50 protein-coding genes (1 of these 50 running past the window's edge) are annotated in these 56,418 nt (G+C 75.5%); 30 read left to right on the forward strand and 20 right to left on the reverse strand.

The features are described from left to right. The first annotated feature begins 162 nt into the window (after positions 1–162). Positions 163–330: a DUF3117 domain-containing protein gene (locus ACIQVD_RS06175; RefSeq protein WP_014137929.1), complete on the forward strand. Its 168-nt coding sequence runs from the start codon at positions 163–165 to the stop codon at positions 328–330. 145 nt (positions 331–475) lie between these two features. Here ACIQVD_RS06175 and ACIQVD_RS06180 read toward each other — a convergent pair whose 3' ends face one another. Further along, complete coding sequence (locus ACIQVD_RS06180; protein ID WP_400682042.1) at positions 476–1,150, reverse strand: O-methyltransferase; 675 nt, start codon at positions 1,148–1,150, stop codon at positions 476–478. 247 nt (positions 1,151–1,397) lie between these two features. On the opposite strand from ACIQVD_RS06180, the gene sigE reads away from it, so the two are divergent. The 4 genes from sigE (at position 1,398) to ACIQVD_RS06200 (ending at position 4,403) form a co-directional block, all read left to right on the forward strand. Continuing rightward, entirely contained in the window at positions 1,398–2,105 is a 708-nt protein-coding gene (sigE, locus tag ACIQVD_RS06185) for an RNA polymerase sigma factor SigE (protein ID WP_111554281.1), read from the forward strand. Further along, a complete protein-coding gene (locus tag ACIQVD_RS06190) occupies positions 2,102–2,977 on the forward strand; it encodes an anti-sigma factor family protein (protein WP_400682041.1) in 876 nt (291 codons plus the stop codon). Before sigE ends, ACIQVD_RS06190 begins: the two co-directional genes overlap by 4 nt. A 134-nt stretch (positions 2,978–3,111) precedes the next feature. Then, the gene (locus tag ACIQVD_RS06195) at positions 3,112–3,531 is read left to right on the forward strand and encodes a sec-independent translocase (protein WP_400682040.1); all 420 of its coding nucleotides are present in this window, start codon (positions 3,112–3,114) and stop codon (positions 3,529–3,531) included. A 224-nt stretch (positions 3,532–3,755) separates the two neighbouring features. Further along, positions 3,756–4,403, forward strand: coding sequence for a hypothetical protein (locus ACIQVD_RS06200; protein ID WP_111554140.1), 648 nt, complete (start codon positions 3,756–3,758; stop codon positions 4,401–4,403). Here ACIQVD_RS06200 and ACIQVD_RS06205 read toward each other — a convergent pair. Then, complete coding sequence (locus ACIQVD_RS06205; protein WP_402286343.1) at positions 4,328–4,645, reverse strand: hypothetical protein; 318 nt, start codon at positions 4,643–4,645, stop codon at positions 4,328–4,330. The genes ACIQVD_RS06200 and ACIQVD_RS06205 overlap by 76 nt on opposite strands. 44 nt (positions 4,646–4,689) lie before the next feature. Here ACIQVD_RS06205 and ACIQVD_RS06210 point away from each other — a divergent pair, with 44 nt between their 5' ends. After that, positions 4,690–5,571 carry an integrase gene (locus tag ACIQVD_RS06210; protein WP_402286345.1) on the forward strand — a complete coding sequence of 294 codons (882 nt, stop codon included), beginning with the start codon at positions 4,690–4,692 and terminating at the stop codon, positions 5,569–5,571. Next, the gene (locus tag ACIQVD_RS06215; RefSeq protein WP_402286347.1) at positions 5,526–5,753 is read left to right on the forward strand and encodes a hypothetical protein; all 228 of its coding nucleotides are present in this window, start codon (positions 5,526–5,528) and stop codon (positions 5,751–5,753) included. Before ACIQVD_RS06210 ends, ACIQVD_RS06215 begins: the two co-directional genes overlap by 46 nt. Before the next feature lie 112 nt (positions 5,754–5,865). Here ACIQVD_RS06215 and ACIQVD_RS06220 read toward each other — a convergent pair whose 3' ends face one another. From ACIQVD_RS06220 to ACIQVD_RS06235, 4 genes are all read right to left on the reverse strand, one after another. After that, positions 5,866–7,026 carry an Mrp/NBP35 family ATP-binding protein gene (locus ACIQVD_RS06220; RefSeq protein ID WP_400682030.1) on the reverse strand — a complete coding sequence of 387 codons (1,161 nt, stop codon included), beginning with the start codon at positions 7,024–7,026 and terminating at the stop codon, positions 5,866–5,868. A 56-nt stretch (positions 7,027–7,082) separates the two neighbouring features. Then, positions 7,083–7,652, reverse strand: coding sequence for a DUF1003 domain-containing protein (locus ACIQVD_RS06225; protein ID WP_402286708.1), 570 nt, complete (start codon positions 7,650–7,652; stop codon positions 7,083–7,085). 76 nt (positions 7,653–7,728) lie between these two features. Next, positions 7,729–9,036 carry a magnesium transporter MgtE N-terminal domain-containing protein gene (locus ACIQVD_RS06230; RefSeq protein WP_402286350.1) on the reverse strand — a complete coding sequence of 436 codons (1,308 nt, stop codon included), beginning with the start codon at positions 9,034–9,036 and terminating at the stop codon, positions 7,729–7,731. 140 nt (positions 9,037–9,176) lie between these two features. Continuing rightward, positions 9,177–9,710, reverse strand: a complete 534-nt coding sequence (locus ACIQVD_RS06235) for a hypothetical protein (protein ID WP_402286352.1) — start codon at positions 9,708–9,710, stop codon at positions 9,177–9,179. Positions 9,711–9,829: 119 nt separating this feature from the next. Between ACIQVD_RS06235 and ACIQVD_RS06240 the strand changes: the two genes are divergently transcribed. Beyond that, positions 9,830–10,750 carry a DMT family transporter gene (locus tag ACIQVD_RS06240; protein WP_400682024.1) on the forward strand — a complete coding sequence of 307 codons (921 nt, stop codon included), beginning with the start codon at positions 9,830–9,832 and terminating at the stop codon, positions 10,748–10,750. A 25-nt stretch (positions 10,751–10,775) separates the two neighbouring features. Here ACIQVD_RS06240 and ACIQVD_RS06245 read toward each other — a convergent pair whose 3' ends face one another. After that, entirely contained in the window at positions 10,776–11,891 is a 1,116-nt protein-coding gene (locus tag ACIQVD_RS06245) for a magnesium and cobalt transport protein CorA (protein ID WP_100836470.1), read from the reverse strand. Between the two features lie 434 nt (positions 11,892–12,325). Here ACIQVD_RS06245 and ACIQVD_RS06250 point away from each other — a divergent pair, with 434 nt between their 5' ends. Beyond that, positions 12,326–12,970, forward strand: a complete 645-nt coding sequence (locus ACIQVD_RS06250; RefSeq protein ID WP_282202478.1) for a suppressor of fused domain protein — start codon at positions 12,326–12,328, stop codon at positions 12,968–12,970. A 47-nt stretch (positions 12,971–13,017) separates the two neighbouring features. On the opposite strand, the gene ACIQVD_RS06255 is transcribed toward ACIQVD_RS06250, so the two are convergent. The 5 genes from ACIQVD_RS06255 to ACIQVD_RS06275 all read right to left on the reverse strand — a co-directional run bounded on the left by ACIQVD_RS06255 (position 13,018) and on the right by ACIQVD_RS06275 (position 19,154). Beyond that, a complete protein-coding gene (locus ACIQVD_RS06255) occupies positions 13,018–13,866 on the reverse strand; it encodes a PHP domain-containing protein (protein ID WP_402286355.1) in 849 nt (282 codons plus the stop codon). 23 nt (positions 13,867–13,889) lie between these two features. Beyond that, entirely contained in the window at positions 13,890–14,528 is a 639-nt protein-coding gene (locus ACIQVD_RS06260) for a DUF6758 family protein (protein ID WP_100836468.1), read from the reverse strand. Between the two features lie 249 nt (positions 14,529–14,777). After that, positions 14,778–14,921 carry a hypothetical protein gene (locus tag ACIQVD_RS06265; protein ID WP_199528104.1) on the reverse strand — a complete coding sequence of 48 codons (144 nt, stop codon included), beginning with the start codon at positions 14,919–14,921 and terminating at the stop codon, positions 14,778–14,780. Positions 14,922–15,361: 440 nt separating this feature from the next. Next, positions 15,362–16,204, reverse strand: a complete 843-nt coding sequence (locus ACIQVD_RS06270; protein ID WP_402286359.1) for an alpha/beta fold hydrolase — start codon at positions 16,202–16,204, stop codon at positions 15,362–15,364. Positions 16,205–16,376: 172 nt separating this feature from the next. Further along, positions 16,377–19,154 (reverse strand): DEAD/DEAH box helicase, encoded by a 2,778-nt coding sequence (locus ACIQVD_RS06275; RefSeq protein WP_402286362.1) that lies wholly within the window; start codon positions 19,152–19,154, stop codon positions 16,377–16,379. Positions 19,155–19,729: 575 nt separating this feature from the next. Here ACIQVD_RS06275 and ACIQVD_RS06280 point away from each other — a divergent pair. Next, positions 19,730–20,455: a ferritin-like fold-containing protein gene (locus ACIQVD_RS06280; protein WP_400682017.1), complete on the forward strand. Its 726-nt coding sequence runs from the start codon at positions 19,730–19,732 to the stop codon at positions 20,453–20,455. A 21-nt stretch (positions 20,456–20,476) separates the two neighbouring features. Here ACIQVD_RS06280 and ACIQVD_RS06285 read toward each other — a convergent pair whose 3' ends face one another. The 3 genes from ACIQVD_RS06285 to ACIQVD_RS06295 form a co-directional block, all read right to left on the reverse strand. Next, the gene (locus ACIQVD_RS06285; RefSeq protein ID WP_400682016.1) at positions 20,477–20,746 is read right to left on the reverse strand and encodes a hypothetical protein; all 270 of its coding nucleotides are present in this window, start codon (positions 20,744–20,746) and stop codon (positions 20,477–20,479) included. Between the two features lie 119 nt (positions 20,747–20,865). Continuing rightward, positions 20,866–21,093 (reverse strand): DUF3107 domain-containing protein, encoded by a 228-nt coding sequence (locus ACIQVD_RS06290; RefSeq protein WP_033251447.1) that lies wholly within the window; start codon positions 21,091–21,093, stop codon positions 20,866–20,868. 141 nt (positions 21,094–21,234) lie between these two features. Next, entirely contained in the window at positions 21,235–21,915 is a 681-nt protein-coding gene (locus ACIQVD_RS06295; RefSeq protein WP_402286366.1) for a TetR/AcrR family transcriptional regulator, read from the reverse strand. 239 nt (positions 21,916–22,154) lie between these two features. Between ACIQVD_RS06295 and ACIQVD_RS06300 the strand changes: the two genes are divergently transcribed. The 5 genes from ACIQVD_RS06300 to moeZ all read left to right on the forward strand — a co-directional run bounded on the left by ACIQVD_RS06300 (position 22,155) and on the right by moeZ (position 28,701). After that, positions 22,155–23,072 carry an alpha/beta fold hydrolase gene (locus ACIQVD_RS06300; protein ID WP_402286369.1) on the forward strand — a complete coding sequence of 306 codons (918 nt, stop codon included), beginning with the start codon at positions 22,155–22,157 and terminating at the stop codon, positions 23,070–23,072. Positions 23,073–23,390: 318 nt separating this feature from the next. Continuing rightward, positions 23,391–25,010 carry a DUF3492 domain-containing protein gene (locus ACIQVD_RS06305; protein ID WP_402286371.1) on the forward strand — a complete coding sequence of 540 codons (1,620 nt, stop codon included), beginning with the start codon at positions 23,391–23,393 and terminating at the stop codon, positions 25,008–25,010. Continuing rightward, positions 25,007–26,065, forward strand: a complete 1,059-nt coding sequence (locus tag ACIQVD_RS06310; protein ID WP_402286373.1) for a hypothetical protein — start codon at positions 25,007–25,009, stop codon at positions 26,063–26,065. The genes ACIQVD_RS06305 and ACIQVD_RS06310 overlap by 4 nt, the downstream gene beginning before the upstream one ends. A gap of 352 nt (positions 26,066–26,417) precedes the next feature. After that, complete coding sequence (locus tag ACIQVD_RS06315; protein ID WP_100836458.1) at positions 26,418–27,362, forward strand: NAD(P)-dependent oxidoreductase; 945 nt, start codon at positions 26,418–26,420, stop codon at positions 27,360–27,362. Positions 27,363–27,522: 160 nt separating this feature from the next. After that, positions 27,523–28,701: an adenylyltransferase/sulfurtransferase MoeZ gene (gene moeZ, locus ACIQVD_RS06320; protein ID WP_400682007.1), complete on the forward strand. Its 1,179-nt coding sequence runs from the start codon at positions 27,523–27,525 to the stop codon at positions 28,699–28,701. Between the two features lie 129 nt (positions 28,702–28,830). Here the strand turns inward: moeZ and ACIQVD_RS06325 are convergent, their stop codons facing one another. After that, positions 28,831–31,608: a lysylphosphatidylglycerol synthase domain-containing protein gene (locus ACIQVD_RS06325; RefSeq protein ID WP_402286376.1), complete on the reverse strand. Its 2,778-nt coding sequence runs from the start codon at positions 31,606–31,608 to the stop codon at positions 28,831–28,833. Between the two features lie 142 nt (positions 31,609–31,750). On the opposite strand from ACIQVD_RS06325, the gene ACIQVD_RS06330 reads away from it, so the two are divergent. From ACIQVD_RS06330 to ACIQVD_RS06345, 4 genes are all read left to right on the forward strand, one after another. Continuing rightward, positions 31,751–32,080, forward strand: coding sequence for an MGMT family protein (locus ACIQVD_RS06330; protein ID WP_402286377.1), 330 nt, complete (start codon positions 31,751–31,753; stop codon positions 32,078–32,080). 123 nt (positions 32,081–32,203) lie between these two features. Continuing rightward, the gene (locus tag ACIQVD_RS06335; protein ID WP_402286379.1) at positions 32,204–35,491 is read left to right on the forward strand and encodes an ATP-dependent helicase; all 3,288 of its coding nucleotides are present in this window, start codon (positions 32,204–32,206) and stop codon (positions 35,489–35,491) included. Next, entirely contained in the window at positions 35,478–38,666 is a 3,189-nt protein-coding gene (locus ACIQVD_RS06340; protein WP_402286381.1) for an ATP-dependent DNA helicase, read from the forward strand. Before ACIQVD_RS06335 ends, ACIQVD_RS06340 begins: the two co-directional genes overlap by 14 nt. A 198-nt stretch (positions 38,667–38,864) precedes the next feature. After that, a complete protein-coding gene (locus ACIQVD_RS06345; protein ID WP_100836452.1) occupies positions 38,865–40,067 on the forward strand; it encodes a PP2C family protein-serine/threonine phosphatase in 1,203 nt (400 codons plus the stop codon). A 14-nt stretch (positions 40,068–40,081) separates the two neighbouring features. Here the strand turns inward: ACIQVD_RS06345 and ACIQVD_RS06350 are convergent, their stop codons facing one another. Further along, positions 40,082–40,990, reverse strand: a complete 909-nt coding sequence (locus ACIQVD_RS06350; protein ID WP_402286384.1) for an endonuclease/exonuclease/phosphatase family protein — start codon at positions 40,988–40,990, stop codon at positions 40,082–40,084. 77 nt (positions 40,991–41,067) lie between these two features. Here ACIQVD_RS06350 and ACIQVD_RS06355 point away from each other — a divergent pair, with 77 nt between their 5' ends. The 6 genes from ACIQVD_RS06355 (at position 41,068) to ACIQVD_RS06380 (ending at position 48,844) form a co-directional block, all read left to right on the forward strand. After that, positions 41,068–41,679, forward strand: a complete 612-nt coding sequence (locus tag ACIQVD_RS06355; protein ID WP_100836451.1) for a PadR family transcriptional regulator — start codon at positions 41,068–41,070, stop codon at positions 41,677–41,679. A 16-nt stretch (positions 41,680–41,695) separates the two neighbouring features. Beyond that, on the forward strand, positions 41,696–42,460 hold the full coding sequence (locus tag ACIQVD_RS06360) for an ABC transporter ATP-binding protein (RefSeq protein ID WP_402286386.1): 765 nt from the start codon (positions 41,696–41,698) through the stop codon (positions 42,458–42,460). Further along, positions 42,457–45,285 carry an FtsX-like permease family protein gene (locus ACIQVD_RS06365; RefSeq protein ID WP_400681991.1) on the forward strand — a complete coding sequence of 943 codons (2,829 nt, stop codon included), beginning with the start codon at positions 42,457–42,459 and terminating at the stop codon, positions 45,283–45,285. The genes ACIQVD_RS06360 and ACIQVD_RS06365 overlap by 4 nt, the downstream gene beginning before the upstream one ends. A 163-nt stretch (positions 45,286–45,448) precedes the next feature. Further along, the gene (locus tag ACIQVD_RS06370; protein WP_402286388.1) at positions 45,449–46,846 is read left to right on the forward strand and encodes a dipeptidase; all 1,398 of its coding nucleotides are present in this window, start codon (positions 45,449–45,451) and stop codon (positions 46,844–46,846) included. Between the two features lie 52 nt (positions 46,847–46,898). Further along, a complete protein-coding gene (gene nudC / locus ACIQVD_RS06375) occupies positions 46,899–47,840 on the forward strand; it encodes an NAD(+) diphosphatase (RefSeq protein ID WP_400681986.1) in 942 nt (313 codons plus the stop codon). A 215-nt stretch (positions 47,841–48,055) separates the two neighbouring features. Beyond that, positions 48,056–48,844, forward strand: a complete 789-nt coding sequence (locus tag ACIQVD_RS06380) for a GntR family transcriptional regulator (RefSeq protein ID WP_402286390.1) — start codon at positions 48,056–48,058, stop codon at positions 48,842–48,844. A gap of 210 nt (positions 48,845–49,054) precedes the next feature. Here the strand turns inward: ACIQVD_RS06380 and ACIQVD_RS06385 are convergent, their stop codons facing one another. Further along, positions 49,055–49,306, reverse strand: a complete 252-nt coding sequence (locus ACIQVD_RS06385; protein ID WP_111554167.1) for a mycoredoxin — start codon at positions 49,304–49,306, stop codon at positions 49,055–49,057. A gap of 180 nt (positions 49,307–49,486) precedes the next feature. Here ACIQVD_RS06385 and ACIQVD_RS06390 point away from each other — a divergent pair, with 180 nt between their 5' ends. From ACIQVD_RS06390 to ACIQVD_RS06410, 5 genes are all read left to right on the forward strand, one after another. After that, a complete protein-coding gene (locus tag ACIQVD_RS06390) occupies positions 49,487–51,763 on the forward strand; it encodes an ATP-dependent DNA helicase UvrD2 (protein WP_402286393.1) in 2,277 nt (758 codons plus the stop codon). Between the two features lie 159 nt (positions 51,764–51,922). Then, a complete protein-coding gene (locus ACIQVD_RS06395; RefSeq protein WP_400681980.1) occupies positions 51,923–52,339 on the forward strand; it encodes a hypothetical protein in 417 nt (138 codons plus the stop codon). Positions 52,340–52,509: 170 nt separating this feature from the next. Beyond that, entirely contained in the window at positions 52,510–52,878 is a 369-nt protein-coding gene (locus tag ACIQVD_RS06400; protein WP_100836442.1) for a WhiB family transcriptional regulator, read from the forward strand. A gap of 164 nt (positions 52,879–53,042) precedes the next feature. Beyond that, the gene (locus tag ACIQVD_RS06405; protein WP_030459980.1) at positions 53,043–53,288 is read left to right on the forward strand and encodes a hypothetical protein; all 246 of its coding nucleotides are present in this window, start codon (positions 53,043–53,045) and stop codon (positions 53,286–53,288) included. A 226-nt stretch (positions 53,289–53,514) separates the two neighbouring features. Further along, positions 53,515–54,585, forward strand: a complete 1,071-nt coding sequence (locus ACIQVD_RS06410; protein WP_100836441.1) for a phosphotransferase — start codon at positions 53,515–53,517, stop codon at positions 54,583–54,585. Positions 54,586–54,684: 99 nt separating this feature from the next. Here ACIQVD_RS06410 and ACIQVD_RS06415 read toward each other — a convergent pair whose 3' ends face one another. After that, entirely contained in the window at positions 54,685–56,073 is a 1,389-nt protein-coding gene (locus ACIQVD_RS06415; protein WP_402286397.1) for an ABC1 kinase family protein, read from the reverse strand. 295 nt (positions 56,074–56,368) lie between these two features. Beyond that, on the reverse strand, positions 56,369–56,418 hold the 3' end of the coding sequence (locus tag ACIQVD_RS06420; RefSeq protein ID WP_400681974.1) for a ThiF family adenylyltransferase. 1,060 nt of this gene lie beyond the right edge of the window; 50 of the gene's 1,110 nt are visible here — the last part of the coding sequence; its start codon lies off the right edge, out of view; its stop codon occupies positions 56,369–56,371.

Consider the following 56,418-nt stretch of genomic DNA (forward strand, 5'->3'; position numbering starts at 1 on the left):
TAATCGGGGCTTTTCGGCTGGTTGGAGGAGTTTGACGCAGAGAGTGATGTTGGTCATCCAGCCGTCGCATGCGGGATAATGGCTTCCGATCAATGCGTTCGATACCGGCGGTGGACGGACTGTCCGGTGCGTACCTGAACGGTTGCAGGAAGGGGAACGAGCATGGCGGCCATGAAGCCGCGGACGGGTGACGGCCCGCTGGAGGTCACCAAAGAGGGGCGGGGCATCATCATGCGAGTTCCGCTCGAAGGAGGCGGGCGCCTGGTGGTGGAGCTGACGCCCGACGAGGCGGACGCTCTGGGCGAGGCCCTCAAGAAGGCCTGCGGCTGATCTGCAGGTGGTGACCCCGCATCTCCCCGGGCGATCGGCGAGGTGCTCGACGGGCCCGGCCCCCCGCTGCGGGGGGCCGGGCCCGTTCCGCACCGCCCCGGGCCCTGCCGCCCCGGACCGGTGCGGAAGGGCCGTCCCGGGCCGGTCAGCGCTTGACGGCGCAGAGCAGCCCGTCGGAGACCGGGAGCAGGGCGGGCAGCAGGATCTCGCTCTCCCGGATGTCGGCGACCAGGTCGCGCACGGCGCGGGTCTGCGGGTCGTCGAGTTCGGGCTCGGCCAGCCGGCCCTCCTGGAAGACGCCCTCGAAGCAGACCACGCCGCGCGGCCGCAGCAGCCGCACCGCCTCGGTCAGGTGCAGCCGGGAGTCGGCCGGGTCGCCGTCGCAGAAGACCAGGTCGTACTGGCCGTCGGCGAGCCGGGGCAGCACGTCCCGGGCCCGGCCGGGGATGCAGCGGACCCGGTTGCCGGCGAACCCGGCGGCCCGGTACGCCTCGCGGGCGTACTGCTGGCGCACCGGTTCGGAGTCGACGGTGGTGAGCACCCCGTCCGTGCGCATGCCGCGCAGCAGGTAGACGCCGGAGACGCCGGTGCCGGTGCCGACCTCGACCACCGCCTTGGCGTCGAGGGCGGCGGCGAGCAGCCGGAGCGCGGCGCCGCCGCTGGGGCCGATCGCGCGTATGCCGGTGCGGGCCGACTGGGCCCGGGCGTAGGTCAGCACCGCGTCCTCGCCGACGTAGGTGTCGGCGAGGGCCGCTCGCTGGGGCCCGAACTCGGTGATGGCTGCCTCTTCCGGAGCGCCGGTGCCGACCCAAGTCGACAAATTCCAGCGACAGACTACTGGCCGCCCGGGAACCGCGTTCGACGGCTGGCCGTTGGACTGCTACGGGCGGCCCGACCGCCCGGGGCGGTCGCTGTTCGACGGCTCTTATCCGGGCTTGACGGGTGAGGTGGATATGGTGGTGGCTCTGCTGGGCAGAAGAGCCGACCGAGGAGGTGTGGCCGAGGGCGACGTCCCTGTGCAGCGGCACTCCCGCGGCCTCACGTCGATCCGCACGCCGAAGCCCGTGATGAACCAGTCTGTGCACTCCCCCCTGGACAAGTCGACCGCAGCCGACGACACGGTGGCCGGGGCCGCCGGCACGCTCGCGTCCTTCGCGGAGGGGCCCGACGCGCAGAGCTGGACGCCGCCCAGCTGGGAGGAGATCGTCGAGGCGCACAGCGCCCGGGTCTACCGCCTGGCGTACCGGCTGACGGGCAACCAGCACGACGCCGAGGACCTCACCCAGGAGGTCTTCGTCCGGGTCTTCCGCTCGCTCTCCACCTACACCCCCGGCACCTTCGAGGGCTGGCTGCACCGGATCACCACCAACCTGTTCCTGGACATGGTGCGCCGCCGCCAGCGGATCCGCTTCGACGCCCTCGGCGAGGACGCGGCGGAGCGCCTGGCCAGCCGCGAGCCCAGCCCCGCCCAGCACTTCAGCGACACCCACTTCGACGCGGACGTCCAGCAGGCGCTGGACACCCTCGCCCCGGAGTTCCGCGCCGCCGTGGTGCTCTGCGACATCGAGGGCCTCTCCTACGAGGAGATCGCCGCCACCCTCGGGGTGAAGCTCGGCACCGTCCGCAGCCGGATCCACCGCGGCCGCTCGCACCTGCGGGCTGCCCTCAAGCACCGGGCGCCGAACGCCGCCGCGGGCCGTTCGCGCCGGGGCGGCTCCGCCGAGCCCGTGCCGGTCGGCGCCGAGCAGGCCGTCAGCGACCGGAGGGGGTCATGAGCGATCGCGCCCCCGAGCGCGCGGACGCCACCGGCCGCTCGCGCTGGGCGCCGCTGCGCCGCGCCGAGCAGCCGGCCCCGCCCGGTCCCGAGCCGCGCCCGTCGGCGGTCCGCCCGGTCGAACCGGCCGCCGAGGAGCACCACCTGGGCGAGCGGCTGTCCGGTTACCTGGACGGCGAGCTGGGCCACGACGCCCGCGAGCGGGTCCAGGCCCACCTGGCGACCTGCCCGGACTGCCTGGCCGAGGCCGAGCAGGCCCGGTCGGTCAAGCGCGCGCTGAGCGAAGCCGGCACGCCCGGCCCGTCGGCCGCCCTGATGGCCCGGCTGATGGCCGTCGCCGCGCTGCCCGAGGAGCAGGACGGTCCGGACGGGCCGCCCGGCGGCACCGGCGGCTCCGGTTCCGGCGGCGTGTTCGGCGGCAGCCGGCTCACCGGCGGCTCCTTCGGCCGCGGCGCGGGCTTCGGCGGCGGCGCGCTCGGCGCGGACGCCCCGATACCCGGCATCGACCCGCGGGCCGGCCTGTTCGGCACCCGCCCGTCCGCCCTGCCGGGCCGCGAGCCGGACGCTGACCTGCGCCCGCTGGCCGCCGGACTCGGCGAACTCCCGGTCTCCCGCCCGGCCGCCCGCGGCCGTCGGCTGGTGTTCGCCGCCGCCGGGGCGTTCTCGGTCGCCGCCGTCACCCTCGGCGGGGTCGGCAGCGTCACCGCCGGCCAGAGCCCCGGCCGCCAGCCCACCAGCGTCACCCCGGTCGGCGGGGCGGTCGTCCCGGTCAACGCCCAGCAGCCGGTGGACGTGCAGGAGTACCCGCTGCGCGCCCGCTACCAGCTCAGTACGCCCGCGCCCACCGGTGACCCGAGGCAACTCCTGCGCTAGCCTGCCTTCACCGGCACGCCGTCGACGCCGGTCACCCGGGTGGTCTTTACCACGGTTTCATCCGCCGGGGGCCGGGGGAACGGCCGCCCGCGTTTACCCTTGTGATTCAGCGATGTCGGGTGCTGGGAGTTCAGGTGTTCGGAGACATAGGCGGACTGGAGGTCGTGACGGTCATCGTCATGGCCATCGTGATCTTCGGCCCGGACAAGCTCCCCAAGCTGATCCAGGACACGATGGGCTTCATCCGCAAGGTCCGCTCCTTCGCGGACAGCGCGAAGGAGGACATCCGCAGCGAACTCGGGCCGGAGTTCCAGAACTTCGACTTCGAGGACCTCAACCCGAAGACCTTCGTCCGCAAGCAGCTGCTCGGCGACGGCGACGACCCGCTGGGCCTCAAGGACCTCAAGGACAGCGTCGACCTCAAGTCCGCGCTGAACGGCGACCCCACCCCGACGCCCACCGCCTCGGTCGACTTCGCCAAGAGCGCCACCGCCGGCGCCGGTCCGGCCCTGGCGGTCGGGGAGCGCCCCCCGTTCGACCCCGACGCGACCTGACGCCGCCCGCGCCCGGCCGCCCCCTCCGGCCCTTCCGACGCCCCGTCCCACTCCGGTAGGACGGGGCATCGCCGTCCGCGCCGCTATCGTGTCCACTGCCCCTCCCGGACGGCGGACCTGTGGGTTCCGTCACGCCTGGCCGTGTCCGGCCCGGTTCTTCCGGCCGGAAGGGCCCGGGTGCGCGACCATGGAGCGCCCGGGGAGCACAGCTGAGGAGGCCCGCAGTGGACGTCACGCACCGTACGGGGAGCATCGCCGCCGCCCGCCGCGCCATCGACCCGCTGGCCGGCTACCGCGCCGCCGACTTCCCCTGGTACGGCCTGGACGAGGGCTGGACCGGCCGCCGCTGGCTCGGCCAGGTCGGCACCGGCCAGCGCGGCGCCGAGCCGGGCACCCCCGACTACGGCACCCTCGGCCACGGCGACGAGCCCGCCCGCGGCCCCGAACCGCGCGACACCCGCCGCTTCGCGGTGGTCGTCACCGTCGCCCGCCGCGAGGTCCGCCGCAGCGCCGACAACACTGGCACCCTGGAGGCCACCTCCGCCTCCTCCGCCGCCTGGCTGGCCGGCTCCGGCCTGCTCACCGCCACCTGGCCCGGCAACCTCGACCGCACCCTGCGGCAGAACTGGCTCGACCAGCAGTCCGCCCTCGCCTGGGACCTGGCCGACGACCTCGACGGCCCCGCCTGGTCCTCGCTCACCCTCCCGGTCAACGGCCTCCCGCAGCCCTTCCGCTACCGCGAGTCCGAACACGGCTGGGTCCTGGCGGGCGAGGCCCCCGGCGTGCTGATCGGCGCCTACGGCCGCTCGGTGTCCGCGTACGGCGTCGGCTTCACCGCCGTCGCCGACCTGGGGACGTACGACGGCAAGTAGGCCCCGGCCGGCCCCGCGGAGCAGCGGGAGGAGCCGTCGTCCTGCCGGCTGATCCGGCCGCCCCGGCACTCCGGCACCGGGGCCCGGTGGCTCCCGGGGAGCGGCAGCGTGACGACGAGCACCGCGATCGAGCCGCGGCGGCTGCCGGACCGGGTGGCGAGCACCCCGGCCGCCGGCACCAGCAGCAGGCCCAGGGCCGACAGCGCCGTCGGGCGCCCCGTCTCGCCGCCGTCCGTCCACACCCTGTGGACAGTCCCGCCCGCCCGACCGGTTCCGGAGCCCCACCGTGCAGATATCCTTCGCCACCGCCCCCGGTCACCCCGGCCGACCGAACGAGGACCTCGTCCTGGCCGGCCCCGACACCGTCCTGGTCCTCGACGGCGCGGGCCTCCCCGACGGCACCGCGACCGGCTGCGCGCACGGCGTGCCCTGGTTCGTCCGCACCCTCGGCACCGAACTGCTCCACCGCGCCCTGGACGGCACCCGGCCCCTGGCGGACTGCCTGGCCGACGCGCTCGCCGCCACCGCCCGGCACCACGGCCCCGCCTGCGACCTCGCCCACCCCATGACACCCACCGCCGCCGTCGCCCTGCTGCGCCGCACCGAGGACCGCGCGCAGTGGCTGGTGCTCGCCGACTCCACCGTCCTGCTCGACCTCCCCGACGGCCTGCGCGCCGTCTCCGACCACCGCGTCGGCGAGGTGACCGACCGTCAACTCCGCGACCTCGCGCACCGCCTGGACGGCCTCCTCGCCGCCGACCGCCGCACCCTCCTCGCCGACGCCCAGCGCCAGGCGATGAACACCCCCGACGGCTACTGGGTGGCCGGCCCCGACCCCGCCGCCGCCCACCACGCCCTCACCGGCACCGCCCCCTGGCCCGACCTCCGCTCCGCCGCCCTCCTCACCGACGGCGCCGCCCGCCCCGTCGACGACTTCGCCACCACCGACTGGCCCACCCTCCTCACCCTCCTCCAGGACACCGGCCCCCAGTCCCTCATCGACCACACCCGCACCCTCGAACACACCGACCCCCACCACACCCGCTGGCCCCGCACCAAGACCCACGACGACGCCACCGCCGCCCTCCTCCGCCCGCACCAGACCAAGGAGACAGCCAGCCAATGGACCAGTACGAAAGCCACGTCGGCGCGGCCAGGCAACTGCTGACCGAATCCCACCGCCGCCGCAACGGCCACTTCACCCCCGAACAGGCCGCCGCCTTCGCCCAGGTAGAAGCCCTCCTCGCCATCGCCGCCGCCATCCGCACCCACCCCACCACCCCCACCGCCCACGCCGCCGCCCAAGCCGCCGCCATCACCGCGACCCCGCCCACCCACCCCCCGCAGTGACCACCCCGACGTGCCCCCGCCGACACACCGCCCGACAACGACGACCGCCGACCACTCCCCGGCGGTCAGGGCAGTGGTCGGCGGTGGCGCGACGGGCCGGAGAACCCGACCGTCAGAACTTGTTCCTCGGGGTCAGCCCCAGCGAGAGGCCCGAGAGGCCGCGCTGGCGGCCGGAGAGTTTGCCGGCGATGGTGCGGAGGGCGGAGCCGGCGGGGGAGTCGGGGTCGGTGAGGACGACCGGGCGGCCGTCGTCGCCGCCCTCGCGGAGGCGGACGTCGATGGGGATGGAGCCGAGGACGGGGACGGTGGCGCCGACGGTGCGGGTGAGGGCGTCGGCCACGGTCTGGCCGCCGCCGGTGCCGAAGACGTCGATCATCTCGTCGCAGTGCGGGCAGGGCATGCCGGACATGTTCTCGATGACGCCGACGATCTTCTGGTGGGTCTGGAGGGCGATGGTGCCGGCCCGTTCGGCGACCTCGGCGGCGGCCATCTGGGGGGTGGTGACGATCAGGATCTCGGCGTTCGGGACGAGCTGGGCGACCGAGATGGCGATGTCGCCGGTGCCGGGGGGCAGGTCGAGCAGGAGGACGTCGAGGTCGCCCCAGTAGACGTCGGCGAGGAACTGCTGGAGGGCGCGGTGCAGCATCGGGCCGCGCCACACCACGGGGGCGTTGCCCGGGGTGAACATGCCGATCGAGATGACCTTCACGCCGTTCGCCGACGGCGGCATGATCATGTCCTGGACCTGGGTCGGCCGGCCCTCGACGCCCAGCATCCGGGGCACGCTGTGGCCGTAGATGTCGGCGTCCACCACGGCGACCTTCAGCCCGTCCGCGGCCAGCGCCGCCGCCAGGTTGACCGTCACCGAGGACTTGCCGACGCCGCCCTTGCCGGAGGCCACCGCGTAGACCCGGGTCAGGGTGCCGGGCTTGGCGAACGGGATCTCCCGCTCCGGGGCGCCGCCGCGCAGCAGCTGGGAGAGCTCGCGGCGCTGCTCCTCGCTCATCACGTCGAGCTCGACGGTGACCGAGGAGACCCCCGGCACCGCGGAGACCGCGTCGGTGACCCGCTGAGTGATCGTCTCGCGCATCGGACAGCCGGAGACGGTGAGGTACACCGCGACCTTCACCGCGCCGCCGTCGCCGGTCTCGACGGACTTCACCATGCCGATCTCGGTGATCGGGCGGTTGATCTCCGGGTCGTGGACGCTCGCCAGGGCTTCCCGGACGGACTGCTCCGTCACCCCGGTCGCCACCTCTGTCTCGTTGGCCATGTGTTGATGGTACGGCGCGGCGCCCGGCCCCCGACTCGTCGGTAGCGTGCCGCCGGTCACAGCGTGTCGGCGGACTCCCGGCGCTCGTCGATCTCCTTGAGCAGCGCCTGCAGTTCGGAGCGGATGCCGCCCAGTTCGGAGCTGATGAAGGCGCGCGTGGCGACCTCGCCCAGGCCCTGGCGCAGCGCCGCGACCTCGCGGGTCAGGTACTCGGTGTCGGCGATGTTCCGGTCGCTGCGGGCCCGGTCCTGCTCCATGTTGACCCGGTCGCGGTCGTCCTGCCGGTTCTGCGCGAGCAGGATCAGCGGGGCCGCGTACGAGGCCTGGAGGGAGAGCATCAGGGTGAGGAAGATGAACGGGTAGTCGTCGAAGCGGACGGACACCGGGAGCAGGGTGTTCCACACCACCCAGGCGATGATCACCACCGTCATCCAGACGATGAACCGCCCGGTGCCCAGGAAGCGCGCGATCCGCTCGGAGAGCTTGCCGAACGCCTCCGGGTCCCAGGCCGGCAGGCGGATCAGCCCGGGCCGGCCGGTGCGCGGCTGGTCGAGCCGGGAGCGCGGCCCGCCGCCGCCCGTCGAGGGCCGCTCCTCGCGGCGGCCGCGCTGCTCGCGGGCCCGCAGTTCGCGCAGCTGGCGCAGTTCGCGCAGCTCGCCCTGGATCCGCTGGCCCGAGGTGCTGTCGCCCTGGCGCTTGCGGTCAGCGTCCACCGTGCACCTCGCTCGTCTCCGCGCCGGTGCCGCGCGCCGTGTCGATGCCGTGCGCCGTGCCCTCGCGCCAGTCCTCCGGCAGCAGGTGGTCCAGCACGTCGTCCACCGTGACGGCGCCCAGCAGCCGGTCCTCCTCGTCGACCACCGGCGCCGCCACCAGGTTGTACGTGGCCAGGTAGGAGGTGATCAGCGGCAGCGGGGTGTTCGGCGGCAGCGGGTCCAGGTCGTCGTCCACCATCGAGCCGACCAGCGTGTACGGGGGCTCGCGCAGCAGCCGCTGGAAGTGCACGGTGCCCAGGTACGTCCCGGTCGGCGTCTCGTTCGGCTGGCGGCACACGTACACCTGGGCGGCCAGCGCCGGCTTGGTGTCCGAGATCCGCACCCGGGCCAGCGCCTCGGCCACCGAGGCGTCCGGTTCCAGCACGATCGGCTCGGTGGTCATCAGCCCGCCCGCGGTGTCCTCCTCGTACGAGAGCAGCCGGCGCATCTCCTCCGCCTCGGCGGGCTCCATCAGCCGCAGCAGGCGCTCGGCGTCCGCCTCGGGCAGTTCGGAGAGCAGGTCGGCGGCGTCGTCCGGGTCCATGGTCTCCAGGATGTCGGCGGCGCGCTCCTCCTTGAGCTTGCCGATGATCTCCACCTGGTCGTCCTCCGGCAGCTCCTCCAGGACGTCGGCCAGCCGGTCGTCGTCGAGGGCGGCGGCCACCTCGGCCCGGCGCTTCGCCGACAGGTGGTGCATGACGTTCGCCAGGTCCGCCGGGCGGAGCTGCTCGAAGGTGGCCAGCAGGTTGGCCGCGCCCTGGCCCTCCTCGGTCAGCGAGAAGCCGGTCACGGCCGACCAGTCGAGCAGCAGCTGCTCGCCCTTCGCCTTCCGCAGCCGTCCGGCCGGCCGGCCCGCCTGGACGAACACCTTGTCGATCTCCCACTCGCGCAGCCGGGTCTGCACCATCGCCACGTCCAGGACGGTCACCTCGTCGGTGGTCTTGGTCCTGGTCACGGTGCGGTCGAGCAGCTCGGCCAGCACCAGCGTCTCGGACGGCCGCTGCTCGAACCGGCGCATGTTCAGCAGTCCGGTGGAGAGCACCTGTCCCGACTCCAGGCTGGTCACCCTGGTCATCGGCAGGAAGATCCGCCGCCGCCCGATCACCTCCACCACCAGCCCCAGCACCCGGGGCGGCCGCCCGCCCAGCCGCAACGAGACCACCACGTCCCGGACCCGCCCCACCTGGTCTCCGTTCGGGTCGAACACCGCGACACCGGAGAGGTGGGAGATGAACACCCGGCTGCCAGGCCCCGCCATACGAGACTCCCTCCGGGGAAGCGGACACAACCCCCCAAATCTAGCCGGGCGGGGGAGGGGAGGCCGTCAGACGCGAGCGGGAGGGAGCGAAACCGGACGGGCGGCGGGCGGAGGGGCCGGGCGGCGGGGTCGGGCGGGCGTCAGCGCCCGCGCCGCTTGAGGAGCAGCTTGGGCAGCCCCGCCGGGACCGGCCGCCGGGTGGTCGCGGCGGTGGGCAGCGGCGCGGCGGCGAGGTCGTCGTCGGGGAGCGGGGCGAGCGGCGCGTCGACGGGGGCGAGGCGCAGGACGTGGCACTCGCGGGCCCAGCGCTCGCCGATGGTGTCGGTGTCGGGGGCGTTCAGGCGCTTGCCCTTGAGCTCCTCGACGGCGCCGTCCCAGGCGGGGGTGCCGGGGTCGAGGCGGGTGACGGTGGCGGTCAGGGCGACCAGGCGGCCCCACTTGTCCTTGCTGCGCAGCGTGATCACGGCGGAGGTGACGGCGGCGAGCCCGTGCAGGGGCTGTTCGGAACCGTCGCCGACCACGACGACCGCGCCGTCGTGCCAGGCGTGCCAGAGCGGGCGGGCGTGCGACTGTCCGGCGGGCCGGACCCAGAGCAGTCCGGACTTCTTGGCGGCTTCCTCCACCAGGGCCCGGTCGAGGAAGTCCGTCGGGCTCGCGGTCGTCGTACGCTCCATGCCGCACAGCGTACGGCCTGGGCCCGCGGCGGCCGGTCCCATCCCCCGGACGACAGTGCCGTCACCGCCGGACAGCCCTTACCGTAGAGGCCGTCCACCCCGTCGCCCGAAGGAGCGCCGTGACCGCCGTCAGCACCACCGCCCCCGCCGCACCCCCGGCGCCGGGAGAGCGGCGGCACCTGCCGCGCACCGACCTGCTGCTGCTGGCGGTGTCGATCGCGGGCATCTCGCTCTCCGCGCCGCTGATCAGCGCGACGGCCGCGCCCGCGCTGGCCATCGCGTTCTGGCGCAACGGCATGTCGGTGGCGGTGCTGGGCCCGTACGCGCTGTGGCGGCACCGGGCCGAGCTGCGCGGGATCCCGCGGCGGGCGCTGCTGCTGGCGACGGCGGCGGGCGTGCTGCTGGCGCTGCACTTCGCGCTGTGGATGCCCAGCCTGCGGATGACCTCGGTCGCGTCGTCCACGGCGCTGGTGACCACCACCCCGCTGTGGACGATCCTGCTGATGCGGCTGTCCGGGGTGCGGGCGCCGCGGCTGGTCTGGCTGGGCGCGGGCGTCGCGTTCGCGGGCGTGCTGGTGCTGACCGGCGTCGACCTGACGGTCTCGGCCCGGGCCCTGCTGGGCGACGGCCTGGCGCTGGCGGCGGGCGCGGCGGCGGCCGGGTACATGCTGCTGGGCGCGGAGGTGCGGCGGACCGTCTCGACCACCGCGTACACCCTGGTCTGCTACGCGACCTGCGCGCTCGCGCTGCTGGCGGCCTGCCTGCTGACCGGCACCCGGCTGGGCGGCTGGCCGGCCGGCGCGTGGTGGCAGATCTTCCTGCTGATGGTGACGGCGCAGCTGCTCGGCCACTCGCTGAGCAACCGGGTGGTGCGCACCCTGGGCCCGTCGATCACCTCGACGGCGATCCTGCTGGAGACCCCGGGCGCGGCGCTGATCGCCGCGGTCTGGCTAGGCCAGTGGCCGCCGGTCGCCGCCTACCCGGCGGTGGGGCTGATCCTGCTGGGCCTGGTGCTGGTGGCCCGGGCGGAGCGCCGCTGACGCCCCGCCCGGCCGCCCGCCGCCGTCACAGCCAGCCGTTGCGGCGGAAGCCCCGGTACATGCCGACGCAGATCACCACGATCGCGCCGAGCACGGTCGGGTAGCCGTAGGTCGACTTGAGCTCCGGCATGTGCTCGAAGTTCATCCCGTACACACCGGTGATCATGGTGGGGACGGCGAAGATCGCGGCCCAGGCGGTGATCTTGCGCATGTCCTCGTTCTGGGCGACCGAGACCTGCGCCAGGTTGGCCTGGAGCAGCGAGTTGAGCAGCTCGTCGAAGCCGTGCACCTGCTCGCTGACCCGGGCCAGGTGGTCGGCGACGTCCCGGAAGTACTTCTGCATCTCCGGGTCGACCAGCCGCGCGGTGGGCTCGGCGAGCTGGAGCATCGGCCGCAGCAGCGGGGTGACGGCGCGCTTGAACTCCAGCACCTCGCGCTTGAGCTGGTACACCCGGCCGACGTCGGCGCCGCGACCGCCCTTGTTGGCGAACACGTCGAACTCGATCTCGTCGACGTCGTTCTGCAGCCGGTCGGCGACCAGCAGGTAGTTGTCCACCACGTGGTCGGCGATGGCGTGCAGCACCGCGGCCGGGCCCTTGGCGAGCAGGCCGGTGCCCTCGTCGTCGGCCTCCAGGCGGTGCCGCAGGGTGCGCAGCGAGGAGTGCGCGCCGTGCCGGACGGTGATCACGAAGTCCTGGCCGGCGAAGACCATCAGCTCGCCGGTCTCGACCACCTCGCTGGTCGGGGTGAGCTGCTCGTGCTCGACGTAGCGGACGGTCTTGAACACCGCGAACAGCATGCCGTCGTACCGCTCGACCTTCGGGCGCTGGTGCGCGTGCACCGCGTCCTCCACGGCCAGCGGGTGCAGGCCGAAGCGCTGCGCGATGCCCTCGAACTCGGCCTCGGTCGGCTCGTGCAGACCGATCCAGCTGAACGAGCCGGGGCCCATCTGCTGCGCGGCCTTCACCTGCCGGGCGGCCTCGCGCGGGCTGCACGTCTCGGTGGCCCGCTTGCCCTGGTGGTAGACGGCGCAGTCCACCACGGCGGACGGGGTGTCGCCGGGCTTCGACTCGAACGAGTCGCCGACCCGGCGGCGGGCTGGACGGACGACGGCGGCGCGCAGGTTGTGCATCATCGACATGGCACGGGCTCCCTAGGGCCGGACCGGCGCGCCCCGGGACGTACCGGGGGAACGCGACGGCGGAAAACACCGGTGGACACGCCGGGGCTGAAGAAGTGTCAGAAAGCCGTTCGCTGGGCGGGTTTCGTCGGATCAGGCCCGGGGAAGGTGCTCTCTCGGCCGCGCGCGACGCTGCGGGGACCTGGTCAGCCGCGGGGGCGGCGGGCCGGGGTGGGCCGGAGAGAGCTGCCGGTACTGCATGGTCGACTGCTGTCCACCGTGACCACCTCCTCCACGCCGGGGCCCGCGCGGGGGCCTTCGCGGCCCCGGTTCGCGTTCACGAGGCCGACCGCTCACACTAACAGCTCTTCCCGGAGCCGCGCCCGGCATTCGCCGTCCCCCGGGTAAAGGTCGCGCCAAGGTTCCCGACGGCGCGCCCGCGCTAAGGTCGCCGCATGGCGCACGACTTCCCGCACTTCGGCGACTTCTCGCAACCGGACGGCCACGCCGGCCCGACCCGGCAGACCGTCCTCACCCTGGTCGAGGCCCGGCTGACCGGCACCTTCGGCGAGCCCACCGGCCGGGCCGCCGTCACCTTCGTCGGCGCGGACCGGATCGAGGTGCTGCGGTTCGGCCCCGACCCGGACGGCCTGGTCCGGTACGCGACGCTCGGCATGGCCGCCGCCCCGATGGCCGACCCGACCGCCCCCGTCGCCGACCCGGTGCGCGGCCCGCGCGCCGAACTGGTGCTCACCGTGCGCGGCGGCCGCGACGAGGCGCACCGGGCGCTCGCGGTCTTCGCCGCCAGCCCGCAGGTCGAGGGCCTGGTGGTGGCCCCCGGCGGCTCGCTCGACCTGGGCTCCCCGCTGTGGACCGGCGCCCCGTTCACCTCGGTGCTGGCCGCCGAACCCGGCGGCCTGGTCGAGGACCTCGAACTCCCCGCCCCGGCCGACCCGGTCCGCTTCCTCCCGCTGCTGCCGATGACCCCCAACGAGGCCGCCTTCAAACGCGTCCAGGGCGCCGAAGCACTCCAGGACCGCTGGCTCAAGCACGGCACCGACCTGCGCGACCCGAACCGCCGCGGCGTCCCGCTGGACTGACGGCCGGCGGCGGACGACGGGCGGCGGCGGACGACGGGCGGCGGGGGTCAGCCGGTGACCGGGGCCGCCCCCGTCGCCTGGGCGAGCAGTTCCTCGTACGCGGCCGGGTCGGTGGTGTGCTCGCCCAGGCGGACGGTCTTGCGGGTGCCGTGGTAGTCGCTGGAGCCGGTGGTGAAGAGGCCCAACTCGGCCGCCAGGGCGCGCAGCCGGGCCCGGGTCGGCTCGTCGTGGTCGACGTGGTCGACCTCCAGGCCGCCCAGGCCGGCCGCCGCCAGCCCGGCGATCACCGCGTCCGACACCGTCCGCCCGCGCTTGACCGCCCCCGGGTGCGCGAACACCGGCACCCCGCCCGCCGCCCGCACCAGCCGGACCGCCGCCACCGGGTCGGTCTCGTGCTTGCGGACGTCCGCCCGCCCGCCGTTGGCCAGCCACTCGGGCGTGAACGCGTCCGAGACGCTCGCCACCACGCCCGCCTCCACCAGCGCCGAGGCGATGTGCGGACGGCCCACCGAGCCCTCGCCCGCGATCCGCTCCACCTGCTCCCAGCTGATCGGCGCGCCCAGCTCCCGGCAGCGCTCCACGATCGCCCGCCCGCGCCGGAACCGGTCGGTGCGCACCAGCTCCCGCTCGGCCGCGAAGGCCGGCTCCGCCGGGTCGAACAGGTACGCCAGCAGGTGCATGCTGATCCCGTCCACCTGGCAGGACAGCTCCGCGCCCGGCACCAGCACCAGCCCCGTCCCGGCCACCGCGGCCGCCGCCGCCCCGTACCCGGCCACCGTGTCGTGGTCGGTCAGCGCCACCACGTCCAGCCCGGCGGCCACCGCGTTGGCCACCAGCTCGGCGGGGGAGTCGGTGCCGTCCGAGGCATTGCTGTGGGCGTGCAGATCGATACGCATGCCGCCCAGGATAGGGAGCGGCCCTAGCCCAGCAGGCGCGGGGTGAGCGCCCCGCAGGGCAGCAGGCCCAGTTCGGCGCCCGCGTCGCGCAGGTCGGTCAGCACCAGCTCGTCGTGCATCAGCAGCGCCGACTGCTCGGGCCAGGCGATCGCCCACAGCCACAGGCCGCGCGCCTCGCCGACGTACACCGCGCGGTCGTCCGGCGCGCCCGGGACGTGGAACATCGGGGTCGGGCGGCCCGCCGCCATCAGCTTGGCGTCGGCCGGCTTGTACAGCGCCACCGAATCGCCCGGGTCCGGCCCGTCCAGCCCGGCGTACCGGGCGCCCAGACCGATGCCCGGCTCCTCGGCCACCAGCACCAGCTCGCCGAACCCGCCGAGCGGCGCCGGGCCGGAGCAGGCGACGGCGGTGGCCCGGGCGCCCGACAGGTCGTCCCCGGCGTGCGCGATCCCGGTGAACAGCCAGCCCACCGGCAGCGGCCAGGGCAGCCAGACGGGCACCTGCGAGCGGTTCACCGCGACGTTCAGCGCCTCGATGCTCGGGGGCAGCACCGGCTGCATCGGGTGCACGGCACCGTGCAGATCGCACTGCCAGGTGTCGGAGAAGAGGCCGGGGGCGCGGACCCGACCGGCGCACCTCGGGCAGCTTGGCTCGCCCCTCATAACCGACAACGGTCCTCCCTCCGGACAGCTGCGTCAAGGACGATCACCCGTAAGGAGTGCGTCACGAGCCGCCCCCGGCAACGGCCCGGGTCCGGCTCAGGTGATGTCCCGGGCGGGGCGCCGCCAAACCCCCGCAGGTCGCGGGCCCCGAACAGACTGACGCCCCGTCATCCCAGGGATCTCCTGCGGTGACGGGGCGTCAGCCGGGTATCGGAACGTCGGACGACTCGGAGGTCGGTCCGCGTCCGCTCACACGGCCTTGCACGGCCGGATGTACAGGCGTTCGCCGGTCTGTGCGGCGGCCTTCAGGTACTCGGAGACGGTCTCCGCGTCGGCGATCAGCCGATCGCTCTCCGTTCCCGCGTGATCCAGACGGAGGATCTCGAAACGCATGGGCCTCTCCCTTCCCGTCCTCGGGCTCCGAGGCGGACTCGGCCGACGGTCGGCCACCAGGCGGTGGCTCGTCGGCGTTGGCTGGGTCGGACGTCCGGCAGGTGCGGTCACCCGTCGCTCCCCCCACTCTCAAGCAGGACTCGATCAGCGGCACTTTCCCTTGCGGCACTGGAGGGAGGCTGCGATGCCTCGATGACTCATCGTGCCGCGACGCTGCTTCCCGGCGGTTGCCCGCCGGTAAATCCGTGGTTTCGGCAGCCGGAGGAGGGTGCGGCGGCCGGAGGGTGTTGATCCCGGACAAAATCAAATATTACCCGAGCTAACGATTCTTGTCGCGCGAAAACCGGGGCCGACTTCTGAGCGGCTGTCAGGAGGCCCGCCCGTGGCCCGGAACCGGCCGGAAGAACCGGCCGGTCAGCGCCCCGCCGCCGCGGCCCCGCTCAGGCGGACCAGAACGCGGCCAGCGCCGCCGCCGTCTCGGCCGGCCGCTCCGCGTTCGGGGAGTGCCCCGCCCCGGCCACCGTCCGCCGCACCGCGCCCAGCCGCCGGGCCATCCGCGACTGCTCCTCGACCGGCCAGGCGTAGTCCCGCTCGCCGGACAGCACCAGCTTCGGCAGCGCCACCGCCGCCAGCTCGTCCACCCGGTCCGGCGCCGCGACCAGGTGCGCCGCCGCCGCCCGCAGCGCCTGCGGGCGGTTCGCCAGCCAGCGGCGGTGCAGGAAGTCCGCGATCTCCGGGTCCAGCGGCGGCACCCGCTCGCCCTCCAGCTGCCGCATCACCTGCCAGATCGACTCCAGGTCCATCGAGTCCAGCGCCGTCAGCAGCAGCCCGGTCCGGACCGCCTCCGCCGCGTCGATCGCCCCCGGCCCGGTCGACACCAGCGCCAACGACGCCCACGGCAGCTCCTCCGGCGCCGCCAGCACCGCCTCCCGGACCACCTGGCCCCCGAACGAGTGCCCCAGCAGGTGCACCGGTCCCTCCACCCCCAGCCCGGCCGTCACCGCCCGCACGTCCGCCCCCAGGGCCCGGACCGCGTACGCCGCCGGGTCGTCCGGGCCGCCGGACTCGTACTGGCCGCGCTGGTCCACCGCGACCGTCCGGAACCCCGCCTCCGCGAGCGGCTCCAGCAGCGCGATGAAGTCCTCCTTGCTGCCGGTGAACCCCGGCACCAGCACCGCCGTCCCCCGCACCGCCCCCGCCGGCTCGCCCCACAGCGCGGCCAACCCCGCCACCCGGACCGCCCGCACGCACGACGGCAACTTCAAGAACGGCGGCGTACTCATCCGCTGCGGCCCCTCATCTCCGGCTCACCCGACACCGGGCTCAGCCTACGGCGGCGGGACGGCGACGGGACGGCGGGCGCGAGCGGGAACCCGCGGGGCGCGGGAACGCCGCAGGGGAGGGGCGGCCCGTGCGGCCGGCCCTCCCCTGCGGGGTGGTGCGGTTGCTTCCCGACTACTTCTCGACGGCCTTCCGGGTCCGGCGCGGGGCCGGGATCTCCTCGGCGGTGGTGGCCGTGGCCTTCTTGACGGCCCGCTTCCGGGGAGCCGGAGCCTCTTCGGCCGCGGGGACCGCCTCGACGGCGGCGACGGCCTTCTTCACGGCCCGCTTGCGCGGCGCCGGGGCGGCGGCCTCCTCGGCCGGGGCGGCCGTGGCCTTCTTGGCGGCCCGCTTGCGCGGCGCCGGAGCCTCCTCGGCGGCCGGGGCCGCCTCGACGGCGGCGGCCGCCTTCTTGGTGGTGCGCTTGCGCGGCGCCGGGGTGTCCGTCTCCTCGGTGACGGCGGCGACGGCCTTCTTGGCGGCCCGCTTCCGGGGAGCCGGGGCTTCCTCGGAGGCGGGGGCCTCGACGGCGGCGGCCGCCTTCTTGGTGACCCGCTTGCGCGGAGCCGGAGCCTCCTCGACGGCGGCCGGGGCCTCGGTGGTGGCCGGGGTCTCGGCGGGGGCCGGGGTGTCGACGCTGGTGGTGGCCTTGCGCACGGCCCGGCGACGCGGAGCCGGGGCGGCTGCCACCTCGGCGGCGGGCGCCTCGACGGCGGCCGGAGCCGCCACCGGAGCCTCGGCGGGGGCCTGGGGCTCGATGGTGGTGGTGGCCTTGCGCACGGCCCGGCGACGCGGAGCCGGGGCGGCTGCCACCTCGGCGGCCGGGGTCTCGGTGGCGGCCGGGGTCTCGGCGGGGGCCGGGGTGTCGACGCTGGTGGTGGCCTTGCGCACGGCCCGACGGCGCGGGGCCGGAGCGGCTGCCACCTCGGCAGCCGGAGCCTCGACGACGGCCGGAGCCGAGGCCGGAGCCGCGACCGGAGCCGCGAGGGCGGCCGGGGCCGCCACCGGGGTCGCGGCGGGGGCCCGCTTGGCGGTCCGCTTGCGCGAGGCCGGGGCGGTCGCCGACTCCTCGGGGGAGCTCACCAGGGAGGTGATCGGCTTGCGGACGGCCCGCTGCTGCGGCTTCCGGGAGCGGATCACGGGCTCGGCGGCGACCGGCGCCTCGACGGCGGCGGGTGCCTCCGCGGTGGCGGGCGCCGCGGCGACGGCGGTGGTCTCGGCCACCGGCTCCGCCCGGTGGGCGCGCTTGCGCGGGGTGCGGGCGGGCGCCTCGACGGCGGCGGCCTCGACGGCCGGAGCCACCGGAGCGGCCACGGCCTCGGCGGTCTCCACCGCCACCTCCGCCGCCTCCACGGTCTCCGCGGACGCGGACGCGCCGCCCCGGCGGTTGCGGTTGCGGCGGCGCGAGCTGCGGCCCTCCACCGGGACGGCCGCGGGGCCGGTGCCGGTGGCGGCGGGCTGCTGCTGCTCGACGGCCTGGGTCTCGGGGGCCACGGCGCCGACGGCGTCGACCGCGCCGCTGCCGCCACGGGTGCGGCGGCGCTCGCGGGAGCGGCGGGACGGCCGCTCGGCGGGAGCCGGGGTCTCGGGGGCGGCGCTCCGCCCACCGCGGACGTCCCGGCCCTCCCGGCTGTCCCGGCCCTCCCGGCTGTCCCGAGCGTCTCGGCTGTCCCGGCCGTCCTTGGCGTCCCGCCCGCCGCGACCGCGCTGGCCGCGTCCGCCGGTCTCGCCGAGGTCCTCGACCTCCTCGGCGGCCAGGCCGGCCCGGGTGCGCTCGGAGCGCGGCAGGACGCCCTTGGTGCCGGGGGCGATGCGCAGCAGCTCGTACAGGTGCGGCGAGCTGGAGTAGGTCTCCTCCGGGTCGTTGAACGGCAGGTCCAGCGCCTTGTTGATGAGCTGCCAGCGCGGGATGTCGTCCCAGTCGACCAGGGTGACGGCGGTGCCCGAGGCGCCGGCCCGGCCGGTGCGGCCGATCCGGTGCAGGTAGGTCTTCTCGTCGTCGGTGCACTGGTAGTTGATGACGTGCGTGACGCCCTCGACGTCGATGCCGCGGGCGGCGACGTCGGTGCAGACCAGGACGTCGACCTTGCCGTTGCGGAAGGCGCGCAGCGCCTGCTCGCGGGCGCCCTGGCCGAGGTCGCCGTGCACCGCGCCGGCCGCGAAGCCGCGCTTGGTGAGCTGCTCGGCGACGTCGGCGGCGGTGCGCTTGGTGCGGCAGAAGATCATCGCCAGGCCGCGGCCGTCGGCCTGGAGGATCCGGGAGACCATCTCGACCTTGTCGAGCGAGTGCGCACGGAAGATGTGCTGCTCGATGTTGGCGACGGTGGTGCCGGTGTCGTCCGGCGCGGCGGCCCGGATGTGGGTGGGCTGGCTCATGTACCGGCGGGCCAGCGAGATGACCTGGCCGGGCATGGTGGCCGAGAAGAGCAGGGTCTGCCGCTTGGCGGGCAGCATGGTGATGATCTTCTCGACGTCCGGCAGGAAGCCGAGGTCGAGCATCTCGTCGGCCTCGTCCAGGACCAGCGCGCGGACCTTGGACAGGTCGAGCTTGCGCTGCCCGGCCAGGTCGAGCAGGCGGCCGGGGGTGCCGACCACGATGTCGACGCCCTTCTTCAGGGCCTCGACCTGCGGCTCGTACGCGCGGCCGCCGTAGACGGCCAGGACGCGGACGTCGCGGACCTTGCCGGCGGTCTGGAGGTCGTTGGTGACCTGGGTGCACAGCTCGCGGGTGGGCACCACGATGAGTGCCTGCGGGCCGTCGGAGAGCTGCTCGGCGGTGGCCCGGCCGGCGGCGACGTCGGCCTTGACCACGACCCGCTCGATCAGCGGGAGGCCGAAGCCGAGGGTCTTGCCGGTGCCGGTCTTGGCCTGGCCGATGACGTCGTGGCCGCTCAGCGCGACCGGCAGGGTCATCTCCTGGATCGGGAAGGGGTGGACGATGCCGACGGCCTCCAGGGCCTCGACGGTCTCCGGGAGGATCCCGAGGCCCCGGAAGGTCTGCTTGACGGGTTCAGTGGTGGTGGACAGGGTGCTGCCTCTTCCGTGTGGAGGGCCGAGTCCGACGCGTCCTGCCGTGCCCGGGCAGCCCCGTGCGGGGCGTGACGGGCGGGCGGCGCGGGGGAGGGCGTCCCGGTGACGGGTCGTGCGGCGCGCTGTCGGCGCGATCCGCGGCGGCCCTCGCTCGGCCTGATGCGGTGCCTGGGCCCGAGGCTCGGGCCAGGTCGGAGCCGATCGGGTCTCCGACCGGGCATCCGCGTACGTGAGCGCCGGGTGCTGCACCGGGCGGCGGGACGCCGCCGGGCGCGACTGAGAGCGGCCTGCCGTTGGACGGACGGGCCGCGCCGGTCTACACCTGGCCTCACCACCTACCATACAGTCAAGCGACGACTCGAACACGTGACGGCGGCTACTCCGACCGGCCGCGCCCGGGTGGCGGGGCGCCCGGCGGGCGGATCCGGCGGGCGGGCGGGAGCACTAAGGTCGTCGGCATGGAGACTCAGGAACCCGGTGAGGGCCCCACCGACTCGATCGGCCCCTGGGCGGCCCGGGCCGCCGACCCGCAGTACCGGGCGGCCGTGCTGGACCTGCTCGGCGCCCTCGCGTACGGCGAGCTGAGCGCCTTCGAGCGGCTGGCCGAGGACGCCAAGTTCGCGCCCGGCATCACCGAGAAGGCCGCGCTGGCCCGGATGGCCTCCGCCGAGTACCAGCACTTCCAGCTGCTGCACGACCGGCTGGCCGAGGTCGGCGCCGACCCGGTCGCGGTGATGGAGCCGTTCGTCGAGCCGCTGGAGAACTTCCACCGGATGACCGCCCCGTCCGACTGGCTGGAGGGCCTGGTCAAGGCGTACGTCGGCGACGCGATCGCCACCGACTTCTACCGCGAGGTGGCCGTCCGGCTCGACGACGACACCCGGGACCTGGTGCTGCGGGTGATGTCCGACACCGGGCACGCCGAGTTCGCGGTCGAGCGGGTGCGGCAGGCGATCGCCGAGGACCGGCGGGTCGGCGGGCGGCTGGCGCTGTGGGGGCGGCGGCTGATGGGCGAGGCGCTCAGCCAGGCGCAGCGGGTGGTCGCCGAGCGCGACGCGCTGTCCAACCTGCTGGTCGGCGGGGCCGAGGTGCGCGGCTTCGACCTGGTCGAGGTCGGCAAGATGTTCAACCGGATCACCGAGACCCACACCAGGCGGATGGCGGCGCTGGGCCTGGCCTCCTGAGCGGGCGGCGCCCCCGGCCGCTCAGCCGTGCCGGTGCCGGCCGCGGGGCAGCAGGTCCGGCCGGGCGGGCAGCGACACCAGCAGCACCGCCGCCGCGGCGGAGAGCAGCAGCTGCACCGGCGGCAGCTGCCCGTCCATCACGTAGCCGCTGATCCGGCCGCCCAGCACCGCGGCCACCAGCGCGGTGCCGACGGGCAGCGCGCGCGGGCCCGGGAACAGCTCGGGCCGGACCATGAGGGCGCCGAAACCGACGGCCAGTCCGATCAGCGCGAACGCGGTCGTCTCCCACACGGCTGCCTCCCGGGGCGTTCGATGCTGCGGCAGCACTCCGCCTACCCGCCCTCGCCCGCCGGTACGCACAGCACGGCGCCCCGTCCCCCGGGCGGGGGACGGGGCGCCGTGACGCGGGCTCAGAGCGTGCCGAAACCGACCTTGCGGACGGACGGCTCGCCGATCTCGACGTACGCGAGCCGCTCGGAGGGCACCAGCACCCGGCGGCCGTGCTCGTCGACCAGGGTGAACAGCTTGCTGGTGCCGTCCAGGGCCTTGGCGACCGCGTCCGCGACCTCTTCGGCAGATTGCGCGCTCTCCAGGACGATCTCCCGGTTCGCGTTCTGCACCCCGATCTTGACCTCCACGGCTTCCGTCCCTCCGGTAGCTGGCCGCGCGCCCCCGACCGCGGTTCGCGGTGGGCGCGCCCTACGGGCATCACCTTAAGGCAGCAACCCGGCCGGGAGGCGAAGGTCGGGGGCCGGTCCGCTCAGGGCCGAATCCGGCGGTCAGTCGGACTGCTCGGCCGAACCGTCCTGGGAACCCTCCTGGGAACCCTCCTGGGAGGGGTGCATCGGGAAGCCCTTCAGGCCGCGCCAGGCCAGGCTGGCGACCAGCCGGACGGCCTCCTCGCGCGGGATCTCGCCGTCCTGGGTGAGCCAGTACCGGGCGGTGATCTGGGCCAGGCCGCAGACGCCGACCGCGAGCAGCTTGGCCTCGGCCTCGGGCAGGTCGGTGTCCTCGGCGATCACCTTGGAGACCAGGGTCGCGCTCAGGTCGGTGGCCCGGTCGACCCGCTCGCGCACCGCCGGGTCGTTGGTCAGGTCCGACTCGAAGACCAGCCGGAACGCGCCGGACTCGCTGGAGACGTAGTGGAAGTACGCCTCCATGGTGGCGGCGACCCGCTGCTTGTTGTCGTTGGTCGCCTCCAGGGCGGCCCGGGTGCCGTCGACCAGCGCGTCGCAGTGCTTGTCGAGCAGCGCGAGGTAGAGCTCCAGCTTGCCCGGGAAGTGCTGGTAGAGCACCGGCTTGCTGACGCCGGCCCGCTCGGCGATGTCGTCCATGGCGGCGGCGTGGTAGCCCTGGGCGACGAACACCTCCTGGGCGGCTCCGAGCAGTTGTTCACGGCGGGCGCTTCGCGGCAGGCGGGCACCGCGCGGGCGCTCCTGCGCCTCTTGGATGGCCGTCACGGCGCTCCTCACTTCTCACTTCACGGTCCGCGGTGGGACTGGACAGGTGATTGATTCTACTTTTCGGTAACCCGCGCGTGCGCGGGTAAAGCCGAGTAAAGCGCACAACCGCCCTTGTCGGGAGCCCACAATACGACCCGGACCTGGACTGTCCACAGGTCGAGACGGGCTCGTGACGGGGGCAGTACGGCCCCGTGACCGGCCGTGGTGACCGGTCCCCGTCACTACCATCGTGCTCCATGAGCGCCTCCCAGCACCCCCTCGCCGCCCTGGAGCCGCACCGCACCGTCCGGGTGCCCGGAGCGGAGCTGGCCGTCAGCCGACACTGCGAACCCCGGGAGGGCCTGCCGCCCGCCCTGTTCGTGCACGGTCTCGGCGGCTCCGCCGACAACTGGCTCGAACTCCTCGACCAGCTCGCCGACGACGTCGACGGCGAGGCCGTGGACCTGCCCGGCTTCGGCCACTCCGCCCCGCCGCTGGACGGCAACCTGACCCTCTCCGGGCACGTCCGGGCAGTCATCGGGTACCTGGAGGAGACCGGGCGCGGGCCGGTCCACCTGCTCGGCAACTCGCTCGGCGGCGCGGTCGCCGTCCGGCTCGCCGCGCTCCGGCCCGACCTGGTGCGCAGCCTCACCCTGATCTCCCCGGCGCTGCCCGAGCTGCCCCCGCAGCGCACCGCCTGGTCCACCGGCCTGCTGGCCCTGCCCGGCGTCGCCGAGCTGATCCGCCGCCGCAGCCGCGGCGCCGACCCGGAGAGCGCCACCGCCGACCTGCTGCGCCTGGTCTACGGCGACCCGGCCGGCATCCCCGCCCACCGCCGGGCCCGGGCGGTCGACGAGTACCGCCGCCGCGCCGCCCTCCCCTACTCCCTGGGCGCGCTGACCGGGTCCGCGCGCGGCATCGTCAGCGCCTACACCGAGCGCGGCGGGCAGGCGCTGTGGCGGCAGGCCGAGCAGGTCACCGCGCCGGTCCTGCTGGTCTACGGGCTCAGGGACAAGCTGGTCTCCTACCGCTCCGCCCGGCGGGCCTGCGCCGCGTTCCGGGACGCCCGGCTGCTGGTGCTGCCCGACTCCGGGCACGTCGCGATGCTGGAGCACCCCGAGCCGGTCGCCCGCGCGGTGCGGGAGCTGCTCGCGGAGGCCGACGGGCGCGGCTGAGCGCCGACCGGCGGGGCCGCGCCCGGCGCACGCGGGGCGCACCGGGCGCGCGGAACGCGGCGGAAGGCCGAAAACGGAACGGGGACGCGCGAGGTCACGGGCGTTCACTCGATGGTGTGGCAAGCCGGGCCGGGCCCCTAGGGGGCCCGGCCCGGCGCTCTACCGTCGTGTTGTCGGACCGAACAGGTGTGGGGGGCGAGACGGCGAGGGCGGCGGCCGCGGGGAGCGGACACCGGCCGGACGGCCGTCGAGCACGGACGCACTCCCCTGTGTCGTAGGGCCGCGAACCCAGTCGAAACGCTCTGCTCTGGAGGCGTCGTGCGCATCGCTCTGCTCACCGAGGGCACCCTCACCACCGCACAGCGTGGCGGAGGGGGCTGGTGCGGCCGCCTGGTCGACGGCCTGCCCGAGCACGAGTTCCGGCTCTACCGGCTGCTGCCCGCCGACCGCCAGGCCCCGCCCAGCGGCGTCCGCGGCCTGCACGGCGTCCACGAACTGCCGATGTGGGGCCGCCGCCCCGCCGGGCGCGGACCGACCGCGCTGCGCCGCCGGGCGTACCTCAAGGCGTACGAGGAACTCGTCCGCGCCCTGGTGATGCCCGGCGAGCGGGCCGGGTTCGGGCCCGCGCTGTACCGGCTGGCCGCGCTCGGCCGGGAGGACGAGGCGCTGCCCGCGTTCCTCGCCTCCGGCCACGCGCACCGCGTCCTGGAGCGGACCTGGCGGATGCCCGGCGCCGACACCGCCGGCGGCCAGCCGCTGGTCTGCGACGTGCTGGTCGCCGCCGACCTGCTGGAGCAGTGCCTGCGGCCGCTGTCCGCGCCCTGGTACGGCACCGGCCCGGCCGGGCTCGGCGGCGCCGACCTGTGCCACGTGGTCGGCGGCGGACCGGCCGCGCTGCCCGCGCTGGTCGCCCGCGACCTGCACGGCGTCCCGTTCGTGGTCACCGAGCACGGCCTGCACCTGCGCGAGCAGTACCGCGGCTACCGCAGCGCCCCCTACCGCTGGCCGGTGCGGGCCCTGCTGCTGTCCTTCTTCCGGCAGCTCACCGAGGAGACCTACCGGCAGGCCGCCGTGCTCACCCCCGGCAGCGAGTACGACCGGCGGTGGCAGCAGCGCTGCGGCGGCGACCCGGCCCGCACCCGGATCGTCCACGAGGGCACCACCGCCACCACCCGGCCCGCCGCCGGGGCCGAGCCCGAGGCGCCGACGCTGGTCTGGGCCGGCGCGCTGGAGCCCGGCCGCGACCCCGAACTGATGCTGCACGCCTTCGCCCGGGTCCGGGCCGAACTGCCCGCCGCCAGACTCCGGATGTACGGCGAGGAGGGCGCGCCCGGCTACCTCGCGCACTGCACCGCGATCGCCGGGCGGCTCGGCGTCGCGGACGCCGTCGAGTTCGCCGGACGGCCCGGGACGTCCGCCGAGGCGTGGGAGTCCGGCAGCGCCGTGGTGTTCAGCGCGCTCGCCCAGCGCAGCCCCCGCCCGCTCGCCGACGCCATGCTCAGCGGCCGGGCGGTGGTCGCCACCGAGGTCGGCGTCGCCCGCGAGGTGCTCGGCCCCACCGGACTGCTGGTGCCGCCGCGCAGCCCGCGCGCCCTCGCCGCGGCCTGCCTGGCCCTGCTCACCGACCACGAACGGCGCTCCCGGCTCGGCCTGGCCGGCCGGCTGCGGGCGCAGGAACGCTTCGCCGTGGAACCCGTGGTCGGCGCGTTCCGCGAGGTCTACCTCGACCTGGTCTCCCGCTACCCCGCCTTCCCGGCCCGCCCCGGCGCCCCGGTCCGGCCGTTCGCCCGCCCCGCCGAGTACTGGGTGGCCGGGGCCAATGGCGGGGAGACCCCGCTGCCGACCGTGCCGGTCGTGCCGACCCCGGCCGAGCGGTCCGCGCGGCCCGAGCGACCCGCGCGGGCCGCCGCCGGACCCGCCCTCGCGGAGGCACTGTGACCGGCACACCCGCCGACCCCGTCCGCGAACTCCTGGACGCCAACCGGGACTTGTGTGAGCAGGCGGTCGACCCGCTGGAGATCGCCGCCGCCCTGGAGGACTCCGGCCTGGCCGCCGACGGCGCCACCCGCTACCGGCACGCCGACGTGTTCGGCCTCGCCGAGGAGCTGTACGCCCGGGTGCCCCGCCGCCCGCCCGCCCGCGAACCGCTCCCGCCCGCCGCACCGCTGCGCACCCTGCCGCTCACCGCCCTGCGCACCGCCGCCGCCCACCTGCTGCCGCTGCTGCCCGCGACCACGCTCGGCGGGGTGCCCGGCGGGGCGCTGGCGGTGCTGCTCGGCGCGGGCGCGGGGGCCGCGCTGGCGGAGCGGCCGGACGGTGGGCCGGGGCGGCGGAAGGGGCGGGGCCGGGGCCGGGGTGGCCGGGGGCCGGACGGCGGCGGCCCGGACGACGGCCGGGGCCTGACCGGCCGGGAGCGGGGCGGCGGTGGCGAGCCGGACCGGGAGCCGGCGCGGGGCGCGTTCCCGTGGGCCGCGCTCGGACAGGGCGCCGGAACCGGGCTGCTGCTGGCGCTGCTCGCCGCCGCCGCGCCCGGGGCCGCGCCCGCCGCCGCGTTCGGCGCGGCGGGGGCCGGATGGGCGGCGGCCTGGCTGCGCCGGTTCGGTCAGCGGCAGGGCGGGGCCGCCACGCTGGGGGAGTTCCGCTCCCGGCTGCGGTTCGCGCTGCCGCTGGCCGTGCTGGCGCAGCTGGCCGTCCTCGCCGCGCTCGGCTGGGCCCTCGCCGACGGCGCGCCCGCCACCGGCCCGGCCGCGCTGCTGGTGCTCGGCGTCCTGCCGCTGCTGGCCGCCGTGGTCCGCGACGCGGGCCGTCCGGGCACCGCCGCGGTCGCGGTCCTCACCGCCGCCGCCGGGGCCGCCGTCCTGGCCCTGCCCGGCCCCGCGCACTGGCTGGACGCCTCCCCGTCCGGCGGCCTCTCGGCCGCGGCCCTCGGGCCCGCCCTGCTGCTGGCCGGCCGCGCCTGGCCCCCGTCCACGAGGCCGGGGGCGTACCGGTGAGGGCCGTTCCGGCGGCGGGCGGCCCCGCCGGGGCCGCGACCGGCGGCCGGGCCCGGAAGCGGTCGGGGGCCCGGCGTGGGGCCGCGGTCCCGGGCCGGGAGCCGTGGGGCGCCCGTCGTGGGGCCGGTGCGGCCGGTCGGGCCCGGGCCGCGCGGCTTCGGGCGGCGGCTGTCGGCCGGGCCCGGGTCGTCGCCGTCGTCCGGGCCCGGCGGTCGTCGGGTGCCGGTGATCCGGCTGCCCGGGCCGCGCGGCTTCGGGCGGTGCGCGCTCCGGGGCGGTGGGCCGGCCGGTGTGTCGATCAGATCTCGTTCCGCCCGGCGGTCGCCGGGCCTGAGGGAAGGACTTGGACCCGATGAGGGTGCTGCTGCTGGGGGCCGACGGGTTCATCGGCCGGCGGGTGGCCGATCGGCTGCTGGCGGAGGAGGGGCTTCAGGTGACCGTGCTGGGCCGGGGCGATTCCGCCGACATCCGGTTCGACCTGGCCGCGGGGAGTCCGGGCGCGCTGGCCCGGTTCCTGGACGCGGTCGCCGCGCAGGTGGTGATCAACTGCGCGGGTGCCACGTACGGGACGTCGCGGACCCTGATCCGGTCCAACACGCTCGCGGTGGCCACGGTCTGCGAGGCGATCCGGCGCAGCCGGGAGCCGGCCCGGCTGGTGCACGTGGGCTCGGCGGCCGAGTACGGTCCGGCGCAGCCGGGCGGGCCGATCCCGGAGAGCGCGGAGCCGCGTCCGGTCGGTCCGTACGGGGTGTCGAAGCTGGCGGGCACCGAGCTGGTGCTGAACTCGGGGCTGGACGCGCTGGTGCTGCGGGTGTTCGACGTGGTCGGGCCGGGGGCGCCGACGGCCTCGCTGTTCGGGCGGCTGGCGGAGGGCCTGCGGCGGGCGCTGGAGCAGGAGGAGAGCCAGGTGCGGATGCCGGACCTGTCCGGCTACCGGGACTTCGTGGACGTCCGGGACGTGGCCCGGGCGATCCAGGCGGCGGCGGTCTCGGCCGCCACCGGGGTGATCAACATCGGCTCCGGCCACGCCGTCCGGGCCCGGGACGCGGCGCACCTGCTGGTGCGGGCGTCCGGCTTCGAGGGCACCGTCACCGAGGACGCCCGGCAGGTGGTGCTGCCCGCGCAGCAGGCGGGCGCGGAGGGGCTGCGGGCCGCGGAGGCGCGGGCGGTGGTGGAGCCGGTGCAGTGGCGGCAGGCGGACGTCCGGACCGCCCGGGACCGTCTCGGATGGCGGACGCAGGTGCCGCTGGAGGAGTCCCTGGGGGACGTCTGGCTGGAGACCGCCTGCCGGGTGTGAACCGGAACGGCCGGGCCTGACCAGGGGGTTGGCCCGGGGAGCCGAGGTCTCGGCATCCGGTGCGGCGCATCTCACCCACTGGACCCGCTGTCTTGGAATACCCCGGGCACGTGACACTGTTGGCGTAGTCGAACAGAACCTGACGACCATCGGAGTCCCCGTGTCGCTGCCACCCCTGGTCGAGCCCGCCGCCGAGCTCACCGTCGAAGAGGTCCGCCGGTACTCCCGCCACCTGATCATCCCCGACGTGGGCATGGACGGGCAGAAGCGGCTGAAGAACGCCAAGGTGCTGTGCGTCGGCGCCGGCGGCCTCGGGTCCCCGGCCCTGATGTACATGGCCGCGGCCGGTGTCGGCACCCTCGGCATCGTCGAGTTCGACACGGTCGACGAGTCGAACCTGCAGCGCCAGATCATCCACGGCCAGTCCGACATCGGCCGGTCCAAGGCCGAGTCCGCGCGCGACTCGGTCAAGGAGATCAACCCGCTGGTCGAGGTGGTCCTGCACGAGGAGCGCCTGGACAACGACAACGTGATGGAGATCTTCTCCGGCTACGACCTGATCGTCGACGGCACGGACAACTTCGCCACCCGGTACCTGGTGAACGACGCCGCGGTGCTGCTCGGCAAGCCGTACGTCTGGGGTTCGATCTACCGCTTCGACGGCCAGGCCAGCGTGTTCTGGGCCGAGCACGGCCCCTGCTACCGCTGCCTCTACCCGGAGGCCCCGCCGCCGGGCATGGTCCCGTCCTGCGCCGAGGGCGGCGTGCTGGGCGTGCTGTGCGCCTCGATCGGCTCGATCCAGGTCAACGAGGCCATCAAGCTGCTGGCCGGGATCGGCGAGCCGCTGGTCGGCCGGCTGATGATCTACGACGCCCTGGAGATGCAGTACCGCTCGGTGAAGGTCCGCAAGGACCCGAACTGCGCCGTCTGCGGCGAGAACCCGACGGTCACCGAGCTGATCGACTACGAGTCGTTCTGCGGCGTGGTCTCGGAGGAGGCCAGCGCGGCGGCGGTCGGCTCGACGATCACCTCCAAGCAGCTCAAGGAGTGGATCGACAACGGCGAGCCGATCGACATCATCGACGTCCGCGAGGTCAACGAGTACGAGATCGTCAGCATCCCGGGCGCCCGCCTGATCCCGAAGAACGAGTTCCTGATGGGCAACGCCCTCCAGGACCTGCCGCAGGACAGGCGCATCGTGCTGCACTGCAAGACCGGCGTGCGTTCCGCCGAGGTCCTCGCGGTCCTCAAGTCCGCGGGCTTCGCGGACGCGGTGCACCTGGGCGGCGGCGTGATCGGCTGGGTCAACCAGATCGAGCCGGAGAAGCCCGTCTACTGACGGGCCCGTGCCCTCCGCGCAACCGCCCGGTCGGGGATGCGTCCCCCGGCCGGGCGGTTCCGTGCGTCCAGGGCCCCTCCGGGCCCCGCGAACCAGGTGCCCTCCGGGCCCCGCACATGGGGCCGGGCCCTAGAGGGCGTTCCTGCGGTGCAGGACGTTGTAGGCGACCCAGCCCGGGATGACCGGGAGCCAGAAGGTGAGCAGCCGGTAGAGGAAGACCGCCGGGGTGGCCGCGGTGGCGGGGACGCCGGCCACGGTCAGGGCGGTGATCAGGGCGATCTCGACCGGGCCGATGCCGCCCGGGGTGGGGATCGCGGAGCCGGCCGCGTTCGCGGTGAGGAAGACCACGGCCACGGCCGCGTAGGTGACGTTGGCGCCGCCGCCGAACGCGTGCACGGAGGCGTCCAGGCAGGCGGTGAAGGAGAGCGTCAGCAGGAGGATGCCGCCGAAGCCGGTGATCAGCTTGCGGGGGGTCTGCATCAGGTCGAGCATCCGCGGGATCACGCCGAACAGCAGGGAGCGGACCCGGGTCACCACGAAGCGGCGCAGCGGGCCGACCGCGGCCACCACCAGGGCCAGCACGGCCGCGGTGAGGACGCCGATGATGACGGCCCGGGAGGCGCCGAGGTCGCCGTTGGTCTGGGAGCCGGTGATCAGGCCGAAGGCGAACAGCAGCAGCAGGTGGCCGCCGAGGCCGGCCAGCTGGGAGGCGCCGACCGAGGCGACGGCCTGGACCGGGCGGATGCCGGCCTTCTGCAGGTAGCGGGTGTTCAGGGCGATGCCGCCGACCGCCGCCGGGGCGACCAGCTTCACGAAGGAGCCGGCCAGCTGGGCGGCGACGGTGCGCCAGAACGGGAGCTTCTCCGGGACGAAGCCGGTCAGGCTCATCGCGGCGGCCACGTACGAGAACGCCGAGGCGGCCAGCGCGACCGAGGCCCAGGCCCAGTTCATCTGGGAGACCTTGAACTGGTCCGGCCGGATGGTGGTCAGGGCCAGGTAGGCGGCGAAGGTGAGCGCCACCACCATGATCAGTGTCTTGGGCTTGAGGCGCTCCAGCTTGGCGGGCTCCAGCGGGGCCTCCGGGGCGATCTGCAGGATCTGCGCCCGGATCCGGGCCAGCAGGTCCTCGCCGGCCTGGGCGATGTCCTCCTCGGCCTGCTGCTGGGTGCGCTCCCCGGCGGCGACCTGCCGGAGGGCCAGCGCCTGGGCGGCGGCCTTGCGCTCCTTGGTCATCCGCTGGAGGTCGCCGCGGGTCTGCCGGCTCAGGCCGACGGGCTGCAGCAGCGGCAGCGCCTCGGCGATCCGGGTCGGGCCGAGGACGGCGGTGGCGACGGCCACCGCGCGCTCCGGGCCGATCCGCAGGGCGAAGGTGGTGATCAGCTGGGCGACGTCGATGCGCAGGGTCAGGTCGCCGGCCGCGATGTCGCCGCCGGAGAGGTTGACCAGGCAGCCGGTCTGCTCGTCGACCACCAGCAGCGACTCGCCGGTGAGCCGGCGGTGCGCGATCCGGCGCTCGTGCAGGGTGGCCACGGACTTCCAGAACGAGGCCATCACCGCGTCGGTGACCTCCGCGTCGGCCAGGTCGTCCAGCGTCCGCCCGGCCACGTTCTCGTAGACCAGGATCGCGGCGTCCGGGCCCAGCTCGGAGGTGGCGACCAGCTGCGGGGCGCGGGCCCCGGAGGCGGCCGCCGCGTACGCGATCAGGGCCTCCTGCTCCAGCGCCTGGCGCAGTGACTGGGGGCTGCGGCGGACCGCGACGGAGCGCAGCCGCAGCCGCCGCCAGGCGCGGTAGAAGAAGCCGGACGCCTGCTGCTCGCGGTCGATGATGTGCACGTCCAGCAGCGGGCCGGTCTGCTGGGTGACCAGGTAGCGGCGGGTGCCGCCGGGCGCGGGCGGGGCCAGGTGCGCGGCGGACGGGACGAAGCCGACCTTGCGCAGGCCGATCATCAGGTGCTGCCCGGTGGGGCGGATGTTCGGCGAGCCGATCGCGTACAGCGTGCCGTACGCCACCGACCAGCCGATCAGGACGGTCAGCACCAGGGAGAGCGGGGTGGTGTTGCCGTTGATCAGCTCGGCGGCGCCGGAGAGGATCACCACCACCCACAGGGCGACCCGCCAGCGCGGGCGGCTCGACATGCCGACCGCCGTCATGTAGGCGATCACCGGCGCCAGGTAGCCGTGCACCGGGTCGGTGAGCGTGTCGCTGCCGGGGGAGCTCTGGGTCAGCGCGTTGCGGATCTCCTCGGGCGCGCTGGCGGCCACCCACCAGTCGACGCCCAGCGAGACGCCGTACGCCAGCACCGAGGCGAGCACGCCGTCGGCGACCCGCAGGCCGTCGCGTTTGATCAGCCGCTCGACGGCGAAGGCCAGCGGCACGGTCAGCACCGCGACCGAGGACACCAGCGCGGAGATCTTGGACAGCACGCCGGGGATGCGGTTGGCGTTGACCGTGATGTCGTTCTCGATGCCGGTGGTGGTGGAGACCGCCACCTGCGCCAGCACGAACACCGCGATGATGCCGAACAGCCCGGCCAGGAAGCGCAGCAGGTCGGACGGCCGGTGCGCGCGCGGGGCGAGCAGCGGCTCGTCGACGGCCAGGTACTCGCCGGCCGGTTCCTCGGCGGGCTGGTCCTCGCCCGGGCCGTAGGGGCCGTCCGCCCCGCCGGGGCCGTAGGGCTCGTCCGGCGGCCCGTCCGGTCCGTAGGGCTCGTCCGGCCCGTCCGGCGGCCGGTCCGGCCCGCCGTCCGGCGGCAGCTGTGCGGCCACCGCTTCCTCCCCCGTGTGGTGCGCGTCCCGTGCCCGGTGGCGCAGGTCGACCGGTGGGGCGGCGGGGCCCCGCGCGGCGGAACCGTCGGTGGCGGGCTGCTCGGAGCCCTCGTCCACGTTCAATTCCGCCGTCCCGGTCATCTGGTCTTCGTCCTGGTGTGTCGCACTGCCCCGAAGATGCTGCCATGCCCGCCACCCGGGCGCGGTCCAGGGGCGGCATCCCGCGCGCCGGGTCGCCCGCACGGGGTGCTGGAAATCGACCGGATGGGGAAGAATGCGTCGGATGACCGAGCCCGAGGACGTCCCCGAGATCCCGCCGTACGCCGAGGCCGTGCTCGACCTCGCCGAGCGCATCCCGCCCGGCCGGGTGATGACGTACGGGGACGTCGCCGAGTACCTGGGCCGCGGCGGTCCCCGGCAGGTCGGCCGGGTGATGGCGCTGTACGGGGCGCCGGTGCCCTGGTGGCGGGTGATCCGGGCGGACGGGCGGCCGCTGCCCGGCCACGAGCACCGGGCGCTGCCCGAGTACCGGTCCGAGGGCACCCCGCTGCGCACCGTCGGCGGCGAGCCGCGGGTCGACCTGCGGGCCGCCCGCTGGGACGGAGGGGCCTGACCGGGAGAGGTGCGCCGGAGGGGTCTGTGGGTGCAGGATCGTAGGCTCGTCGGGCGAGCCCGCCTCCCGGCCCGCCGCCGAACCGCCCGAACCGCCTGAACCGCCGTACGACCCTGGACCGCAGTGACCTCACCGTTCCGCCTGGTGCGCAGCCCCCTCGCCCAGCCCGACCCGCCCCAGCTGGACTCCTTCCAGCAGGCGGTGGTCGAGCACGCGTCGGGGCCGCTGCTGGTGCTCGCCGGGCCCGGCACCGGCAAGACCACCACGCTGGTCGAGGCGGTCACCCGGCGGGTCGCCGACGGCACCGCGCCCGAACGCGTCCTGGTGCTGACCTTCAGCCGCCGGGCCGCGATGGAGCTGCGCGACCGGATGACCGCCCGGATCGGCGCCACCGCCCCGCAGGCCACCACCTTCCACTCGTTCTGCTACGCCCTGCTCCGCGCCCACCAGGCGCCCGAGGAGTACGCCGAGCCGCTGCGGCTGCTCTCCGGCCCCGAGCAGGACGTGATGGTCCGCGAGCTGCTGGCCGGCGGCGCCGAGGACGCGAGGGCGGGCGCCGGCACCATCGACTGGCCGCTCGACCTGCGGGCCTGCCTGACCACCCGCGGCTTCGCCGACGAGGTGCGCGCCGTGCTCGCCCGCAGCCGCGAGCTGGGCCTGGGCGAGGCGGAGCTGGAGCGCTTCGCCCGGGGCGTGCAGCGCCCCGACTGGGCCGCCGCCGCGCACTTCCTGGCCGAGTACCTGGACGTGCTGGACCTGCGCGGCGTGCTGGACTACGCCGAGCTGGTGCACCGCGCCGTGCTGCTCGCCGAGCGCCCGGACGTCGCCGCCGGGCTGCGCGGGCGCTACGACGCGGTGTTCGTCGACGAGTACCAGGACACCGACCCGGCCCAGGTCCGGCTGCTGCAGCGGCTGGCCGGCGGCGGCCGGGACCTGGTCGCGGTCGGCGACCCCGACCAGTCGATCTACGCCTTCCGCGGCGCCGACGTGAACGGCATCCTGGAGTTCCCGCACGCCTTCCCGCGCGCCGACGGCAGCCCCGCCGAGGTCAAGGTGCTGCGGGTCTCCCGGCGCTCCCGGCCGGTGCTGCTGGCCGCCTCCCGGGAGCTGGCCCGCCGGATGCCGATGGGCCGGCTGCCCGCCGACAAGCTCGCCGCGCACCGCGCCCTGCTGCCCTCCGCGGCCGGCCACGGGCGCGAGGGCGGTGCCGTCGAGGTGTACACCTACCCGACGCCCGGCGCCGAGCTCGACTCGGTCGCCGACCTGCTGCGCCGCGCCCACCTGGAGGACGGCGTGCCCTGGGGCGAGATGGCCGTGCTGGTCCGGGCCGGGTCCCGGACCATACCGGCGGTGCGCCGCGCGCTGACCGCCGCCGGCGTCCCGCTGGAGATCGACGGCGACGACCTGCCGCTGCGCGAGGAGAGCGCCGTCGTCCCGCTGCTGCTCGCCCTGCGGGTGTGCGCCGAGGGCCCCGGCGCGCTCACCGCGGACCTCGCGCACACCCTGCTCACCGGCCCGCTCGCCGCCCTGGACGGCTCCGACCTGCGCCGCCTCGGCCGCACCCTGCGCGAGGAGGAGCGCCGGGCGCTGGCCGCCGAGGGCACCCCCGGGGTGGTCCGCCCCGCCGAGGAGCTGATCCGCGAGGCCCTGGAGCAGCCCGAACTGCTCGCCCTGCTGGCCGCCCCCCACGCCCGCCGCGCGTACGAGCTGGGCACGCTGCTGCGCAAGGTCCGGGAGCTGCTGGCCGGCGGCGCGAGCGCCGAGGACGCGCTGTGGGAGCTGTGGGACGGCTCCCGGCGCTGGCGCGAGCGGCTGGAGCGGGCCGCCCTGCGCGGCGGCCCCGCCGGGCGCAACGCCGACCGGGACCTGGACGCGCTGTGCGCCCTGTTCGAGACCGCGGCCCGCGCCGAGGAGCGGGTCACCGGCCACCGCGGCGCGCTCGACCTGCTCGCCGAGGTCGAGGCCCAGGACATCGCCGCCGACACCCTGCACGTGCGCGCGGTGCGCCCCGACGCCGTCCGGCTGATGACCGCGCACCGCTCCAAGGGCCTGGAGTGGCGGCTGGTCGTCGTCGCCGGCGTCCAGGAGGGCCTCTGGCCCGACCTGCGCCGCCGCGGCTCGCTGCTGGAGGCCGACCGGATCGGCCGCGACGGCCTGGCCGAGCCGCTGTCGGCGGGCGCGCTGCTCGCCGAGGAGCGCCGGCTGTTCTACGTCGCCGCGACCCGGGCCAAGGACCGGCTGGTGGTCACCGCCGTCAAGGCCCCGGCCGAGGACGGCGACGAGCCCTCCCGGTTCCTGCGCGAGCTCTACCGCGAGACGCTCGACCCGCGCACCGGCAAGGTGCTGGAGCGCACCCCGCCGGTCAGGGTCGCCGACGTCACCTCCCGGCCGCGCCGCCCGCTGTCGGTGCCCGCGCTGGTCGCCGAGCTGCGCGCCGTCACCGTCGACCCGGCCCGCTCCCCGCAGCTGCGCCGGGCCGCCGCCGAACGGCTCGCCACCCTGGCCGCCGCCCTGGACGAGGAGGGCCGCCCGCTCGTCCCCGCCGCCCACCCCGACCAGTGGTGGGGCCTGGACGACCCCACCGCCGCCCCGCAGCCGCTGCGCGAGCCCGGGCAGCCCGTCGGACTCTCCGGCAGCGGCCTGGAGCAGCTGGAGTCCTGCTCGCTCCAGTGGTTCCTGGAGAAGGACGTCAAGGCGGGCACCACCGCCTCCGCCGCCCAGGGCTTCGGCAACGTGGTGCACGCCCTCGCCGACGAGGTCGGCTCCGGCCGCACCCCCGCCGACCTGGCCGTCCTGATGGAGCGCCTGGACACCGTCTGGGACGCGCTGGCCTTCGACGCGCCGTGGAAGTCCGCCCAGGAGAAGGGCGAGGCCCGGGCCGCCCTGGAGCGCTTCCTGCGCTGGCACGTGCTGGAGCGCGGGCGCACCACCGTCGCCACCGAGCACGGCTTCGACCTGACGCTGGACGTCGGCGGCGTCGCGGTGCGCGTCCGCGGCTCGATGGACCGGGTGGAGACCGACGCCGCGGGCCGCGCCTACGTCGTCGACTTCAAGACCGGCAAGCAGGTCCCGACCGACAAGTCGCTGCCCGAGCACCGCCAACTCGCCGTCTACCAGCTGGCGGTGGGCAACGGCGCGCTCGACTCGCTGCCCGGCTTCGAGCACGGCGCCACCCCCGGCGGGGCCGAGCTGGTGCACCTGCGCGAGCCCGCCAAGGGCGACCCGGAGGCCCCCAAGGTGCAGCGGCAGCTGCCCGAGGAGAGCACCCCCTGGATCGAGGACCTGCTGGTCACCACCGCCGGGAAGGTGCTCGCCGAGAGGTTCACCCCCACCGCGGGCGAGCGCTGCGGGCGCTGCTCCTTCCGCGGCAGCTGCTCCGCGCAGCGGGACGGGCGGCATGTCGTCGACTGAGCCGCTCCGGCACCCGGCCCAGCTCCGCGACCTGCTCGGCATCCCGTTCAACGACGAGCAGGTGGCGGCCCTCGGTGCGCCCATGGAGCCCGGCGTGATCGTGGCCGGCGCGGGCTCCGGCAAGACCACCGTGATGGCCGCCCGGGTGGTCTGGCTGGTCGGCTCCGGCGCGGTCCGCCCCGAGCAGGTGCTCGGCCTGACCTTCACCAACAAGGCGGCCGGCGAACTCGCCGAACGCGTCCGCGCCGCCCTGCTGCGGGCCGGGGTCCGCGCGGCGGACGAGGACGCCCTCGGCGAACCGCAGGTCTCCACCTACCACGCCTTCGCCGGCACCCTGCTCAAGGAGCACGGCCTGCGCCTGGGCATCGAACCCGACGTCCGGCTGCTCGCCGACGCCACCCGCTTCCAGCTCGCCGCCCGGGTCCTGCGCCAGGCCCGCGGCCCGTTCCCGGGGCTCACCGGCACCTTCAGCGCGCTGGTCGCCGAGATCATCGCGCTGGACTCCGAACTCGCCGAGCACCTGGTCGAGCCCGCGCGGCTGCGCGCGTACGACCAGGAGCTGCTCGACCGGCTGGCCACCGTCAAGCTCTCCAACGAGGACCTGCGGGCCGTCCCGAAGGCCGCCCGCGGCCGGCAGGAACTGCTGCAGCTGGTCGAGGACTACCGGGCCCGCAAGCAGAGGCTCGGCCTGCTCGACTTCGGCGACCAGATCGCCGCCTCCGCCCGGCTGGCCCAGCAGCGCCCCGAGGTCGGCCGGCTGCTGCGCGAGCAGTACCGGGTGGTGCTGCTGGACGAGTACCAGGACACCTCCGTCGCCCAACGCCTCATGCTGGCGGGCCTGTTCGGCGGCTCCGCCGGGGCCGGGCACCCCGTCACCGCGGTCGGCGACCCCTGCCAGGCGATCTACGGCTGGCGCGGTGCCTCGGTCGCCAACCTGGACGACTTCCCGCGGCACTTCCCGCGCGCCGACGGCGGCCCGGCGCACCGCTTCTCGCTCAGCGAGAACCGCCGCAGCGGCGGCCGGCTGCTCGACTTCGCCAACGAACTCGCCGCCCCGCTGCGCGAGATGCACGAGGGCGTGGCGGCGCTGCGCCCGGCCCCCGGCGCCGAGCTCGACGGCTACGCCCGCGTCGCGCTGCTGCCCACCCACGCCGAGGAGGTGGACTGGCTGGCCGACTCGATCGCCCACCTGGTGCGCACCGGCACCGCGCCCGGCCGGATCGCGGTGCTCTGCCGGGCCGGCGGCTCCTTCCCCGACCTGCACGCCGCGCTGGTCGCCCGGCAGGTCCCGGTCGAGGTGGTCGGCCTCGGCGGGCTGCTGCAACTCCCGGAGGTGGCGGACCTGGTGGCGGTCTGCGAGGTGCTCCAGGACCCGACCGCCAACGCCGCCCTGGTCCGCCTGCTGATCGGCCCGCGCTGGCGCACCGGCCCGCGCGACCTGGCCCTGCTCGGCCGCCGGGCCGCCGAGCTCGTCCGCACCGCCCGCCCCGGCGAGCAGGACCCGCTGGCCGCCGCCGTGGCCGGGACCGACCCGACCGAGGTGGTCTCGCTGGCCGACGCGCTGGAGACCTTCGTCGACGCCGAGCAGCCCGACGACCTGCCGTTCTCGCCCGAGGCGCGGGTCCGCTTCGCCCGCTTCGCCCGGGAGATCCGCGAACTGCGCCGGGCGCTGGCCGAACCGCTGATGGACGTCCTGCACCGGGTGCTCACCGTCACCGGCCTGGAGGTCGAGCTCTCCGCCTCCCCGCTGGCGCTGGCCGCCCGCCGCCGCGAGACGCTGCACTCCTTCCTGGACATCGCCGCCTCCTTCGCCGACCTGGACGGCGACCCCGGCCTGGCCGCCTTCCTGGGCTTCCTGCGCGCCGCCCAGGAGTACGAGCGCGGCCTGGACGCCGGGCTGCCCGGCGGCGAGGACACCGTCAAGGTGCTCACCGCGCACAAGTCCAAGGGCCTGGAGTGGGACGTGGTCGCCGTCCCCGGCCTGGTCAAGGGGGGCTTCCCGTCCGGCCAGGGGCGCGAGCGCTGGACCTCCACCCGCCGGGTGCTGCCGCACGCCCTGCGCGGCGACGCCGCCACGCTGCCCGCCGACCCGGCCTGGGACGCCAAGGGGATGGGCCGGTTCAAGCAGGAGACGACCCGGCACGGCGCGGTCGAGGAACTGCGGCTCGGCTACGTCGCGTTCACCCGGCCGCGCTCGCTGCTGCTGGCCTCCGGGCACTGGTGGGGGCCGACCCAGAAGCGCCGCCGCGGGCCGTCGGAGTTCCTGACCGCGCTGCGCGCGCACTGCGAGCGGCCCGGCAACGGCGAGGTCGAGCACTGGGCCGCGGAGCCGGCGGAGGACGCGGAGAACCCCGCGTTCGACGTGTCGGTGGAGACCCCCTGGCCGCTGCCGCTCGACCCGACCGCCCAGCGCGCCCGCCGACGGGTCGCCCGGGTGGTGCGGCAGCGGCTGGCCGGCGCGCCCGCCCCCGGGCCGGAGCCGATGGGCGCCGAGGACCAGCGGCTGCTGGCCTCCTGGGACCGCGACCTGACCGCCCTGCTCGGCGAGTTGGAGCGCTCCCGGCGCACCGTCCGGGACGTCGGGCTGCCCGCCTCGCTGTCCGCCACCCAGCTGATGCGGCTGGCCGCCGACCCGGACGGCTTCGCCCGCGACCTGGCCCGCCCGATGCCCCGCCCGCCCGCGCCCGCCGCCCGCCGCGGCACCCGCTTCCACGCCTGGGTGCAGTCCCGCTACGACCAGCCGCTGCTGCTCGGCCCCGACGCGCTGCCCGGCCTGGAGGCCGAGGAGATCGAGGACGAGCGCGACCTGGAGCGGCTCAAGGAGGCGTTCCTGCGCGGCCCCTACGCCGGCCGCACCCCGTACCGGGTCGAGGCGCCCTTCCAGCTGGTGCTCGCGGGGCGGGTGGTGCGCGGCCGGATCGACGCGGTCTACCGGGACGCGGGCGGTGGCGCAGGGTCACCGCACTACGAGGTGGTCGACTGGAAGACCGGCCGGGAGGACTCCGGCGACCCGCTGCAGCTCGCCGTCTACCGGCTGGCCTGGGCCGAGCAGGCGGGCGTTCCGGTGGAGCAGGTCACCGCGTCGTTCTGCTACGTCCGCTCCGGCCGGATCGAAACCCCGTCAGGACTTCCCGGCCGAAAGGAGTTGAGCGATCTTCTGATCGGGAATAGGTAGAAAAGAGTCACTCAGAGCATCCAACCCGTCACGAGATCACGCGAAACCTGTGCGCCCTGCACGTTTCGTGCCTATTGTGGGGTCGGTAACCGGTCATCCCTCGTACTCCGGCCGCCGTCAGGGCTCCCGACCCCCTGACCTCCCGTCAGACCCGCAGGTGCCGAGCAGCACCCGCACCTTCCGCTGGAGAGACCGACGTTGAGCGCGACCGGATGGATCAGGGACGTCCTCCACGGCCCCACCCCAGGCCCGGTACCGGGCACCGTCACCGGGACCTGGCCCAAGACCTCGCACGCCCTGCCGCTGATCGGCATGCTGCTGATCCTCTCCCTCGACCTGCTGACCGCCAGCCGGGTCAGCGTCGAGCCCGCCCTGACCGCCGTCCCCGCCCTCGCCGCCGTCGTCTCCCGCCGGACGTGGTACCCGCTGCTGACCGGCGCCCTGGCCGAGGCGTGCGCCTTCGGCACGGCCTGGTACCACGGCATCCTCGGCCAGTCCGTGCACACCGCCACCGTCGCCGCGATCGTCGTCATCGCCGGCATCGGCCACCTCAGCGCCACCCTCCGGCTGCGGCAGGAACTCGCCCTCGCCGAGGCCCAGTTGGTCGCCGAGATCGCCCGCCGGGTGCTGCTGCGCCCGGTCCCCGACCGGGTCGGGCCGGTCCGCGCCGCCGTCCGCTACGCCGCCGCCGCGGCGCACGCCTCGATCGGCGGCGACCTGTACGAGGTGGTCAACACCCGGCACGGCGTGCGCGCCGTGATGGGCGACGTGCGCGGCAAGGGGCTGGCCGCCGTCGAGACCGCCGCCGCCGTGCTCGGCGCGTTCCGCGAGGCCGCCCACCAGGAGCCCGCGCTGGAGCGGGTGGCCGGCTGGCTGGCCGTCAGCCTGGACCGGGCCCTGCACGAGAACGACCACCCCGGCGTCGAGGAGGAGTTCGTCACCCTGGTGCTGGTCGGCGTCCGCCCCGACGGCGTCCTGGAGATCGCCAACTGCGGCCACCCGCCGCCGGTCCTGCTCCGCGGCGAGGAGCCGCCGCACCTGCTGGCCGCCGACGAGACCGTCCCCCCGCTGGGCGTGCTCGACCCCGAGGACGTCTGCCCCCCGCTGCAACTGGTCGAGCTCCGGTCCGGCGACCGCCTGCTGCTCTACACCGACGGCGTCATCGAGGCCCGGGACCACGGCGGCGCCTTCTACCCGCTCACCGACCGGCTCCCGCTGCTCGCCGACGACGGCCCCGGCGACGTCCTGCAGCGCCTGCACGACGACGTGGTCCGGCACGTCGGCCACAAGCTCGGCGACGACGCGGCGATGCTGCTGCTCCAGTTCGACCCCGTCGCGCTGCCCGCCCAGGCGGCCCCCCGGGACCCGGGGGCCGCGGTGGGCACCGGGGCCGACGCCTGACCCCCGGGCGCTGATCAGACCTCGACCTCGACCACCAGCGGCCGGTGGTCGGAGACCCCGGTGCGGGGCGCCGAGACCGAGCCGACGGTGTTGCGCGGGACGCCGATGCCCAGGATGTGGTCGAACTGGACGGTCGGCCGGTGCGCGGGGTAGGTCGGCGTGCGGGCCAGGTCGTACCAGCCCTGCAGCCGGGTGCGCCGCGCGGTGCGGACGCGCTCGCGCCGCGCCGTGCGCTGGATCGCGTGCGCCGAGCCGAGCACGGTGCGCGGCACCGCGCCGATCAGGTTGAAGTCGCCGAGCACCAGGTAGGGCTGCGGCAGGTCGGCGATCCAGCGCCGGATCGCGGCGAGCTGCCCGACGTTCCACCCCGGCACGAACGACAGGTGCGCCGCCACCACGGTGAACTCCCCGCCCGGCCCGGCCAGCACCGCCGCCAGCGCCGCCCGCGGCTCGTCCGGGACGGGCGTCAGCCCGCGCCGCCCGGCCACCCGCAGCGGCAGGCCGAAGGGCGCGGGCGCGAACCGGCGGGCCCGCCAGTGCAGCACCGGCAGCCGGGTGAGCAGTGCGGTGCCGTACGAGGGCCGGGCGGTGTCGGCCAGGTCGGCCGGCCCGTAGACGGCCAGGCCGGGCCGCTCCGGGTCGGGCACCCAGCCCGCGAAGGGGGCGGGGACGCCGTGCAGCGCGGCGGCGAAGCGCCAGTCCGCGGCGCCCATCGCCTTCGCGGCGACGGCCGCCTGGTCGACCAGGCCGGAGCGCTCCTGGTGGCGGTCGACCTCCTGGAGGGCGAGCACGTCGGCGTCGAGCGAGGCGACGGCCTCGGCCAGCGGGCCGCCCGGATCGGCGGGCCGGGGCGCCGGGCTGCCGTCGGGGGCGAGCGGTTGGCCGTGCAGCAGGTTGTACGTGGCGATCCGCAGTGTGGTCACGCCGTCGACCGTACCGGGCCCGGGTGAACGGCCCGGCGGCTTGAGGGTGGCGGGCATACCGGGTATACATACTCGGTATGTCGATCCGTCACGGCCTGCTCGCCCTGCTCGACCAGGGCCCGCGCTACGGCTACCAGCTGAGATCCGAGTTCGAGGCCCGCACCGGGGCGACCTGGCCGCTCAACGTCGGCCAGGTGTACACCACGCTGGGCCGCCTGGAGCGCGACGGGCTGGTGGAGGCCGCCGGCGAGGACGACGAGGGCCACCAGTTCTACTCCGTCACCGACGAGGGACGCGCGGAGCTGCGCCGGTGGTTCGACACCCCGGTGCCGCGCACCAACCCGCCGCGCGACGAACTGGCGATCAAGCTGGCGATGGCGGTGACCATCCCCGGCGTGGACGTGGCCGCGGTCGTGCACGGCCAGCGCCGGCACAGCATGCAGGCGCTCCAGGACTACACCCGGCTCAAGGGCCGGGCGCTGGCCGCGGACGACGGCTCCGGCAAGGACCTGGCCTGGCTGCTGGTGCTGGAGCAGCTGATCTTCCAGACCGAGGCGGAGATCCGCTGGCTGGACCACTGCGAGTCCCGGCTCGCCCAGCACGCCGAACGCGCCGCCGCCCCGTCCGAACCCGCCGCCGCGCCGCCCGCCCGGCGCGCCGCCAAGAGCCGCGACCGCGGCCGCATCTGAACCTCCTGGGGGAGTGATGACCGAACAACTCAAGCCGGCCGAGCCCGTGCTGCACCTCGACCAGGTCAGCCGGACGCACGGCCAGGGCGCGGCCCAGGTGCACGCGCTGCGCGCCGTCGACCTGCGGGTCTACCCCGGCGAACTGGTCGCCGTGATGGGCCCCTCCGGCTCCGGCAAGTCCACCCTGCTGACCCTGGCCGGCGGCCTGGACAGCCCCACCGGCGGCCGGGTGGTCGTCGAGGGCACCGTCCTGGGCGACCTGGACCGCAAGAAGCTGGCCGCCGTCCGCCGCCGCTCGGTGGGCTACGTGTTCCAGGACTACAACCTGATCCCCGCGCTCACCGCCGCCGAGAACATCGCGCTGCCCCGGGAACTGGACGGGGTCTCCGCCCGCGCCGCCCGCCGGGAGGCGCTCACCGCGCTCGAGGAACTCGGCATCGCCGAACTCGCCGACCGCTTCCCCGACGACATGTCCGGCGGCCAGCAGCAGCGCGTCGCCATCGCCCGCGCCCTGATCGGCGACCGCCGCCTGGTGCTCGCCGACGAGCCCACCGGCGCCCTGGACTCCACCACCGGCGAGTCCGTGCTCGCCGTGCTGCGCGCCCGCTGCGACGCCGGCGCCGCCGCCATGATGGTCACCCACGAGGCCCGGCACGCCGCCTGGGCGGACCGGGTGGTGTTCCTGCGCGACGGCCTGCTGGTCGACGAGACCGCCCGGCAGGACGCCGGCAGCCTGCTGGTCACCGCCGCCACCAACGCCCGGAAGGACGGACAGCGGTGAAGCTGACCGCCTGGCGCGCCGCCCTGCGGATCGCCCGCCGCGACGCCGCCCGCGCCAAGGGCCGCAGCGCCCTGGTGCTGGCGATGATCGCGCTGCCGGTGCTCGGCGTGGCCGGCGTGGACGTGATCGCCCGCAGCGCCCAGCTCGAACCGGCCGAGAAGGCCGCCCGGCAGATGGGCACCGCCCAGGCGTACGTCACCATGTCGCAGCGCGGCGGCAGCATCCTCCAGGACCCCTCGGGCGAGAACACCGTCAGCCAGGTGCCCGACAAGGACCGGCCGCAGACCGCCGCGCAGAAGCGCAGCGCCGACACCGACCCGGCGCGGCTGCTCACCGAACTGCTGCCCGGCGCGGTGCTGGTGCCGACCGGCAACGACACCGGCACCACGACCACCACCAGGGAAGGGCGGATGCAGGTCACCCTCGACGAGGCCGACCTGACCGACCCGGTGTGGCGGGGCAAGCTGAACGTGGTGGCCGGCGCCGCCCCCACCCGGCCCGACCAGATCGCCGCCACCCGGGGCTTCCTGGACCGCTCCGACCTGCGGGTCGGCGACCGCACCGCGATCCACGGCCTGGACTCCACGCCGTACACCATCACCGCCGTCGTCGAGGACCCGGGCTACCTGGACCGGAACATGCTGTACGGCCGCCCCGGCGCGGTGTTCGCCCCGATCGCGCAGGCCGACCCGACGGCCGGCGACAGCGGCCGGGTGCGCAACGGCAGCAGCTGGCTGGTCAAGCTGCCCGCCGGGGCCCGGGTGGACTGGTCCAAGGTGCGGGAACTCAACGAGCACGGCTTCACGGTGGTCTCCCGGGCCGTCCTGCTGGACCCGCCGGCCCGCTCCGAGGTGCCCTACTACGCGGCCGAGCGGTCCTCCTCCTCGGCCGTCAGCAAGAGCGCGCTGGCGATCGCCGCCATGGTGCCCGGCATGGCGCTGCTGGAGATCGTGCTGCTGGCCGGACCGGCGTTCGCGGTCGGCGCCCGCCGCTCGCGCCGCCAGCTCGGCCTGCTCGCGGCCGGCGGCGGCGACCGCTCGCACGTCCGGGCGGTGGTGCTGGCCGGCGGCGCGGTGCTGGGCAGCGGCGGCGCCGTGCTCGGCCTGCTCGGCGGCGTGGGCCTGGTCGGCCTGCTCCGCGGACAGCTCGAACACCTGGGCGGCCAGCGCTTCGGCCACCTCGACGTGCAGCCCCTCGACCTGCTCGGCGTCGCCCTGATCGGCCTGGTCACCGGCCTGCTCGCGGCCGTGGTCCCCGCCGTCCAGGCGTCCCGGCAGGACGTCATCGCCGCCCTCACCGGCCGCGGCGACAGCAAGCCCGCCAACCGGACCGTCGCCGTGATCGGCGCGGTGATGGTGGCCGGCGGCACCGCGCTGGCCCTGCTCTGCGCGATCGGCAACACCGCCGTCGTGGCCGGCCTGCTCGGCGGCTCGGTGATCGCCGAACTCGGCATGCTGCTGTGCACCCCGGTGCTGATCGGCCTGTTCGGGCGGCTCGGCCGCCACCTGCCGCTCAGCCCCCGGCTCGCGCTGCGCGACTCGGTCCGCCACCGCGGCCGCACCGCGCCCGCCGTGGCCGCCGTGATGGCCGCCGTGGCCGGCGCCGTCGCGGTCGGCATCTACCACGCCAGCGACGTCGAGAAGCAGCGCCAGGACTACCGGCCCACCCTGCCGTCCGGCGCGGTCGCGCTCTACCAGCCCTCCGGACCGGCCGACGACCCCGCCCGCTTCCCGATGCTGCTCCAGTCGGTGGAGACCCACCTGGACGGGCTCGGCCGGCGCGCCGACGTGCAGGAGATGACCGCGCTGCCCGGCGACTGCACGACCGGCTACGAGTGCGGCTACGTCCGGGCCGTGAAGCCGCCGGACAAGCGCTGCCCGGCCGACGACGTCCAGGACGCGGACAAGGCCCGCGCGTACCAGGACGACCCCCGGTGCGTGGCCGACCGCAGTCAGCCCGAGTACCCGACCAGCTTCTTCGGCGACACCCTGGTCGGCGACGCCGCCCTGCTGCACAACCTGCTCGACGTGCACGACCCGGCCGCCGAACAGGCGCTGGCCGCGGGCAGGGCCCTGGTCTTCCGGCCCGGCTTCGTCACCGACGGCAAGCTGTACCTGCGCGCCGAGGAGCAGCCCACCCAGGCGCAGACCGACGCCGGGGACTACCAGGGCAAGCAGCGGGACGTCGCCGTCGACGCGGTGGAGGTGCACGCGTCCCTCCCGTTCGCGGTGACGGTGCTGAGCCCGCAGGCCGCGCAGAAGGCCGGACTGGGCGTGCGCGGGGCCGGCTCGCTGTGGAAGCCCGCCGGGACGCTGTCCGACAAGAGCGTCCAGAAGGCCACCGCCGACCTCTCCAAGCTCGACGGCAACGCCTACCTGACCGTCGAGCAGGGCTTCAAGCCCGAGACCGACGTCCTGACCCTCGGCCTGACCGGCTTCGCCGGCCTGGTCGCCCTCGGCGCGGCCGGCATCGCCACCGGCCTGGCCGCCGCCGACTCCCAGCAGGACCTGGCCACGCTGGCCGCGGTCGGCGCGTCCGGCGGCATCCGGCGGCGGCTGTCCGGCTTCCAGTGCGGGGTGATCGCCGCGATGGGGGCGGTGCTCGGCCTGGTCTGCGGCGCCGTCCCGGCCCTGGCCCTGCGGCTGCTGGAGGCCCGCAACTCGACGGTCTGGGTCAACGGAGTGCCGGCCGGCCACGAGGACCCGGTCATCGCGGTCCCGTGGGCGAACCTGGCCGGGCTGCTGATCGGCCTGCCGCTGGTCGCGGTGCTGCTGGCCGCGGTGCTCACCCGCTCCCGGATCGGGCTGACCCGCCGGGCCGGGTGAGCCGGGCGCGGGGGGACCGGCCCCGGGGACCGCGGCGGGGGCCGCGGTGGGGCCGGGCGGACCGCGGCGGGGGCCGCGGTGCGGGGACCGGGGCGGGTGACCGTGCTCACGGCCGGGGGAGGCCGTGGGCACGCACCCGTCCGGGCGAACTAAAGTCGTCCGTATGACGAAAACCCCGGACAGCGCCGTCCGCTCCTACATCGACCGGCACGAGGACGCCTTCCTGGCCGACCTCGCCGACTGGCTGCGCATCCCCTCGGTCTCCGCCGACCCGGACCGGGCGGGCGAGGTCCGCCGCTCCGCCGAGTGGCTGGCCGAGAAGCTGCGGGCGACCGGTTTCCCGGTCGCCGAGGTGTGGGAGACGGACGGGCTGCCGGCGGTGTTCGCCGAGTGGCCCTCCGGCGAGGAGGGCGCGCCGACCGTGCTGGTCTACGGCCACCACGACGTCCAGCCCGCCGCCCGCGAGGACGGCTGGGACACCGACCCGTTCGAGCCCACCGTGGTCGGCCGCCGGCTGTACGCGCGCGGCGCCGCCGACGACAAGGGCCAGGTCTTCTTCCACACCCTGGGCGTGCGCGCCCACCTGGCCGCCACCGGCCGCACCGCGCCCGCGGTCAACCTCAAGCTGCTGGTCGAGGGCGAGGAGGAGTCCGGCTCGCCGAACTTCGCCGCCCTGGTGCGCCGCGAGGCCGGGCGGCTGGCCGCCGACGTGGTGATCATCTCCGACACCGGGATGTGGTCCGAGACCACCCCGACCGTCTGCACCGGCATGCGCGGCCTGGCCGACTGCCAGATCGACCTGTACGGCCCGGACAGCGACATCCACTCCGGCTCCTTCGGCGGCGCCGTCCCCAACCCGGCCGCGGTGGCCGCCGAACTCGCCGCCGGCCTGCACGACGCCGACCGCAGGGTCGCGGTGCCCGGCTTCTACGACGGCGTCGTCGAACTCACCGACCAGGAGCGGGCGCTCTTCGCCGAACTGCCCTTCGACGAGCAGCGGTGGCTGGAGGTCGCCAAGTCGCACGGCACCCTGGGCGAGGCCGGCTACACCACCCTGGAGCGGGTCTGGGCCCGGCCGACCGCCGAGGTCAACGGCATCTGGGGCGGCTACACCGGCCCCGGCGGCAAGACCATCGTCCCGGCCGAGGCGCACCTGAAGCTCTCCTTCCGGCTGGTCGCCGGGCAGGAGGTGGAGAAGGTCCGGGAGTCCGTCGCGGCCTGGGTTTCCGAGCGGGTCCCGGCGGGAATCCGGTACGAGATCGTCTTCCCCGGCGCGACCCGCCCCTGCCTGACGCCGCTGGACCACCCGGCGCTCCGGTCCACCGTCCGGGCGATGGAGCGGGCCTTCGAGCAGAAGATCCTGTTCACCCGCGAGGGGGGCTCCGGCCCGGCCGCCGACCTCCAGGACGTGCTGGGAGCGCCGGTGCTCTTCCTCGGCATCTCGGTCCCCTCGGACGGCTGGCACTCGATCAACGAGAAGGTGGAGCTCGACCTGCTGCGCAAGGGCGTCGAGACCTCCGCCCACCTGTGGGGCGACCTCGCGGAGAACTTCCGACCGTGACAACGCGCCCCGCACCTGCCGCACCTGCCGTACTGAAGCGAAGCGAACGGGGATGGACGAGTTGAGCAGCGCACCCGACACCAAGCACCTCGCGCTGGCCCGGGCCGGGGTGGACCGGGCGGCGCACCGCCGGCTGGACGAGCCGTGGCTGGCCGCGGCCTGGAGCCACCCCAGCACCCGGGTGCTGCCGATCGCCGGCGGCGAGGCGTTCGTGGTCGACACCGCGGACCGCACCGAACTGGTGCTGCTGCCCTCCTTCGAGGCCCCGGTGACCGGCGACCGGTACTTCCTGGGCACCGACGAGGACGGCACCCACTACTTCGCGCTGGACTGCGAGTCGCTGCCCGGCCGGCTCGACGGCGACGCCCGCCCGGCCGGCCTGCGCGAGGTCGGCAGCGCCCTCTCCGACCGGGACTCCGGGCTGCTGGTGCACGCCGTCGCCCTGGAGCACTGGCACCGGCTGCACTCCTTCTGCTCCCGCTGCGGCCACCGCACCGAGAAGGCCGGGGCCGGCCACCTGCGCCGCTGCACCTCCTGCGCGGCCGAGCACTACCCGCGCACCGACCCGGCGGTGATCATGCTGATCACCGACCCCGAGGACCGCTGCCTGCTGGGCCGCCAGGCGCTCTGGCCGGAGGGCCGCTGGTCCACGCTGGCCGGGTTCGTCGAGCCCGGCGAGTCGATCGAGCAGGCGGTGGTCCGCGAGGTGCTGGAGGAGGCCGGGGTCCGGGTCGGCGAGGTCGAGTACGTGGCCAGCCAGCCCTGGCCGTTCCCGTCCAGCCTGATGCTCGGCTTCCTCGGCCGGGCGCTGCCCGGGGGCACCGGGATCACCGTGGACGGCGAGGAGCTGTCCGAGGCCCGCTGGTTCACCCGGGAGGAACTGCGGGCCGGGATGGCCGCCGGGGAGATCCTGCCGCCGTCCGGCATCTCGATCGCCCGGTACCTGGTCGAACTCTGGTACGGCGAACCGCTGCCGGCGGCCGCCCGCTGGTGACGCCCGGCGCCCGGTGCCGGTGGTTCCCGCACGACGGGGGCGTACGGAGAGATCCGTACGCCCCCGTCGTGCGTCCACCGGGGGGCCGCGACCGGTCGGCCGGAATGGTTCGGGCGCACCCGGAACGTTCCGGCGGGGTTTCCCGAACTCCGTTCCCCGGCACGGTTGTCGCATTCCGCTGAAACCGCGCGAGCCCACTGGCTACATTCACTCGCGTGACGATCCACCGCCGCGCCGCCCCCGCGCCCAAGTACCAGCAGCTCGCCACCGACCTGCGCCGGCGCATCGAGTCCGGCGAGTGGGAGGGCGGCGGCCGCCTCCCGGTCGAGACCGAGCTGGAGGCGCAGTACGGGGTGGCCCGCAACACCGTCCGGCTGGCCGTGGACGTGCTGGTCAACGAGGGCCGGGTGGTGCGCGTCCAGGGCAAGGGCACCTACCTGCGCGAGCCCTCCCGGCACGACCACCGGGTGCACGCCCGCCCGCCCCGGCAGGCCCGCCGCGAACCGCTCACCCCCAGCGGCGAGGTGTACGCCGCCGAGGCCGCCGCCGCCGGGCGGCAGCTCACCGTGGACTTCGAGGTGGCCGCCGTCCGGGCCCGCCGGGACGTCGCCGCCTGGCTCGGACTGCGCCCCGAGGACACCGTGATGATGCGCCGTCAGCTCTGCCGGGTCGACCGGGAGCCCTACGCCATCGAGGAGAGCCACTACCGGGCCGGGCTGGCCGCCGGCACCCCGCTGATGCAGGACCGGCCCGTCCCCGGCGGCGACGAGCGGATACTGGCGCAGCTCGGCCGGACCGAGACCTCCGCCACCGACCACCTCACCGCCCGGATGCCCGACCCGGCCGAGGCCGCCTGGTTCGGCCTCGGCCCGGGCGTGCCGCTGCTGGTCAACACCCGGATCAGCAGCGACCGGCGCGGCCCGATCCGGGTGGTGGAGACCCGCTACGCGGCCGACCGGGCCCGGCTGCTCTACGAGCTCGGCGACACCGCGGCGGGCGGCTGAACCGGCAGCCGGGCGCCGCCCCGGTCCGGCCGCCCGGCGTGCCGCGGCGGAATGCCGGCCCGCGCCGTTCCGGCCGCCGGGCCGGAATTCCGATCAGTACCGGTCGGAACTCCGGCGGAATTCGACCGGGCCCCGGTTGACATTCAGCCGGAATTCGACCGCCGACGACCGGGATTGGACCGGTAATGATCGGATCGGGACCGAATTCGATCAGGCCAGCGCGGACTGGACCTGCCGCAGGCTCGGGTTGGTCATCACGCTCTGCTCCCCGGAGGCGGAGACCACCACGACCGTCGGCACCGTCTGGTTGCCGTCGTTCACCGACTCCACGTAGGACGCCGAGGCCGGGTCCTGCTCGATGTTGACCTCGGTGTAGGCGATGCCCTCGCGGTCCAGCTGGCTCTTGAGGCGGTTGCAGTAGCCGCACCAGGTCGTGCTGTACATCGTGACGGTGCCGGACATGGCGGGGGACTCCTTCGGTCGACGGACGGTGGCCGGACGGTGGCCGGACGGCCGCCCGGTGCAACGTCCGGCGGCCCCGGCCCATTCCGGGGCGGGTGACGGTGTGACGATCCGACCACCTCGGACCGCCTGTGGACAACCCCGTCCGAACTGTCCGGCCCGCCTGCGAGGATGGAGGGCATGCAGGAAGACCTCCTCGGGCTCGACGGCCCCCACCCGCAGTACGGCCACGCCCCCGCCGGGGCGGACGCGGTGCTGGCCGGGCTCGACCCCGAGCAGCGCGCCGTGGCCACCGCCCTGCACGGCCCGGTCTGCGTGCTGGCCGGCGCCGGCACCGGCAAGACCCGCGCCATCACCCACCGGATCGCCTACGGCGTGCGCAGCGGCGTCTACCACCCCGCGCAGGTCCTCGCCGTCACCTTCACCGCCCGCGCGGCCGGCGAGATGCGCGGCCGGCTGCGCCAGCTCGGCGCCGACGGCGTGCAGGCCCGCACCTTCCACTCGGCCGCCCTGCGCCAGCTCCAGTACTTCTGGCCGCGGGCCATCGGCGGCGAGTTCCCCCGGCTGCTGGAGCGCAAGGTCCAGCTGGTCGCCGAGGCGGCCGGCCGCAGCGGCCTGCGCGTCCAGCGCACCGAACTGCGCGACCTGACCGCCGAGGTCGAGTGGGCCAAGGTCACCCAGGTCGTCCCCGACGACTACCCGGCCGCCCTCGCCAAGTCCGGCCGCGAGGCCCCGCGCGACCCGGCGGAGATCGCCCGGGTCTACGCCGCCTACGAGCACGCCAAGCAGCAGCGCCGCCTGATCGACTTCGAGGACGTGCTGCTGCTCACCGCCGCCGTCCTGGAGGACCGGCCGGAGATCGCCGACCAGGTCCGCTCCCAGTACCGGCACTTCACCGTCGACGAGTACCAGGACGTCTCCCCGCTCCAGCAGCGCCTGCTGGAGCAGTGGACGGGCTCCGACGGCGGCGCCAGCCTCTGCGTCGTGGGCGACGCCAGCCAGACCATCTACTCCTTCACCGGCGCCACCCCCGACCACCTGCTGAACTTCCGGCACCGGCACCCCGAGGCCACCGTGGTCAAGCTGGTCCGGGACTACCGCTCCACCCCGCAGGTGGTCCACCTGGCCAACGGGCTGCTCGCGCAGGCCCGCGGCCAGGCCGCCCAGCACCGGCTGGAGCTGGTCTCCCAGCGCGAGGCCGGCCCCGAGCCGGTCTACCGCGAGTACCCGGACGAGCCGACCGAGGCCGAGTCCACCGCCCGCCTGATCCGCGACCTGCTCGGCACCGGCGTCCGGGCCAGCGAGGTCGCCGTGCTGTTCCGCACCAACGGCCAGTCCGAGGTGTACGAGCAGGCCCTCGCCGACCTCGGCATCGCCTACCAGCTCAAGGGCGCCGAGCGGTTCTTCGAGCGCCCCGAGGTCCGCGAGGCCGGCGTGCTGCTCAAGGGCGCCGCCCGGGCCGCCGACGACCCGCTGACCTCCGGCGCGCCCGACCTCGCCGCCCAGGTCCGCGCGGTGCTCGCCACCCGCGGCTTCGCGGCCGCCCCGCCGGCCGGCTCCGGCGCCGTCCGCGAGCGCTGGGAGTCGCTGAACGCGCTGGTCCGCCTCGCCGAGGAGTTCGAGGCCGCCCGCCGGTCCGCCGGGGCTCCGGCCGACCTCGCCGCCTACGTCGCCGAGCTGGACGCCCGGGCCGCCGCCCAGCACGCCCCCGCCGTCGAGGGCGTCACGCTCGCCTCGCTGCACGCCGCCAAGGGCCTGGAGTGGGACGCGGTGTTCCTGGTCGGCCTGAGCGAGGGCACGCTGCCGATCATCTACGCCAAGACCGACGAGCAGGTCGAGGAGGAGCGCCGGCTGCTCTACGTCGGCGTCACCCGGGCCCGCCGCTTCCTGACCCTCTCCTGGTCGCTCTCCCGCTCCCCGGGCGGCCGCGCCTCCCGCAAGCCCACCCGCTTCCTGGACGGCCTGCGCCCCGGCTCCTCCGGCCCCGGCGCGCGCACCCGGGGCGGGCGCGGGGGCGTCGAGCCGGGCGCGGAGCGCTCCGCCGCGCGCCGGGCGCGCGGCCCGGTCAAGTGCCGGGTCTGCGAGCGCACCCTGACCGACGCCGTCGAGCGCAAGCTCCGCCGCTGCGAGGGCTGCCCGTCCACGATGGACGAGGCGCTCTACGAGCGGCTGCGCGAGTGGCGCTCGGTCAAGGCCAGGGAGCAGGGCGCCCCGGCCTACGTGGTGTTCACCGACGCCACCCTGACGGCCATCGCGGAGGACGTGCCGGGCAGCCTCGCGGAGCTGTCCCGGATCTCCGGAGTGGGCGCCATGAAGCTGGACAAGTACGGCTCCGACGTGCTCTTGTTGTGTGCGGGGGAGAGTCCGGAGCCGGTGGGGGAGACCGACCGCGAACCGGAGCCCGCCCCGTCCGAGGGCGAAGCTGAGAACCAGGCTGAGAACTCGCCGGAAAAATAGTTTGCGCGCCGCATGGACGGCGCAATAGCCTGCCGGAGCGGTCAAGGGGACGAGGCCGCGAAGCTCGCAGAGGGCTTGTTTCTGCGTGCACTGACCATCAACCAGATATCGGAGCCCGGGCGACCGGGTGCCGCGAGACGCCGAGAGGAGGCGAGTTCAGTGGAGACCAAGATGATCACCAAAGTGACCGACCTGATGACCACCCTCGCCATGCCCTCGCGCGTCAGCGCTTCGGGTCTGGGTCTCGGCACGGCCGGCGGCGACGCCGGAGTCCTGCTGTCCGAGCACTGCCTTGTCAGTGATCTCGGCAATGCTGTGGCCACCCGTGTCGAGGCAGGTCTCTCCCGTGACTGGGCGACGTTCGGCGGCGGCATTTCGCTGTCCGACGAGCGACCGACCAAGGCACCGAAGGCAGTAGTGGCAGAGGCCCTGCATGGGCGCTATGCCGCGGTCATCGGTGCCGGAAGCAACAAGCAGGACCAGCAGATCTCCCTGGCCGAAGCCGCCGTCCACGGCGCCGAGGCCGGCCGGAAGCAGGCTTTTCGCGGGCCTGGACCCTGGAGCGAACGACCCTGACTGAACCAGTCACGGGCGGTGCCTCCAGGGCCGCGGAAACCCAGCAACCGGGTTCCGCGGCCCTTCTGTTTTGTCCGGTACGCAAGACCACCCAGGCCCCCCGGGGCCTCCGGACCGCTCCGCACCACGGAACGGCCGGATCCACATCGAAGACGAGGAAGACGCCCACAGTGTCCACGGTCATCACACCGCCGCCCCTCCCGTCCGTACCGACCGACAAGACCGTCAAGGCCGACCAGGCCCACCCCCCGGAGGTAACACTCATGCAGCTCACCGCCATCGACGAGGCTGACTCGCTCGGGCTCCCCATCCCGTGCCGGGCCTTCGACCCGGAGGTCTTCTTCGCGGAGACCCCCGCGGACGTCGAGTACGCCAAGTCGCTGTGTGGCACCTGCCCCGTCAAGGCCGCCTGTCTCACCGGTGCCCTGGAGCGCCGCGAGCCCTGGGGCGTCTGGGGCGGCGAGCTCTTCGTGCAGGGCGTCGTCGTCGCCCGGAAGCGCCCGCGTGGCCGTCCGCGCAAGACCGAGGTCATGGCGTGAACCCCGCAGCCAGGGCCGACCGCAGCGGCACCGGAGCCGTCCGCAGGGGAGAGCAGCCCCCGCTGGACACCGCTCTGCGCCACTCGGTACGCATCGCGGCCGCCAAGGCCGACGCAGAACTGACCCGTCCCTTCCCGACCACGCACCACGAGCAGGACCACCACATGAACCCCGCCGGCATCGATCCGACCGTCCGCTCCGAGCAGACCACCGAACTTCAGATCCAGAACAGGACCCTCGAGATGAATCTCCTCCAAGAATCCCTGGCGCGCGCGCATATGCAGCAACGCCTCCACGAGGCCGAGGAGCAACGCCTCGGCCTGCGGGTGCTGCGCGCGGCGCGGTTGCGCCGCCGGGCCGAACGTGCCTCGCTGCGCGCCCGCAAGGCCCTCGCCGTCGCCCTGATGTGACGGACGCTCCACCCCGCCGGCCGGCCGCGAGGCCCCGCCGGTGACCCACCCCTGAACGCCGACGGCCGACTCCCCGCCCCCGGGGAGCCGGCCGTCGGCGCGTTCCCGCCGCCTCCGGGGCTTCTGCGGCTCCCGGGGCCCCCGCCGGGCCCGGGTGTCGGGCGTCCAACTCCAGGGTTCCGTACTGCTGTTCGCCGCTCGAACAGGTCGTGCAAGGATGGCCCCCATGTGGTCCTCCCTCCCGCTCGGCGAGCGGCTGCGCGCCGAACTCGGCCCGCCGCGCAAGGTCCGCCGCCTGGTCAGCAGCCCGCGCTCCCGGGTCTGGCGGGCCGAGCTCTCCGGCCGCCCCGTGGTGGTCAAGCAGTTGGTCGACTCGCCCGGGGCCGACGGCCGTTACGCCCGCGAGGCGGCCGGGCTCTCCCTCGCCGCCCGGCCCGGCCGGCCCGGCCGCCCGGTGGCGCCCGCCCTGCTCGGCGCCGACCCGGCCGCCCGCCTGCTGGTGCTGGAACGCCTGGAGGACCGCACCCCGGGCCCCGACTGGCAGCGCGAGTACGCCACCGCGCTGGCCGGGCTGCACGCCAGCGCCCCCGCCGACCTCCAGGACCTCGCCGGGACGGCCCCCGCCACCGACCTGCCCGCCTGGACCGGCCCGACCGGGCGCGACCTCGGCTGCTTCATCGCCCTGGCCCGGATCCTCGACGTCCCGGCCCCGCCCGGCGCCCGCGCCGAGGCCGAGGCACTGCTCGACCGGCTCTCCGCCACCCCCGTCCGGCACGCGCTGCTGCACGGCGACCCCTGCCCCGGCAACGACCTGCACACCGCCGACGGCGTCCGGTTCGTCGACTTCGAGCAGTCCGCGCTCGGCCCGGGCGCCGTCGAGTTCGCCTACCTGCGGATCGGCTTCCCCACCTGCTGGTGCTCCACCGCCCCGCCCGCCGCCGTGCTGGCCGAGGCCGAGGCCGCCTACCGCACCGCCTGGCGCGCGGCCACCGGCACCGAGGCCGCCACCCCCGCCGAACTCGCCGACGCCTGCGCCGGCTGGCTGCTGCGCGGCGACGCCCTCGTCCCCAAGGCCGAACGCGGCACCGCCGACCACCTGTCCCGCCTCCACCACGGCGACTGGACCTGGGGCAACGCCACCGCCCGCCGCCGCCTCCTGCACCGCCTGCGGGTGGTCGCCGAACTCGCCGACGCCGACACCGCCCTCCCGGTCTTCGGCCGCTTCTGCGCCACCCTGGCCGCCCGCGCCCGCACCGCCTGGCCCACCGCCACCCCGCTCCCCGCCGAACGGGCCTGACCGCCCGCGAACCCGCGAACCCGCCGCCCGCGAGCGCCGGCCGGAGCCCGGGCACCCGCGCCTCCGGACGCCCGGAGGCGCGGATGCCCGGGCGTCGGCTCAGTCGGCTTCCGGCCCCGTCTCCGGCCCGGCTGCCGGCCCCGTCTCCGGCCCGTTCCCCGGTCCGGCGAAGCCGGGCAGCCAGCGGAGCAGCTCCTCGTGCAGGCGGACAGTGGCGCCGAGCTGGCACAGGACGCCGATGGTGGAGAGGGTGACGCGGTGGATCAGCAGGTAGGAGGGCGGGAGGTTGAGCTGCTTGCCGAGGTTGTAGGCGGGGGAGCGCGGGTCGGCGATCCGGGCGGCCTGGGTGCGCATCCACGGGCGGCTGAAGGTGAACTGCTCGGCGCGGGTGGGCTCGATGATCGGGAGCAGGTAGTCGAGCACCGCGTCCGGGTCGAGCGAGATGCCGGGACGGACGAAGTTCTCCTGCCTGAGCAGGTCGTACACCGCCCCGGCGTCCCCGGCCAGGGCCAGTCGCAGTGAGGTGCCGATCGTGCGGGGCAGACCGCCGGGGAGGCGGTCGACGGTGCCGAAGTCGAGCACGCCCAGCTTCCAACTCGCGGCGGTGCGGCCGGTCTTGACCAGCCGGAAGTTGCCGGGGTGCGGGTCGGCGTGCAGCAGGCCGGTGCGGCTCGGACCGGCGAACAGGAAGCGGGCGAGCAGCTGCCCGGCCCGGTCTCGCTCGGCCCGGGTGCCGTCCGAGACGACCTGGGAGAGCGGCTTGCCCTCCAGCCACTCGGTGACCAGCACCCGCCCGGACTGGGCCACCACCCGGGGCACCACGATGTCGGCGTCCCCGGCGAACTCCTGGGCGTGCAGCTGCTGGGACTCCGCCTCCAGCCCGTAGTCCAGCTCCTCGGTGACCCGCTCGCGCAGCTCGGCGATCAGCGGCTTGATGTCCACGCCCGGGATCAGCGGGCCCAGCATCCGGGCCACCCGGGAGAGCTGGCTCAGGTCGCTGAGCAGGGCGTCGCCCGCGCCCGGGTACTGGATCTTGACCGCGACGTCCCGCCCGTCCTTCCAGACGGCGCGGTGCACCTGGCCGATCGAGGCGGCGGCGGACGGCTGGTCGGAGAAGGAGCGGAAGCCGTCGGCCCAGTCCTCCCCGAGGTCGGCGGCCAGCACCGCGTGCACGGTGCGGGTCGGCATCGCCGGGGCGGACTCCTGGAGCTTGGTGAGCGCGGCCCGGTAGGGGCCCGCGACGTCCTCCGGGAGGGCGGACTCGAAGACCGACATGGCCTGCCCGAACTTCATCGCACCGCCCTTCAACTTGCCGAGGGTGGCGAAGAGCTGCTCCGCGGTCTGGGCCTGGAGCTCGGCCGCCACCTCCTCCGCGGGCCGTCCGCCCAGGCGCTTGCCCAGGCCGAGGGTGGCCCGCCCGGCGAAGCTCAGCGGCAGGGCCGCCAGCCGGGCCGTCCGGGAGACCGCCTTGCGCGGCATGTCAGACATCCGCCGCCTCCGTCCGGACGGTGCGGCCGGCGGTGGCCGGAGCCGCCCCGGCGCACGGGTGGGCGACCGGCCGGGCCGGGCCGGTCCTTGCCTTGCGCGGTAGATCGCTCACCGGACCTCCTGATCCTCCGGACCGACCGGCGCCCCGCCGGCGGTCGGTACAGCGGCGCTCCCGGACCCGCCCGGCGGCTCCGGCCCCGACGGCCGCCGCCCGCCCGGCCTCCGGAAGCGGTGCACCGGGACGGGTGGCGACGGATCGGGCTCGCGGGCTGCCGGACGGGCCCCAGGGCTCGTCCTAGGCCATTGTGCCCGTTCGCCCCGGTGTGGCGGACTGCCAGAGGCAAC

The organism is Kitasatospora sp. NPDC090308, assembly GCF_044769485.1.
GTDB lineage: Bacteria > Actinomycetota > Actinomycetes > Streptomycetales > Streptomycetaceae > Kitasatospora > Kitasatospora fiedleri.

Excerpts from the sequence above, each read along its gene's own strand:
- ACIQVD_RS06355 (WP_100836451.1), top strand. The coding sequence starts at position 41,068 with ATGTCGATCCGTCACGGCCTGCTCGCCCTGCTCGACCAGGGCCCGCGC.
- ACIQVD_RS06255 (WP_402286355.1), bottom strand. The coding sequence starts at position 13,866 with ATGCGTATCGATCTGCACGCCCACAGCAATGCCTCGGACGGCACCGAC.
- ACIQVD_RS06410 (WP_100836441.1), top strand. The coding sequence starts at position 53,515 with ATGTGGTCCTCCCTCCCGCTCGGCGAGCGGCTGCGCGCCGAACTCGGC.
- ACIQVD_RS06370 (WP_402286388.1), top strand. The coding sequence starts at position 45,449 with ATGACGAAAACCCCGGACAGCGCCGTCCGCTCCTACATCGACCGGCAC.
- ACIQVD_RS06260 (WP_100836468.1), bottom strand. The coding sequence starts at position 14,528 with ATGAGGGGCGAGCCAAGCTGCCCGAGGTGCGCCGGTCGGGTCCGCGCC.
- ACIQVD_RS06190 (WP_400682041.1), top strand. The coding sequence starts at position 2,102 with ATGAGCGATCGCGCCCCCGAGCGCGCGGACGCCACCGGCCGCTCGCGC.
- ACIQVD_RS06405 (WP_030459980.1), top strand. The coding sequence starts at position 53,043 with ATGAACCCCGCCGGCATCGATCCGACCGTCCGCTCCGAGCAGACCACC.
- ACIQVD_RS06275 (WP_402286362.1), bottom strand. The coding sequence starts at position 19,154 with ATGACCCTGCCGGTCGCGCTGAGCGGCCACGACGTCATCGGCCAGGCC.
- ACIQVD_RS06385 (WP_111554167.1), bottom strand. The coding sequence starts at position 49,306 with ATGTCCGGCACCGTCACGATGTACAGCACGACCTGGTGCGGCTACTGC.
- nudC (WP_400681986.1), top strand. The coding sequence starts at position 46,899 with ATGGACGAGTTGAGCAGCGCACCCGACACCAAGCACCTCGCGCTGGCC.
- ACIQVD_RS06280 (WP_400682017.1), top strand. The coding sequence starts at position 19,730 with ATGGAGACTCAGGAACCCGGTGAGGGCCCCACCGACTCGATCGGCCCC.
- ACIQVD_RS06300 (WP_402286369.1), top strand. The coding sequence starts at position 22,155 with ATGAGCGCCTCCCAGCACCCCCTCGCCGCCCTGGAGCCGCACCGCACC.
- ACIQVD_RS06245 (WP_100836470.1), bottom strand. The coding sequence starts at position 11,891 with ATGTCGATGATGCACAACCTGCGCGCCGCCGTCGTCCGTCCAGCCCGC.
- ACIQVD_RS06265 (WP_199528104.1), bottom strand. The coding sequence starts at position 14,921 with ATGCGTTTCGAGATCCTCCGTCTGGATCACGCGGGAACGGAGAGCGAT.
- ACIQVD_RS06415 (WP_402286397.1), bottom strand. The coding sequence starts at position 56,073 with ATGTCTGACATGCCGCGCAAGGCGGTCTCCCGGACGGCCCGGCTGGCG.
- ACIQVD_RS06230 (WP_402286350.1), bottom strand. The coding sequence starts at position 9,036 with ATGGCGGGGCCTGGCAGCCGGGTGTTCATCTCCCACCTCTCCGGTGTC.
- sigE (WP_111554281.1), top strand. The coding sequence starts at position 1,398 with ATGAACCAGTCTGTGCACTCCCCCCTGGACAAGTCGACCGCAGCCGAC.
- ACIQVD_RS06390 (WP_402286393.1), top strand. The coding sequence starts at position 49,487 with ATGCAGGAAGACCTCCTCGGGCTCGACGGCCCCCACCCGCAGTACGGC.
- ACIQVD_RS06175 (WP_014137929.1), top strand. The coding sequence starts at position 163 with ATGGCGGCCATGAAGCCGCGGACGGGTGACGGCCCGCTGGAGGTCACC.
- ACIQVD_RS06340 (WP_402286381.1), top strand. The coding sequence starts at position 35,478 with ATGTCGTCGACTGAGCCGCTCCGGCACCCGGCCCAGCTCCGCGACCTG.
- ACIQVD_RS06360 (WP_402286386.1), top strand. The coding sequence starts at position 41,696 with ATGACCGAACAACTCAAGCCGGCCGAGCCCGTGCTGCACCTCGACCAG.
- ACIQVD_RS06315 (WP_100836458.1), top strand. The coding sequence starts at position 26,418 with ATGAGGGTGCTGCTGCTGGGGGCCGACGGGTTCATCGGCCGGCGGGTG.
- ACIQVD_RS06235 (WP_402286352.1), bottom strand. The coding sequence starts at position 9,710 with ATGGAGCGTACGACGACCGCGAGCCCGACGGACTTCCTCGACCGGGCC.
- ACIQVD_RS06250 (WP_282202478.1), top strand. The coding sequence starts at position 12,326 with ATGGCGCACGACTTCCCGCACTTCGGCGACTTCTCGCAACCGGACGGC.
- ACIQVD_RS06325 (WP_402286376.1), bottom strand. The coding sequence starts at position 31,608 with ATGACCGGGACGGCGGAATTGAACGTGGACGAGGGCTCCGAGCAGCCC.
- ACIQVD_RS06270 (WP_402286359.1), bottom strand. The coding sequence starts at position 16,204 with ATGAGTACGCCGCCGTTCTTGAAGTTGCCGTCGTGCGTGCGGGCGGTC.
- ACIQVD_RS06220 (WP_400682030.1), bottom strand. The coding sequence starts at position 7,026 with ATGGCCAACGAGACAGAGGTGGCGACCGGGGTGACGGAGCAGTCCGTC.
- ACIQVD_RS06330 (WP_402286377.1), top strand. The coding sequence starts at position 31,751 with ATGACCGAGCCCGAGGACGTCCCCGAGATCCCGCCGTACGCCGAGGCC.
- ACIQVD_RS06215 (WP_402286347.1), top strand. The coding sequence starts at position 5,526 with ATGGACCAGTACGAAAGCCACGTCGGCGCGGCCAGGCAACTGCTGACC.